Here is a 57,671-nt window from a genome sequence, read left to right as displayed (position 1 = left end):
CTAAATATTTAAAAGGTTATGTACGATTGGATAATAATGAAATGCTTGTTGTTATGGATATAGAAAGAGTAGTAGATAAAGAAGAATTAAAAGATTAAACATATAGGAAAATTATGCATGAAAAAATAGAAAAACTAAGAGGTCTTAAACTTCTTTTTGTTGAGGATGAAAAAGACTTATTATCTATAATTAGTGATGCATTAACAAAACTACAAGCAAATTTTCTCACTGCAAATAATGGCTTAGAAGCATTAGAATTACTAAAAAAAAATCCAGATATTGATGTAATTATTACTGATATTAATATGCCTGTAATGAATGGTTTAGATATGATAAAGAACATTGCAAATCAAGACCTTCATATTCCAATAATTGTAATGTCTGCACATACTGAAGAAGAATATATAATGAAAGCAAAAGAATATGGTGTTCGTGAATATTTATTAAAACCTTTTGATTTTATAAAGTTTATTGAACTTATAACAAGTATGAAAGTAAAATAAAATATGGAAATAGATAAAAAATTACTTAAACGTCTAAGAATATTATATGTAGAAGATGATGCTACTATTCGAACTGAATTATCTCAGTTATTATCTAATTTTTTTGAAACTGTATATACAGCAGAAGATGGAAAAGAAGGTTTAGAAATTTATCTTCGTAATCAGGATGAAATTGATATTATTTTATCAGATATTAATATGCCAAAATTAAGTGGTATTGATATGGTAAAAGCAATACGTGGAGTTGATTCAAAAGTTCCTATTTTTTTTGCAACAGCACATTCAGATAATGAATTTCTCTCAGAAGCTATAAAATTAAAGATTTATGAATATATAATAAAACCAATTGACATAAGACATTTACTTTCACTTATGAATGATTTAGCTGAAATTTTATATCAAGATTTTTTAATAGATCAGAAGAATAAAGAGTTAGAAAAGTATAAAGAAGTTACTGATTTAAATAATATTGTTATTGAAACTGATATTCATATGAAAATTGTAAAAGTAAATGAACTTTGTTGCAAGATTTCTGGATATTCAAAAGAAGAATTAATTGGACAAGACTTTAAGTTTTTAAAACATCTTGATACTTCAAATGACTTATATGTAAAAATGTATGCCGAAGTTCTTAATAATAAACCATGGCATGGAAATTTAAAAAATAGAACAAAAGATAATGGATTTTTTACTACTGACTGTTATATGATTACAATTTTAAATGATGCTGGAGAAGTTGAAGGTGCTATTTCTATTCAAAAAGATATTACAGAAGAATTAGTTAGAAAAAGAGAAATGCAACGTGCTTTAATGAAAGATAAAAGTGAGATTTTTATAAGAAGTAAAGAAGGTAATGCTGAACAATATGCAATTATTAATGATTTAAAGATTAAACTTGAAAATGCTCAAAATGAACTTTTTAAAGTTCAAAAAAATACAGATAAATATATATATACAGCTGAAAAATATTCTTTAGAAAATAGAAATTTAAAAAGTGAATTATCTATTTATAAAAGAAATTCAGATAAACATAATACCTCTTTAAAATTGTCAAAAGAAAATTCAGATTTAAGACAAGATATTAAAAGATTAAAAATTAAAATAGAAGATAATGAAAATAAATTTTTAAAAGAAAAGAAACAAATAGAAGTTAATTTTCAAATTGAAATTGATGAAATTACTAACGCATTAACAAAATTAAGAGAAAAATATGAAGCAATTGAAACGGATGATGTTTTAGTTCAGAAATTAGAATATTGGAAAGAAAAAGCAAGTAATGAATCTAAAAGACTTGAAAATTTAGAGAAACAAATTATGACTTATGGTGATAAAGATATGATGAATAAAATTTTTGGTTAAATAGATCAAGTTATCCTTGATCTATTTAATAGTGATGCTAATTATTTTTTGTTCACTAAGTGGTTTATCTCCTCCACTTCTACCTGTTGTTGGAACACTTTCTATCTTTTTAACAATATCCATTCCTTTTGTAACATAACCAAAAATAGTATGTTTACCATTTAACCAATATGTTGGAACTGTTGTTATAAAAAATTGACTTCCATTTGTATTTCTACCTCTATTTGCCATTGCTAAAACACCCGCTTTATCAAATAGTGCTGATGGAGAGAACTCATCTTCAAAATTCTTTTTCCAGATAGATTCTCCACCTGTACCCGTTCCTGTTGGATCTCCTGATTGCAACATAAAACCTCTAATAACTCTATGGAAAATTAAACCATTGTAATAACCATTTTTTGAATGTGTTATAAAGTTCTCAACTGCTTTAGGTGCAATATCAGGTCTTAATTCAATCTGTATTTCCCCTTGATTTGTTTCAATTATTGCAAGAGGATTTGCTGCTTGTAAATATAATATAAATGAACAAAGAATAAAAAGTATTTTTTTCATATATAGCCTTTATTGTTAAGATTTGAGGAAATAGTATATTATTTTAGCTTTAAAAAAAAATAAAATTACTTTTTTTATTAATTTTTAATAAAAAAGTGTTAAAATTCATTAAAATATGTATTATTTTATCTTAAAAAGGAAAAGATAATGGAAATACCATCAATTCCTCAACCAACGTTTTATATCTTTAAGTGTGAACAAGCTTCACCACCAGGGATGCCAAAACCATCATGTGTAAATGAGAATACTAGAGATTTATTTAATTACACTACAAAATTATTAATGCAAAAGGGATTAATGGGACCTGTTCAAGTGGTTAGAACTTCTTGTTTAGGTCGATGTGAAATGGGTCCGGTTATGTTACTTGAGCCAGGACATCATATGTATTGTCAGTTATCTAAGGAAAAAATAGATAAAATAGTTGAAGAACATATATTAGGTGGAAGTCCAGTTGTTGAGTATTTAATACCTAAACAACATTGGGGTGAAGCTATAAAATTAGAAAATTAAAGAGGACTAAAGTATATGACATTTGATATGCTATATAGTAAAATTCATAGAGCGACAGTTACTGATGCTAACTTAAACTATGTGGGATCGATTACTATTGATGAAGAATTAATGAAAGCATCAAGTTTAAGAGTTGGTCAAAAAGTTGAAATTGTAAACGTTAATAATGGCGAAAGATTTGCTACTTATGTTATTAAAGGTAAAGCAGGAAGTAAAGATATGTGTCTTAATGGAGCTGCTGCAAGAAAAGTTGAAATTGGAGATAAGATTATAGTTATTTCTTATGCTTCTTATTCTGAAAAAGAACTAGAAAATTATAAACCTATTATAGTTATTGTAGATGATGAAAATAATATTGATATGATTACAAATGAATTAGTGGGGAGCGATCATGTTTGATGGAATTGATTTAAAAAATTTAGATTTAAATGGAATGATGGGACAGTTTCAAAATATGGCAGCTAGTGCAAAAGAGGAAAATGCTTCAAAAATATTTACTTCAAAAGCTGGTGGTGGAATGATTGAAATTTCAATTAATGGTAATTCAGAAGTTGTTGATTTAAAAATTGATGATTCTTTACTTGAAGATAAAGATTCACTACAAATTTTATTAATTTCATGTATGAATGATGTTATTAAGCAAACAGAAGAAAACCAAAAAATGATGGCCATGAATATGATGGGTGGATTAGGTTCTATAGGAAAAAAATAGTAAATGAAAACATTACTTACAAATTTTGAAGATTATTTAATAAATAATCTTCCTGTTTCTAAAACTTTTCATCCTTATTTTGAAGATGCTTTAGGAAATATGCTCCAAGCAGGTGGAAAAAGATTCCGTCCAATGCTTTTACTTTCAGTTGTTAAATCAAATAAAAATTTATTAATACAAAATTCTATGCCAGTTGCTTTAGGCCTAGAGATGCTTCATACCTATTCTCTTATTCATGATGATTTACCTTCTATGGATAACGCTGATTTAAGACGAGGTTTTGAGACTTTACACAAAAAATATGATGAAGTTACTGCAATATTAGTAGGTGATGCTTTAAATACAGAAGCTTTTAAACAAATATCAAATGCACCTTTGCACAATGATGTAAAAATAGAATTAATTAAATGTTTATCATCAAATGGTGGAATTGATGGAATGATAATAGGTCAAGCAATTGATTGTTATTTTGAAAATAAAATACTTGAACTTTCGCAATTAGAATATTTACATATTCATAAAACTGCAAAACTAATTGCAGCTTCATTAAAAATGGGTGCAATTATTAGTGAATATGATTTTCAAACTCAAGAAAAATTATATAATTTTGGAATTGACTTAGGTTTACTATTTCAAATTCAAGATGATATTATTGATGAAACTTATACAGAAGAAGAAGCAGGAAAAACAACACAAAATGATGATGCTAAAAATTCATTTGTAAATTTATTAGGACTTGATGGTGCTATTAATTCTGCGGATAAATTAGCAGACAAATGTGAAAAAATATTAAATACATTAGATAAGAATTTAAAACAATCTTTAGAAGAATTACTTCTAAAATATATAAATAGACATAAAATAGATAAAAAATCTCTATAAAAATCTAAACTCTTAGTCAATTTAACTCATACTCCCTTGACAATTAAACAAAAATTATATAAAATTTAGCACTCAAAAAAATAGAGTGCTAAAATAATTAATTATTTAAATATATTTTAAAACTTATAAAAGGATTAACATGAATTTTAAACCATTAGGAAAAAGAGTTCTAGTACAAAGAACTGAAGTAGAGAGCAAAACTGCAAGTGGGATTATCTTAGTTGATTCAGCAAAAGAAAAACCAAATACTGCAGAAGTAAAAGCAATTGGTGGAGAGATAACTGAAATTAAAGTAGGTGATACAATTGTTTTCGAACAATTTAGAGGAACTGAGTTTACACTTGATGGTGTAGATTATTTAGTATTAGATCAAGAAAATATTATAGGAGTAATGTAAAATGGCAAAAGAAGTATTATTTAGCGATGCAGCAAGAAACAAGTTATATACAGGTGTTGAAAAATTATCAGATGCAGTAAAAGTTACAATGGGTCCTAGAGGAAGAAATGTTTTATTACAAAAAGCTTTTGGAGCTCCAACTATTACTAAAGATGGTGTATCAGTTGCACGTGAAATTGAACTTGAAGACACTTTAGAAAATATGGGTGCACAATTAGTTAAAGAAGTTGCTTCTAAAACTGCTGATGAAGCAGGTGATGGAACTACAACTGCAACAGTTTTAGCTCATAGTGTTTTCAAAGAAGGTTTAAGAAATGTAACAGCAGGTGCTAATCCAATTATTTTAAAAAGAGGTATGGACAAAGCAACTGAAGCTATTTTAGTAGAACTTAAAAAAGCATCTAGAGTTGTAGCTGATAAAAAAGAAATTGAGCAAGTTGCTACAATTTCGGCAAACTCTGATACTGCAATTGGTGCAATGATTGCTGAAGCTATGGATAAAGTTGGAAAAGATGGTGTTATTACTGTTGAAGAAGCAAAAGGTATCTCTGATGAATTAGATGTTGTTGAAGGTATGCAATTTGATAGAGGTTATTTATCTCCATACTTTATTACAAATACTGAAAAAATGACTACTGAAATGGAAAACCCATTTATTTTATTATGTGAGAAAAAAATCTCTAACTTAAAAGAAATGTTACCAATTTTAGAAGCTGTTAATCAAACAGGAAGACCTTTATTAATAATCTCTGAAGATGTTGAAGGTGAAGCACTTTCTACATTAGTTGTAAATAGATTAAGAGGTTCATTAAACATTGCTGCTGTTAAAGCTCCAGGTTTTGGTGATAGAAGAAAAGCAATGTTAGAAGATATTGCTGTTTTAACTGCTGGAACTGTTGTTGCAGAAGAAATGGGAATGAAACTTGAAACAACTGGAATGGAAGCATTAGGAACAGCTGCTAGAGTTGTAATTGATAAAGATAATACTACTATTGTAAATGGTGCAGGTGAAGCTGATGCTGTTTTAGGTAGAGTTAATCAAATCAAAGCTGAAATGGAAGGTACATCTTCTGAGTATGATAAAGAAAAATTACAAGAAAGATTAGCAAAACTTTCAGGCGGAGTTGCAGTTATTAAAGTTGGAGCTGCAAGTGAAACTGAAATGAAAGAGAAAAAAGATAGAGTTGATGATGCATTAAGTGCAACAAGAGCTGCTGTTGAAGAAGGTATTGTAATTGGTGGTGGAGCTGCATTAATTAGAGCTGCTGCTAAAGTATCTTTAGGACATCTTGAAGGTGATGAAGCTATTGGAGCTGCTATTGTTTTAAGAGCTATTAAAGCACCTTTAAAACAAATTGCTATAAATGCTGGTTATGATGCTGGTGTTGTTGCAAATGAAGTTGAAAAATCTGATAATGAAAACTTTGGATTTAACGCTGCAACTGGTGAATATGTTGATATGTTCCTTGCTGGTATCGTTGATCCTGCAAAAGTTGAAAGAGTTGCAATGCAAAATGCAGTATCAGTAGCATCGTTATTATTAACTACAGAAGCTACAGTAACTGATATTAAAGTTGACTCAGCAGCTCCTGCAATGCCTGATATGGGTGGAATGGGCGGTATGCCTGGAATGGGAATGTAGTCTAAGAAAAGATTTCTTTTTAACATTTCCAACAAAATAAAAATAAAGAAGAATACTGATTATATTAGTATCTCTTCTTTATTTATTAGCCAAAATACTTTACAATATCTTGTGAATAAATCATCAATTACTTTTTCTACATCATTAATAACTATTTCAAATTGAACATCATTATTTTTTTAAATTGAATTAAAAATACTACCATTAGACCACTAGTTTAATAAATCATTTATATTTTTATTGCTATTATTAGACCACTAGTTTAAAAAAAGGAAAATAATGTCAAATGAAAATACTAAAAATGAGAAAATAGAGTATATTTGTGAGAAAGCTTATGAAGAATTATTAAAAGATGGTATTAATAATTTCTCATTAAATAAATTTATTGCAGAACTTCAAATGTCAAAGGGGCAGTTTTATTATTATTTTAAAACAAAAGATGAACTAATATCTAAAACTATAGATAATAAAAGTTATGAAGTTTTTAATTATACATACGAGCAAACAAAATCAAAATCAACATTTCTTGAAAAGATGTTTGCATTTTTTGCATTTTTTTTAGATGATTTAAATCCTAACTTTGCTAATTGGAATAAGTTATTAAAGAGTAGTTTTCATTTATATATTGATACAGAAAATAAGGATATTCAACAGTTAAATAGAAATTTTAATAATAAAGTATTAAAAAATATAGAAAATATTTTTGATGAAATGATTAATAATGCTTATTTAAAAGAAGAAGCAAGGATTTTTCCACGTAGTCTAATAGCAACAGCAGATGGTATGTATATACACTCATTGATGGATAAGAATTATGATCTTAAAACTTATTTGTCTGAATATTTAATTATGATTGATAAATTATTGAAAAAAGAAAATACAGGAGAAAAAAATTGAATATATATTGGTTTAGTGTTTTAATAGCAACACTTTTTGAAGTATTATGGGTAATTGGTCTTAAATATGCTTCATCAATATCAGAATGGATTGCAACAATTATATGTATTGCACTTACTTTTGTTTTGATGATTTTTGCACAAAAAAAACTACCTATTGGAACAACTTATACTATTTTTACAGGTATTGGTACTATTGGAACAATATTAGTTGATGTTATCTTCTTTGGAGAAGAATTAAAAGCAATAAAAGTTTTTTTTATTTTAATATTAATTCTAGGTGTTATGGGACTTAAATTAGTTACAACTAATAATGATATAGAACTTGAAAAAGGAAAGTTATAATGGATTGGTTTGTACTTGTTCTTGCAGGTTGTTCAGAAGTTTTCGGTATAGCTATGATGAATAGATATAAGCATAAAAAAGGATTTTTAGGAATATTATTAATAATATTAGGATTTTCATTAAGCTTTTTCTTCTTATCTTATGCAATGAGAACTTTGCCTATGGGACTTACTTATGCAATATGGACAGGAATTGGAGGTGCAGGAGCTGCTATTTTAGGAATAGTATTATATGGTGAGTCAAAAGATTTGAAAAGAATATGTTTTATAATGATGATAATAATTAGTGTTATTGGATTAAAAATTTCTGCTTAAAACTTTAATTCTAAATATTTACTTTTATAAGTAGAAGTTATAATAAATTTAATAAATATTTAACTAATTAGTTGTATACTTTCACATAATATTTAATTATAGGAATATCAAATTGAATGCATTACATAATATTTTTTTATTTTACAAAGATGGATTTTCTAATCTAGTAGTAGGTAAAGTTTTATGGAAACTTATATTAATTAAACTTATTGTAATTCTAGTTTTCTTAAGATTTTTTATTTATGATAAAAGTATAAATAGTGAATATCAAACAGATGATAAAAAAATTGAATTTATATTAAACAATCTTATAAAGGATGAATAATGGAAGAACATTTAGTTGATTGGTCACGTGCTCAATTTGCATTAACAGCAATTTATCACTGGCTTTTTGTTCCTTTGACACTAGGACTTGGATTTATAATTGCATTTATGGAGACTATATATGTAAAAACAGGTGATGAGTTTTGGAAGAAAACTACAAAGTTTTGGATGACATTATTTGCAATTAATTTTGCTATTGGTGTTGCAACTGGAATTATTATGGAGTTTGAGTTTGGTACAAATTGGGCAAATTACTCTTGGTTTGTTGGAGATATTTTTGGGGCTCCTTTAGCTGTTGAGGGTATTTTAGCCTTTTTTATGGAATCAACATTTTTTGCTGTTATGTTTTTTGGTTGGGATAAGGTATCAAAAGGTTTTCATCTTCTTTCAACTTGGCTTGTTGCTATTGGTTCAAATTTAAGTGCTCTTTGGATTTTAGTTGCAAATGCTTGGATGCAAAATCCTGTTGGTATGAAATTTAATCCAGATACTGTACGAAATGAAATGGATAATTTTTGGGATATATTATTCTCACCTGTTGCTGTTTCAAAGTTTTTACATACAATTACAAGTTCTTATATTGTTGCTTCATTATTTGTTATTGGTGTTTGTGCTTGGTATTTATTAAAAAAAAGAGAAATACAATTTGCTAAAAAATCTATGGTAGTAGCTGCAACATTTGGTTTTATTATGTCAATTTTTGTAATACTAACAGGAGATGAATCTGCTCATCAAATTGCATTAAAACAACCAGTAAAACTAGCTGCTATGGAAGGTCTTTACGAAGGTAAAACAGATGCAGCTCTTGTAGGTGTAGGTATTTTAAATCCTAAAAAAACACTGCAAAATGATGAAGATGAGTTTTTATTCCAAGTTGAAGCACCTTATGCCTTATCTCTTTTATCTTTTCATAATATACATGCTTTTGTTCCTGGTTTAAAAGATTTAGTATATGGAAATGAAGAATACAATATTGAATCAGCTCAAAGTAAAATGGATAAAGGAAAAATTGCAGTAAATGCTTTAAAAATGTATAAAATTGCAAAAGAAGAGAATAATCTAATAAACATAGCAAAATATGAAAAAATATTAAATGATAATATGAAATACTTTGGTTATGGTCATTTAGAAAAACCAGAGGATATCGTCCCTCCTATTTCAATTACTTTTTATACTTTTCACCTAATGGTAGCATTAGGAACGTGGTTTCTTGTTCTTTTTGGATTAATTCTTTTCTTTACAATGAAAAGAGAAATTTTAAATTATAGATGGCTTTTAATAAGTGCGGTTTGCTCAATTCCTCTTGGATATGTAGCTAGTGAAGCTGGTTGGATAGTTGCAGAAGTTGGAAGACAGCCTTGGGCTATTCAAGATTTAATGCCAGTAGGTCTTGCTGCAACTGATATAGGAACTACAAATGTGATGATATCATTTTTTATGTTTGCAACATTATTCACTATCTTATTAATAGCTGAGGTGAAAATTATGTTAAAACAAATAAAAATTGGACCTAAAGGAGGACACTAGGATGTTTGAAAATTTAACACTTTTACAATTACAACAATTGTGGTGGATAATTATTTCACTACTTGGCGGACTTTTTGCTTTTATCATGTTTGTTCAAGGTGGACAAACATTATTAGGAAGATTATCTAAAGGTGATGAAGTATACAAAACTATGTTAATTAATTCTCTTGGTAGAAAATGGGAATTAGGTTTTACTACATTAGTTTTATTTGGAGGAGCTTTATTTGCAGCTTTCCCATTATTTTATGCGACAAGTTTTGGGGGAGCATATTGGGTTTGGATGTTAATTCTTTTTTGTTTTACTATTCAAGCTGTGAGTTATGAGTATAGAAAAAAGCCTAATAATTTTCTAGGACAAAAAGTTTATGAAGGATTTTTATTTGTAAATGGAAGTTTAGGAGTTATTTTATTAGGTGTAGCAATAGCAACATTTTTTTCAGGTTCAAACTTTTTAGTTGATGATAATAATTTCTCTCATTGGCAAACTCCGTATAGAGGATTAGAAGCACTTTTGAGTATTTTTAATTTATCTTTAGGATTTGCATTATTTTTATTATCTCGTATTTTAGGGGCATTATATTTTATTAATAATATTGACAATGATATTATTAGAAATAGGGCAGTGAAAAGTATAAAAATAGATATGTTAATTTTTCTTTTTTTCTTTTTGATATTTTTATTTATGTTATTTACAAATAGTGGATATGGATATGATGCTAATCAAGTTGTACATATTATTGAATATAAATATTTAATAAACTTTTTGCAAATGCCTTATGTTTTTGCCTTGTTTATTATTGGTGTTCTTATGGTTGTTATTGCTGTATTTTTTACAATTAGATTTGAAAGAACTTGTTGTATTAAAACAGCTGGAGTAGGTGTTGTTCTTACTGTTATGACTTTATTTTTAAATGTTGGATTAAATAATACTTCATATTATCCATCTACATTTGATTTACAAAGTTCTTTAACTATTATAAATAGTTCTGGAAGTCATTATACTTTAACAGTAATGGCATATGTTGCTTTATTAGTTCCTTTTGTATTAGCGTATATTGCTTATGCTTGGTATCAAATGGACAAAGTAAAAATTACAAAAGAAGAAATAGAAGATCCTACTGGACATAAATACTAAGGAATAAAATAATGGAATATTTAACACCAATACTGTGGTTGATTTCTTGGCCACTTGTTACTTATATCTCTTATAAATTAATTTTAAGAAATATAAAGAAGATTTAATGATTTATATTATGAAAAAGAGTTTTATTTACTTCTTTTTTTTAATGATTTTAATAAATATAAGCGAAAGCTTTTATAAACATTATATTATAAAGGATAATAGAAATGATATCATTTCCAGTAAAAACAAATAAAGAAAACGCAGCAGTTTCACCACTTTTTGGAAAAGCAAAATATTTTGCTTTTTATGATGGTGAGAATTTAACTATTGAAGAAAATAAAAAAGAAGGTGGTTCGGCAATTATTGAATGGTTTATACAAAAAGGTGTAAATGATATTATAATTAAAGAGATGGGAATTAATCCATATAAAAAAATACAAGCAACAAATATGAATATTTATTATGCAGGAGAAGATAGAATTACAACAAATGAAGTAATCGAACTGTATAAAAAAGATATGCTAAAAAAACTTGATGAAGATAGTATGATAAAAATTATAAAAAATCATGAAGGCTCACATAAACATTCTTAATAGTTTTTCAAGATATATAAAATAAAACTTTATATATCTTGAAACATCTTACGAACTTTAAAAATTTCATCGATATTTTCAAAGAATAATTCTATTATTTTAGGATCGAAGTGCTTACCTTTTTCCTCTCTAAATAGCTTAAATATTTTTTCATCTTCCCATGCTTTTTTATACACTCTATTACTTCCTAATGCATCGAAAACATCAGCAACTGCAGTTATTCGTGCAAAAATATGAATTTGTGATTCTTTTAATCCTCTAGGATATCCTAAACCATTATATTTTTCATGATGTTCTCTTGAAACAATTGCAGCTGCTTGAAGTATTGGTTTTTTTGAATGCTTTAGCATTTCAAAACCCAATTGGGCATGTGTTTTCATTATTTCAAATTCATCAAATGTAAGTTTGCCGGGTTTATTTAAGATATTATCAGGTATCCCAACTTTTCCAATATCATGCATTGGAGATGCTAATTTTAGAGTACTTGCTTCTTCTTGAGATAGTCCAAGCTTAATAGCTAAAATATATGAATACTCAGCAACTCTTTTTACATGATTACCTGTTTCTTTACTTCGTGTTTCTGCAATTTCTCCCATTGTATAAATTATTTCTTTTTGTGTATTTGTAATTTCATCATGTAACAATTCAATTTGTTCAATACCTTCTTTTATAGACATAGACATATTCTTAATTGCAAAGGATATTTCCCCTAATTCATCTGGTCTATTAATTATTTTAGTATTTGAATATTGACCATTTTTTACGATATTGATATTTTCTATTATTACTTTTGTATCATTTTTTAGCATTCTTCCAAATGCAAAAGATAAAATTATTGCTATAAAAATCATAAGAGTTCCAATATATATTACATCAATAGTTACATGTGAATTAATTATACCTTCAGTGTTATATCTTAATATTATAAGTAATAATGTTAGAATAGGTGATATTGTAAAAATTAAAAAAGTTTCAATGACTCTTCTAGATATTTTTTCATTAAAAAATGTGTAATTTATATTGTTTGAAATTTCTTTGTATCTCATCTCAAATAGAATATACTCAAGTTGTGAAAGAATAGCAGCTCCTAAAATGAGATAACTTAAGAAAATTCGAATATGACTTAATATTGGAAAATCTGGATATAAAAAATAGTGCAATATAAAAGCAACAAAACCTGCAAAAATCCATGATATTATACTTAGAAAATAAGCTTGTCTTGGTAGTGATAAATTTTTCTTTTTTTTCTGAAAAAACCAATATAAAAATTCTCTAAAAATTGTATGTATAATAAATACAATAAAAAGATTTCTAAATAATTGATTTGGCATTAGTCCATCAATAAACTCACAAATATTTGAGCAAAAAGTTTGTAAAAATAAGAGTGCAAATAAAGATGATATATATAGGAATAATCTAGTTTTTAAATTGATTAAATTTTTTATTGTTAATTCTTTTTGCATTTTGTTTTTTTGAAAGTATAAAATAACTTTCAATTTCCTTTATAATTTTTTATATACTGTTGTTATATCAATAGTATCATAATTATTTCATAGAACAAAAAAATAAATAATATTTTATTATGAATAGATTAATTGTTTTATAATTCTTCTTTGCTAAAATAAAATAAAAATTGGATTTTAAATGAAAGATAAGTTAATACAAATTATAAAAGAAGCTGGTGAAATATTAAAAGATGGTTACTATTCAAAAAAAGATGTAACTTTTAAAGCTAAAAAAGATTTAGTTACAAAATATGATGTAGCAGTTGAAAACTTTTTAAAAGAAAGATTTGGAAGAGAATTTCCCAAATTCAATGTAATTGCAGAAGAGTCAGATAATACAGATAAAATATTTTCAGATTCAATTATAGTTGACCCAATAGATGGAACAACAAATTTTGTAAATAAATTACCGCATACAGCAATATCAGTTGGAGTATATAAAGACAAAAAACCATTTATTGGAATTGTGTATAACCCTATTTTAGATGAATTATATACAGCTGTTGTAGGAGAAGGTGCTTATTGTAATGGTGAAAAAATAGAAGTATCAGATGAAAGTGTTTTTCAAAAAGCATTACTTTCAACTGGTTTCCCTTATACATCTGGGACATGCGAAGATGATTTAAATGATGTAATGAAAAAAATGAAAATTATTTTACCAAAATGTCAAGATATTAGAAGATTAGGATCAGCAGCACTTGATTTATGTTATGTTGCACGTGGAATTTATGAAGGTTATTATGAAATGAATTTAAAAGCTTGGGACGTTAGTGCTGGTTTAATAATACTTCAAGAAGCTGGTGGAAAAGTATCTAATATTGATGGAAATGATTATATTTTATTTGAAAATAAATATATTGTAGCATCAAATAATCATATACATAATGAGTTGATTCGAAATTTAAATCTTTAGATTAAAAGTAATATTTTAGTAACAAAGCAATTTTTTAGTAACTTTTAAATATAATCTTTGATTAAATTTTGCTAAAAAGGTGTTGCTTTATGTGTGGAATTGTTGGTTATATAGGTAAAAACGATACAACAAAAATATTACTTAATGGTTTAAAAGAGCTTGAATACAGAGGTTATGACTCTGCTGGTATTGCTGTTTTAAATAAAGATAGAATAGATGTATTTAAAGCCTTAGGGAAACTTTGTAATTTAGAAAAAAAGATTTCTGCTAACAATACAATAGAATCTTATGATTTAGGAATTGGTCATACAAGATGGGCAACTCATGGGAAACCAACAGAATTAAATGCACATCCACACTTAGGTGAATATTCATATGTTGTTCATAATGGGATTATTGAGAATTATAAAGAATTAAAAGAAGAGCTAATAAAAAAAGGACATAATTTTGTATCTCAAACGGATACAGAAGTTATTGTTCATTTATTTGAAGATTATTATAATAAGATTAATAATACAAAAAAAGCTTTTGAAGATACAATAAAAAGATTATCAGGTGCTTTTTCAATTCTTCTAATTACAAAAGTAGATCCTACAAAAGTATTCTTTTTTAAATCTGGGTCTCCATTAATTGTAGCACTTGGTAAGGAAGAAAATGAAGTTTTATTTTCTTCTTCTGATGCTCCTCTAATTGGTTTAGCAAAAAAAGTTGTTTATTTAGAAGATAATGTTGGTGGAATTGCAAGTGCTAATGGCGTTGAATTTTTTAATGATAATTATTCATGGTCTACTCTTCCTACTTCAAAACAGCATGCACAAAAAGATGGATTTAGATTTTTTATGGAAAAAGAAATTTATGAACAAAGTAATGTTGTAGGTGATTGTATGCTTGGACGACTTAATGAAGAAGAAATTTCATTTGATGAAATTGATAGATCATTAATTGAAGGTATAAATGAAATTAAAATTTGTGCTTGTGGTACTTCATATCATTCAGGACTTACAGCTGCATATCTTTTTGAAAGATTATCTAAAATTAAATGTAATGTAGAAATTGCAAGTGAGTTCAGATATAAAGAACCTTTATTAACTAAAGATACTTTATTTATTGTAATAAGCCAAAGTGGTGAAACAGCTGATACTTTAGAAGCTTTGAAAATGGCAAAACAAGCAGGTTTAAAATCACTCGTTATTTGTAATGTTGATAATTCTTCTATGACAAGAACAGCAGATGCTACAATTTTAACACGTGCAGGAATTGAAAAAGGTGTTGCATCAACAAAGGCATTTACTACACAAACAGTAGTTTTATGGATGTTAGCACTTTATTTTGCAAAAGCAAAAAATGTAATACAAAGTGATAAATTACAAAGTGAACTTCAATCATTAAGAGAAGTTCCAAAGTCTTTAGTTATTGATGATAAAATTCATGAAAAAACAAAAAGACTTTCTAAAAGGTACCTTCATGGTCATGGTTTCTTCTTTATAGGTAGGGATGTTTTCTATCCCTTAGCATTAGAAGGAGCTTTAAAGCTTAAAGAAATTTCATATTTACACGCAGAGGGTTATCCTGCTGGTGAAATGAAACACGGTCCAATTGCATTAGCTGATCCTGAGTTGTTCACTATTGCACTTATGCCTGAAAATTTACTTTATGATAAGATAAAATCCAATGTTGAAGAACTAAGTGCTAGAGATAGTACAATTTGTTCTATATCACCACTTGAATTTGATTTAAGTGATGATTTTATAAAAACTAGAAAAACTGATCATTATATGTTAGAATTTTTTGAAATGTTAATAGCTTTACAGCTATTTTCTATGGAAATATCAGTTAGATTAGGAAATGATGTTGATATGCCAAGAAACTTGGCTAAATCAGTTACAGTAGAATAGATTCAACTTGCTGTTGTATTTGTTATTTTTTTAACAGCAAAATTGTAATTAAAAATAATGGAAAACAAAAATGGAAAACCTTAAAGGAAAACAAACATGGAAAACAAAAAACAGTATTTATTTACTTCAGAAGTAGTAAGCCCAGGTCATCCTGATAAATGTGCAGATATTATTGCGGATACTATTGTTGATAAATTAATTATTGAAGATAAAAACAGCAGAGTTGCATCTGAAGTTTTTGTTGCAGGAAAAAATGTAGTAATTGGTGGAGAAGTTAAATCAACTTGCCAATTAAGTAATGAAGATTATGAAAAATTAGTTAAAGATGCTTTGGCAAAAATTGGTTATGACGGAAAGTCTGCTTTTACAAAAGAGCAATGTTTACATCCTGATGATGTAAATGTTCAAGTTTTATTAAACCAACAAAGCCCTGATATTTCTCAAGGTGTTGATCAAACAACAGGTGATATTGGTGCTGGAGATCAAGGTATTATGTTTGGTTTCGCATCAACTGAAACTGCTGATTATATGCCAGCTGCTATTTCATATGCTAGAATGTTAAGTGATAAAGTTTACGCATATGCATTAGCTCATAATCATAAATTAGGTGTTGATATTAAAACACAAGTTACTGTTGATTATGGTTCAAAAGAAAATTTTGAAAATTGTAAACCTCAAAAAATTCATACTATTGTAGTTTCAGCTCCTTCTGTTGAAGGAATGGATATTAAAGAAGTAAGAGAATTAATTCAAGGTTTAATTGATGATTCAGGACTTCCTGTAGAAATGTATGACAAAGAAAATACAATTATTCATATTAATCCAACAGGAAGATATGTATCTCACTCATCATTACATGATAGTGGATTAACAGGAAGAAAACTTATTGTTGATTCTTTTGGAGGTTACTCACCAATAGGTGGAGGAGCTCAAAGTTCAAAAGATTATACAAAAGTTGATAGATCTGGACTTTATGCAGCTAGATGGTTAGCTAAACATATTGTTGCAGCTGGACTTGCAGGAAAAGCTGTAGTTCAAATATCATATGCAATTGGAGTAGCACGTCCTACTTCTGTTTCAGTTGATACAATGGGTACATATACAAGAATAAATGATGATGAATTATCTTCATTTGTAATGGATACTTTCTCATTAACTCCAAGATGGATTACAGATAAATTTGCTTTAGATAAACCAAGTGCTGAAACTTTCCTTTATGCTGATGTTGCAGCGCGGGGGCAAGTTGGTCAAAGTGATTACCCTTGGGAAAAACTTGACGAATTAGAAAAATTTAAAAATTTATAGAATTAGAAAAAAGGATTTAGTATGGATTTAAAAAACTTATTTAGTAAAATATCGTTTGACAGCTCTTCAAGGGAACAAGCAACAAAAAAGGATGCCCCTTCTCATTGGGTAAAATGTCCAGAATGTCACGCTTTAATGTTTTTTAAAGAGGTTGAAAGTCAAGATAATATATGTCCTAAATGTAATTTTCATATGAGAATTGGAGCTAAAAGAAGAATAGAAATTTTAGCTGATCAAGGTACATTTGTAGAATATGATGAGAATTTAAGACCGAACGATCCTTTAAAATTTGTTGATAAAACTTCTTATAAAAAAAGAGTTGAATTAGCAGAGAAGAAAACAGGTAGAACTTCTTCTGTTTTAAGTGGAGAATGTGAAATAAATGAAATACCAGTACAGATTGTTGTATTTGACTTTTCATTTATGGGTGGTTCATTAGGTTCAGTAGAAGGTGAAAAAATAGTACGTGCAGTAAATAGAGCTATTGAAAAACGTCAAGGTTTAATTATTGTATCAGCTTCAGGAGGTGCAAGAATGCAAGAGTCTACTTTTGCATTAATGCAAATGGCAAAAACTTCAGCAGCCTTAAAAAAATTAGATCATGCAAAACTACCTTATATTTCTATTTTAACAGATCCTACAATGGGTGGTGTTTCTGCATCATTTGCTTTTTTAGGTGATATTATAATGGCAGAACCTGGTGCTTTAATTGGTTTTGCAGGTCAAAGAGTTATTAAACAAACTATTGGAGCTGATTTACCAGAAGGTTTCCAGCGAGCAGAATTTTTACTTGAAAAAGGTTCTATTGATATGGTTGTAAATAGAGCACAGATGAAACAAACTTTATCTGATTTATTAACAATGTTTCAAAAAGAAGAAATAGCTAATTAATGCTATCAAATTTAGAAAAAGCTTTAGGTTTTGAACTTAAAGCTTCTAATTTATTATATGTTTTATGCGATTATGAAACACTTCAGAAAAAAAATATTTCCCTTAAACAATTTGTAGAACTTTGTAAAAGTGCAAATGTAAAATTAATACAATATAGAGATAAAGTTTCTTCTATAAAAATCCAAAGAAAAAATTTGATTTTTCTAAAAGAGAACTTAGATATTCCTATATTAATAAATGATAAAATTGAATTAATTGAATTTTGTGATGGTTTACATCTAGGACAAGAAGATTTTTCTTTAATACATAAAGATAAGAATATAGCTATAAAATTAATAAGAAGAAAAATTAAAGATAAACTTTTGGGTCTTTCAACTCATAATGAAATTGAGATTTTAGAAGCAAACGAACTAGATATTGATATGATAGGTTTAGGTGCTTACAGAAATACAACTACAAAAGAAGTTGATAATATTTTAGGTGATAATATTGTATATCTATCAAAAATTTCTAAACATCCTGTTTGTGCAATAGGTGGTGTTAAAATTGATGATAAAATCAAAAATATTACATTTAATGTTGTAGGGAGTGGTTTTTATGAAAATTAATGTTTATTCAATTGTAAAACCTTCAAAAGACCAATTTGATGATTTAATTAAAGAATTTATTAAAATGTCTTCAAAATATGCAAAAGTAGAAGTAAATTATATATTTAATAAAACAATTGCAAAAGCGCAATCTATTGGTGAAAGAGAAGCTCAACAATCTTATAGCGATGCATATGAACCATTATTAAAAGGTTATAATGTTGCTTTAGATGTTTTAGGAAAAAAAATAGATTCATATGCTTTTTCTGAAATATTAGATGGTAAAAATGAAATAAATTTTTTTATTGGTGGTGCTTTTGGCTTCAAGAGAGAATTTTTAAAGAAATGTGATAGTATAATATCATTAAGTGATTTAACAATGGCACATAAAATAGCCAATATTGTCTTGACTGAACAGATATTCAGGGGGCTTTGTATTAAAAATAACCACCCATATCATAAGTAATTTATTAATATTTTTGTATAATGGCAAAATTTTAATTATAAAGGTATAATGTGGCTAACGGGAAACAAGTTGAAGAATTAAAACAAATCTTATTAGATAAAAAAGAATTAATTATAAAACATTTACAAGGAAGTAAGGATAGTATGGATTCTTTTAAATCTTCTGAATGTAGAGATGAATATGATTATGCTGAAATATCGAGTGATAGTTTTAAAGAAGGTATTATTGCAAGCCAACAAGTTAAAGAATTAGCTGAGATTGAAGAAGCATTAAAAAGAGTTCAAGAAGGAACTTATGGTGTTTGTGAAATGTGTGATGAATCAATTGCAATTGGTAGATTAAGAGCTAAGCCATTCGCAAAGTTTTGTACACCGTGTAGAGAGATTTACGAAGTAGAAAAATAGTAAAAAGGATTTAATTATGGGTTTTAAAAAATATATTGTTTTTTCAGTATTATTCATTGGTATAATTTATGGATATGCATTTAGTTTAGAGTTAGGAGATTATAAAGTTACAATTCTTGATATCTCAGTACTTTTACCAGTAGCAGTTTGGATTATACTTCCATTAGTAATTTTATTTATTGCAACAATAGGGCATATTCTATTTTATGGTTTAATTAATATATTTAGACAAAGAGCAATAAATAAAGATAAAGAGACAATGATAACTCTAATTAAATCAAATTTATTAGAAAAAAATCCTCCAAAAAGATTTAAAACTAAAGCTTTCAAAGAATTGTCATCTATAATTTCTCAATTGAAATTAACAGTAAATGATTCTACATTTTCTTCTTCAGATGCTGAATTAAACAACTTAATCGCAGCTATCCAAGATATAAAAGCAGGGAAACATGTAGTTGATAAATCATTAAAAATAAGTGAAATGTCAGAATTAGCAAATCAGAATTTACTTAATAAAGTTAATGATCAAATTGATTTTTCAGTTGAAGTTCTTAAAAAAGTTGAAAATTATGCTCCTAATATAGTTAGACAAGCTTTTATTAATGTATTAAATGAAAAGTCAATGACAACTATAAAAAAATTATATAAAAATATTAAACTAGATAAAGACTTAGCAAAAAGATTATTTGAAAAAGATGCTGCTAATAATGACTTTGGATTTACATCAGAAGAAATTTCTAAGATAGTAAAAGATTTAGATTATACAACTGAAGATTATATAGCACTTGCAAAAAATTATGAAGCTATTTTACAACCTGATCAAATTATTGAACTATTTGAAAAATTAAGTACAGAAATAGATGCATCAACTCCTGCATATTTACATGTATTATTTGAATATGAAATGATTGACAAAGTTAGAGAAATTGTTGATACTACACCTGAGGGTGAATATTCATCGTTTAAAGCACTTTTAGATTTAAAAGATGCTGGTAAACATTACGATTTAGAATCTATTTCTTATAAATAAATGAGAAAGAAAATTGATTTTAGCCAACCCTTAATGGTGTTGGCACCACTTGCTGGTTATACTGACTTACCGTTTAGATCTGTAGTAAAAAAATTTGGTGCAGATATTACAATTTCTGAAATGATTTCTTCTAATGCTTTAGTTTACAAATCTGAAAAAACTCTTAAAATGATTGAAAAATCTCCTAGTGAGGATCCTTATATTGTTCAAATTGCAGGAAATACTCCTGAATTAGTTAGAGATGCAGTTTTACTTTTAAATGATATAGAGGGAATAGACGGAATAGATTTAAACTGTGGATGTCCTGCTCCTAAAGTTTTTTCTCATGGATCTGGTTCAAATCTTTTAGGTGATTTAAAAAAACTTGAAATGATTCTATCAACTGTTAAAAAATATTCTACAAAACAATATACAAGTGCAAAAGTAAGACTAGGTGTAAATGAAAAAATACCAGTAGAAATTGGCAAAGCTGTTGAAGCCTGTGGTGTTGATTTTGTTTCTGTTCATGGACGAACAAGAGCAGGTAAATATAAAGCTCCTGTAGATTATGATGCAATCAAAGCTATGAAAGAAGCTATTTCTATTCCAGTTTTTGCAAATGGTGATATTAAAGATTATGCAAAAGCTAAAGAAGTATTGGAATATACAAAAGCTGATGGTGTTATGATTGGTCGTGGGGCTATTGGTCGACCTTGGATATTTCATCAACTAAAACAGCAAATTGAAGATAAAGATATATCTGAAAGTTTAAAAAAACAGATAGTTTTAGAGCATTTTGATGCAACATTAAAATTTCATGGTGATCACGGTGCTATAATGTTTAGAAAACTATTACATTCTTACTCAAAAGGTTATACGGGAGCTCATGAATTCAGAGATATTATAAATAAAATTTCTGATGCAAAAGTAATGAGAGATATGATAGAAAGCTTTTTTGATCCTTCTTAATATTATATATAATGTAATTTAGATAAAATAATTAAATTTTATATAGTTAAAAAAAAAGGAAATATTTGTCTGAATACTATTTTGAATTAATAATTAAACCAAATAAAAATTACGAACTTTTTTTAGACTTGCTTACGTCTTTAACAAATAACGCAATTGAAGAGCTTGATGGCTCTTTAATTGCAAGAAGTGAAGAAGATTTAAGTGATGTACAAGAGGGTATTAAACAGTTTGCAGAAGCTTTAAACATTGAATGTAAAACTTCACATGAAAAAAAAGAAAACATAGACTGGATAAAACAATACCAACAATCTGTAAAATCAGTTGAAATTGGTAATTTCTATATTCGCCCATCATGGGAAGAAAAAAGAGATGGAAAAATTGATATTATAATTGATCCAGCACTCTCTTTTGGCTCAGGTCATCATGAAACAACTTCATCTTGTATTGAAGCTATTGATAAATATGTGGCTGAAAAATCAAATGTTTTAGATGTAGGTACAGGAAGTGGAATTTTAGCAATAGCAGCAGCAAAGAAAAACTGTAATGTTGATATTTGTGATACTGATGATGTTTGTATTAAAGATACTGCTAGTAATTTTAAATTAAATGCAGTAGATTTTGAAAATTCTTGGATTGGTTCAGCTAATAAAGCAGTTAAAAAATATGATGTAGTAATAGCAAATATTGTTGCAGATGTATTGGCAATGATTTCAAAAGATTTAAAAAATTGCTTAAATGATAATGGAATACTAATCATTTCAGGTATTTTAGATAAGCATATTGATAGAGTATTAAATAAATTTAAAGATTTAGAACAATTAGAACTTATTCATAAAAATGAATGGGTTACAGTTGTATTTAAAAATAATAAGGAGTTCTAGTTTATGAACGATAAACAAAACAATGATAATAATAACAACAATTTTTTTAACAATAATCCATTATTAGTATTTGTAATTTTTTCAATAGTTACTATTTTTGCTTTTAAAGCATTATTCCCTGAAGATCAAATGGGAAGTAGTACGAATAATGGTGTAACACCATTTAATTCTCAAGCAAAAAATCAAAATATTCCATATTCAGATTTAAAGAAATTAATTACTTCTGGAAAAATTGAGTATGTGGGAATTGGTAATACTCAAATTAAAGCAGTTTCAAAATCAGGTTCTGGTCAAGTTACAACGTATACTGCAAGAAGAGTTATTCCAGATGAAACATTAGTTCCTACTTTAGAAAAAAGTGGAATTAATTATGGTGGTATCAATGAAGAAAATGTCTTAGCAGATATTTTATTTGGATGGGTTTTACCTATTTTTATATTCTTTGCTATTTGGATGTTTATTGCAAAAAGAATGTCAAAATCTATGGGTGGAGGAGGCGGAGGTCTTCTAGGAATTGGATCATCTAAAAAGATGATTAATTCTGAAAAACCAAATGTTACTTTTGATGATATGGCTGGAAATAAAGAAGCAAAAGAAGAAGTTCAAGAAGTAGTTGAATTTTTAAGAAATCCTGATAGATATGTTAAATTAGGAGCTCAAATTCCTAAAGGTGTTCTTTTAGTAGGACCTCCAGGAACTGGTAAAACATTACTTGCAAAAGCAGTTGCTGGTGAAGCAGATGTTGAGTTTTTATCTGTATCTGGTTCTGCATTCATTGAAATGTTTGTAGGAGTTGGAGCATCAAGAGTAAGAGATTTATTTGAACAAGCTAAAAAAGTTGCACCTGCAATTATCTTTATTGATGAAATTGATGCAATTGGTAAAAGTAGAGCTAGTGGTGGACCAATGGGTGGTAATGATGAAAGAGAACAAACTCTAAATCAATTACTAGCTGAAATGGATGGTTTTGCTACAGAAGAAGCTCCTGTTATTGTATTAGCTGCAACAAATAGACCAGAAGTACTAGATCCTGCACTTTTAAGACCAGGAAGATTTGATAGACAAGTGCTAGTTGATAAACCTGATTTTGAAGGTAGAAAAGAAATATTAAATGTACATATTAAAAATGTAAAAGTTGGAAAAGATGTAGATTTAGTTGAAGTAGCACGTATGACAGCTGGACTTGCTGGTGCAGATTTAGCAAATATTGTTAATGAAGCTGCATTATTAGCAGGACGTGCTAATAAAGAAGAAGTTAATTATGAAGATTTCAAAGAAGCAGTTGAGCGACAAATAGCTGGTTTAGAGAAAAAATCAAGAAGAATTTCTCCAAAAGAGCGAAGAATTGTAGCTTATCATGAATCAGGACATGCACTTATTGCAGAAATTACTAAAGGTGCTAAAAAAGTAAATAAAGTATCTATTGTTCCAAGAGGTATGGCAGCTTTAGGATATACACTTAATACTCCTGAAGAAAATAAATACTTAATGCAAAAACATGAGTTAATAGCTGAAGTTGATACATTATTAGGTGGACGTGCAGCTGAAGAAGTGTTTATTCATGAAATTTCTACAGGTGCTGGAAATGACCTTGAAAGAGCTACTGATATTATTAAATCTATGGCTACTATTTATGGTATGAGTGATGTTGCTGGACTTATGGTTTTAGAAAAAAGACAAAATCAATTCTTAGGTGGACAAACACAAAAAGATTTCTCTGATGATATGGCTAAAAATTTAGATGAGCATGTTAAAACTATTTTAAATGAAAGATATGCAATTGTTCTTCAATCTTTAAAAGACAACAATAATGCAATTGAACAAATGACAGCTGAATTGTTAGATATTGAAGTTATCTCAGGACAGAGAGTTCGTGAAATCATTAAAGAAAATGGTGGAACTATTTTTGAAGAAGAAGATTTACATAGTGATGCATTAGATAAAGATGCAGAAGATGTAAAAGAAGAAGACGATAAACCAAAAATCGACTAAATAAATTATTAAAGAGGTAAAAACTTTTTTACCTCTTTTAATTATATTATTTTTGCTATACTTAATAGAAATAAAACAATAGGTAAGCTATGAATAATTTAATTAAATTATTACTTATATTTACTATATCCTTATCATTACAAGCAGAAAATAAGTTTGAATCACGATTTGGATTTCTTTCAGAAGGTACATTATTATCATCATTTAAAGATGCAAGAGTTGCATTAAAAGTTTGGCTTGAAGATGTAGCTGTAAGATATGAAGGTAAATTAAATATTGAATTTTATGATAATTCAGATTCTTTATATAATGCATTAAAGAATAATGAACTAGATATGGTAGTCCTAGATTTACCATTTTTTTTCAAAAATAAAAAAGATATTCTAGAAACATGCGATAATTTCTGGGCATTAAATATGCTTGATGATAAATATTCACAATATTATTTAATTGCAAAAAAATCTTTAAATGCTAAAAATTTCAAAGATATAAAAGGGAAAACAATATCTTTGAAAAAAGGTAATATTGGTGCTTCAGTTTGGTTAGATAAAAATTCTCTTATTAGTAATAAAAAATCATCAAAAAAAATAACAAAAAGAATATTAGAGAAAAAAAAAGAATCAACTGCTATATTAAATGTATTTTTTAATAAATCAGATTTTGCAATTGTAAGAAAAAAAACTTGGGATATTATTTCAGAATTAAATCCTACAATTAGTAAAAAATTAGAAATTGTTCAAAAATCAGAAAAAATTCATATTCCTTTTATTGGTTTGTTCCGCAAAGATATAAATAAATTATCTATCGAATCATTTTTTAAATTAAGTAAAGACTTAAATGAAATAAAAGGAAGTCAACATATTATTGCTTTATTAAAATTCAATTCTTTATTTAGAGTCAATGATGACTATTTAAAAAATTTAGATAAATATTATAATGAATATTTTATGTTACAAAAGAAATATAAATGAATATTAAAAATACTTTATTTTTAAAAGTTTTTATATTGATTTTGATGGCAATTTTTTTTGTTTTAAGTATATTTTCTTATGAAGCTACACGATTACAACAAAAATCAATTCTTGATACCATTGAATCAAAAGCAAAAAGTATGGCTGATTCTATAGTTTTTGTTAATACGGATTTTATGATTGTCAATGATGAAGTAAAAATACTTGAATTTATTTATGATTTTGTTCAAGTAAATAAGGATATTAAACAACTAACTCTTTCACGAAGAAATGGTAATGATTTAATAATTCAAGAGAAAAAATGGGAATTAAAAGAAAATGTTATAAAAAACAAGCTTAAAGATGAAAATATTATAAAAAAAGAAGAGTATAAAATTGAATATTCAAATTCAGTAAATGAAAATGTTTTTAAATATTCATATCCGATTTATCTTTCTTCAATTCACTGGGGTTGGATAGATTTTGAATTATCATTAGATGAATATAATGAGAAAATTAATAGTATGTATAAACAATTTCTTATTTTATCGATTATTGTTTTAATTACTATGTTAATAGTTTCTTTTATTATTGCTAAAATGGTTTCAAAACCAATTGTAAAATTAGAAGAGGTCTCAGAAAAAATTTACAATGGTGATTTATCAAAAAGAGTTAGTGTTGAAACAAATGATGAAATCGGAAAATTATCAATTACCTTTAATAAAATGATTGATAGTTTAGAAAAATCTCAAGTAGAATTGAAAAACTCTCATAATGAATTAGAAAATAGAGTAAAAAAAAGAACTGATGAATTAGAAAGTAAATCTAAACAACTAGAAGAACTGAACAATAATCTTGAAAGTATTGTTCAAGATGAAATTCAAAAAAGACAAAAACAAGAACAACTTCTTATTCAACAATCAAAACTTGCCTCTATGGGAGAAATGATTGGAAATATAGCACATCAATGGAGACAGCCATTAAATGCTTTAGGCTTAGTAATCCAAAATATACAATTGAGTTATATGATGGAAGAGTTAGATGATAAATTTATGCAGAAGTCTGTTTCTAAAGCAAATTTATTAACTTCATCTATGTCTAAAACAATTGATGATTTTAGAAATTTCTTTAAAGCTAATAAAGAGATTACAGAATTCAGTTTAGATGTTTCAATACAAAATTCCTTAAAATTAATTGGTTCAACTTTTGTACATAAAAATATAATTATAGAATATACTTTTGGAAATGATATCAGAGTTTTTGGATACCCAAATGAATTCTCGCAAGTAATTTTAAATATCTTATCAAATTCGAAAGATGCAATTGTTGAAAAAGGTATAAGTGATGGAAAAGTTTCATTAGAAACTAAAAAATCTAAAACTCATGGATATATTATTATAAGAGATAATGGAGGCGGAATACCTGTATCTATTATGAATAAAATTTTTGATCCATATTTTACAACTAAAGAAGAAGGTAAAGGAACGGGGATTGGATTATATATGTCTAAGATAATTATAGAAAAGAATATGAATGGAATTTTATATGTAAATAATACAAAATATGGTGCAGAGTTCACTGTAATGCTCCCTTTATTTAAAGAATATAACTAATTATTCTATTATAAAGTTTGATAATTGTATACTTTGAAGAAAAAATAAATAATTCATAAAGAAGTAGCTTTGAAAAAAATAAATAAAACATTATTAAGTAACATTACTGTTCTTTATGTTGAAGACGAAGAAATGATTAGTGAAGAAGTTTCTTTTTATTTTGAGAAATACGTTAAGTATTTTCATGTAGCAAATAACGGAGAAGATGGACTTAAACTTTTTAAAGAATTACAACCTGATATCTTAATCACAGATATTCAAATGCCAAGAATGAATGGTCTTGAGATGATAAAAAAAATTGGTCCAACTTCTGTACCTATTATAATTACTACTGCATACTCAGATATAGAATATTTTCTAAAAGCTATTGAACTTAAAATTTGTAAATTTGTAATAAAACCAATTAATTTAATAAATATGATTTTAGATGTTCAAGATTGTGTTAGTGATAGTTATTTCCAAAATAAACTTTTAGAAAAAGAGAATCTTTTAAAAATTGTTGATGAAAATGTACTTATTTCAATTACTGATAAAAATGGTGTAATAATTGATGCAAGTAATGCATTTTGTGAATTTACACAATATGATAAAGATGAATTAATTGGAAAACAACATAGAATATTAAAAGATAAACAAACACCTAACAGTTTTTATGAGAATATATGGAATATTATTACTTCAGGTAAAAGATTTACAGGAGAAATTAAAAATAGAAAAAAAGATGGCACAGAATTTTGGGCAAATTTAACAATTACTCCAGTCTTTGAAGATAATGAAATTGCTAATTATATAGCTATTAGAAATGATATTACAAGTAAAAAGAAATTAGAACAATTAATTATAGAAGATGATTTAACAAAACTTTTTAATAGAAGGCATTTTAATACTATTTTAAACCAAGAAATAAGAAGAGTTAAAAGAGAAAATTCTACAATTACCTTAGTGAGTATAGATATTGACCATTTTAAAAAGTACAATGATACTTATGGTCATCCTATGGGTGATAAAGTTTTATATATGATTGGAAAAGTTTTAAAAAGCAATACTGGACGATCAAGTGATTTTGCATTTAGAATTGGAGGAGAAGAATTTTGTTTAATTTTTTCAGGTTTTAAAAGTAAAGATTCTTTACTTCATGTTCAAGAGATCATTAATGAAATTGAAGCATTAGAAATAGAGCATAAAAATAGTGAAAATAGTGATTTTGTGACTATTTCCGCTGGTGTTATTATTCAAAATGCATTTGAACTGACTGATGAAGAGACATTGTATAAATATTCAGATGTTGCTTTATATGAAGCAAAAATGAAAGGGCGTAATCAAGTTATTCTTTCAGAATTCTCTACAAACTCTTGACAAAATAGTTTAAATTAATTATACTTATGCATATTTAAAATCAAAAGGAGAGTTCTATGAAAATATTTAATTTTTGTAATAACCATTTCATCAAAAGTGTTAACTCTTCATTGCTACTTACAACCTCTCTCTAATTTTTATAAATTAGACTTTTACAAATCAACAAGATACATTACAGTTTTTCTTTTTTTATTTAAAAAAAGTTATAATAACATACATTATTAAAGGGTGCACAATGGACAAAAATAGGATTATAGTATTTGATACAACGTTAAGAGATGGAGAACAATCACCTGGTTGTTCAATGAATACAGAAGAAAAAATTAAAATTGCTTTACAATTAGAAAAGTTAGGTGTTGACGTTATTGAAGCTGGTTTTGCAGCAGCAAGTCCAGGGGATTTTGATGCTGTTAGTAGAATTGCTGAAAGAGTGAAAAACTCATCAATCTGTTCTTTATCTAGAGCAATTGATAATGATATTAAACAATCAGGTTTAGCCGTTTGTAAAGCACCTAAACATAGAATTCATACATTTATCGCAACTTCACCGATTCATATGAAATATAAATTAAAAATGAGTGAAGATGAAGTAATCAAAAGAGCAATTCATGCAGTTGAATATGCAAGAACTTTTGTTGACGATGTTGAATTTTCATTAGAAGATGCAGGAAGATCTGATATTTCTTTTATGAAAGAAGTAATGGATGCTGTAATGACTGCAGGTGCTACAACTATTAACTTACCAGATACTGTAGGTTATAGATTACCAAACGAATTAGGTGCAATGGTTAAAGAATTATCAGACTTTGCAGGTGATCGCGCAATTATTTCTGTACATAATCATAATGACTTAGGATTATCAACAGCTAATACTTTAGCAGCAGTTATGAATGGGGCAAGACAAATTGAAGTTACAATCAATGGTTTAGGAGAGCGTGCTGGAAATTCTGCATTAGAAGAAGCAGTAATGGCTATTAAAACTAGAAAAGATGCTTTTGGAGATTTATATACAGGAATTAATACAGCCGAAATTTATCCTACATCTAGATTGGTAGCAACAGTTACAGGTGTAGAACCACAACAAAACAAAGCAATTGTAGGTAAAAATGCATTTTCACATGAAAGTGGAATTCACCAAGATGGTGTGTTAAAACATCAAGAAACATATGAAATTATGAAAGCTGAAGATGTTGGTGTCTTTAAAGAATCTACATTAATTTTAGGTAAACATTCAGGTCGTGCTGCGTTTAGAGATAAAATTGAACACTTTGGTTTTGATAAAGTAACAGATGAAGAGTTAAATGCTGCTTTTGAAAGATTCAAAGTTTTAGCTGATAAGAAAAAAGATGTAACAGATGATGATATTAGAATGTTAATCACAGATGAAGCTTTAAATCAAGATAAAACTTATGAATTAGTTGGATTACAAATTTCAGACTGTTCAAATGGTGTTCCAACATCAGCTGTTGCGATTAAATTCCAAGATCAAATTATGAGAGATGCAGCTATTGGTGATGGAACAATGGATGCAATATTTAAAACAATTGATAGATTAACTGGATATAACGGTGAATTAAAAGATTATAAAGTTACATCAGTATCTGAAGGTAAAGATGCATTAGCAAAAGTTACTACAAGAGTTTCTTTTGATGATAACTCGCCTGCATTTGTAGGACATGGTTTAAGTATTGATACTATGTTAGCAACTGCAAAAGCATATATTAGTGCTTTAAACTCATATCTTTCTCAAAAAGAAAGATTATCAAAACAAACTTCTCATCAAGTATAATTATATAAAGCAGTTAAATCTGCTTTATATTAACTGCCTTGATACATATCAATAATTTATTAAAAAGACTGTATACTATATCTATTTATCTAAATTAAATAATTTAGAGTAATTATAAGGGATATGATATTAGATGATGCAGTTTAACTTCTTTTTAAAACTTTTAAAAGAATCTTTTAGGGATTTACTTCCAATTATAATAGTTATCTTATTTTTTCAATTAGCAATTATACAAACAGTTCCAGATGGATGGGTAAATACAGCTATAGGCTTGGGTATTGTTGGTGTTGGTTTAGCAATATTTTTACAAGGTCTTGAAATTGGTGTATTTCCAATTGGAGAAGGATTAGCAAGAGATTTTGCAAAATCTGGCTGGATTACTTGGATTCTAATTTTTGGCTTTCTGATTGGTTTTGGTACAACCATAGCAGAACCTGCACTTGCTGTAATTGCTGATAAAGCAGCTTCTATATCAAGTGGTAGAATTGATGCTACGATTCTTAGATTTGTTGTTGCAGGTTCTGTTGGATTCGCAATTTTATTAGGTGTTTTTAGGATTATTAAAGGTCATCCTATTCATTATTATATTATTACTGGATATATTATAGTAGTTAGTATAACATTTTTTGCACCTCCTGAAATTATTGGATTATCATATGATTTAGGTGGAGTTACTACTTCAACAGTTACAGTTCCTTTAGTTGCTGCACTTGGTATTGGACTAGCCTCAAATATAAAAGGAAGAAATCCAGTAATTGACGGTTTTGGACTTATTGCTTTTGCTTCATTAACACCTATGATTTTTGTACAAATTTATGGAATAGCTGTTTATAATCTAGTTGATGCACATACTGTTGCAAATATTGTAATAAATCCTATTGTTTCTTCACCAACAGATATTACTTTAAAATCTCTTATTTTTGGAATTTTAGCTGTTGTAAAAGATGTTATTCCTATTTTAGCTATTATTCTGTTTTTTCAATATGCAGTATTAAAAAAACCAATACATAATATAAAAACTGTATTTTTAGGTTTTACTTTAGTGATTTTAGGTTTATATGCATTTATTCTAGGACTTGAAATGGGGCTATTCTCACTTGGTGAGACAATGGCATATCAACTTACTAAGTCAAATTCTGTATTAATGATTTATGCATTTGCATTTGCTATTGGGTTTTCAACTACTATGGCAGAACCAGCACTTATGGCAATTGCGAAAAAAGCAAAAGATATTTCAGATGGTAAAATTAATGATTTTGCTCTAAGATTATTTGTAGCACTTGGTGTTGCAATTGGTATTGCTTTAGGAGCATTTAGAATTGTAGATGGTGGACATATTCATTATTATATTATTGTAGGATATTTTGTTGTGATTATTCTTACTTTTATAGCTCCAAAATATATTATTCCAATTGCTTATGATTCAGGAGGAGTTACAACTTCAACAGTTACAGTTCCTTTAGTTGCAGCACTTGGTATTGGATTAGCTACTAATATTGAAGGCAGATCTCCTTTAATTGATGGGTTTGGATTAATTGCTTTTGCTTCACTTTTTCCAATGATTACAGTAATGCTTTATGGTATTTTGACTGAAAAATTTGGTATTAAATCAGATAGCCAAATTGAAAAAGAAGATTTACTTCATGATAATTTAGCTGATGCTGAAAATATGGATTTAGCAACAATTAATATTGATGGTTCAACAACAAGACACTCTTTATCATTAGAGTTTTCAGCAGTTGTAGTCATTGTTCCTATTGATAAAAAACTCGATGCAATTCAAGCTGCACATAAAGCAGGTGCTTCTGGTGTTACTGTTCTTAGTGCAGATGGTATTGGACTTGATGAAATGGCTAATTTTTATAGAACATCTTTTGAAGCGAATGAAGCATTATTATTCTTTTTACTTCCAAAGTATTTAGTAAATGATGTTGTAAAATCAGTAATTCATTCTCTTCATATTACTACAAGTGGAAAAGGTATTGCTTTTGCTTTCCCTTTATCTCATATGAAAGGTATCTCTTTGTCAAAAGAAGATATTTTTAAAGAACAATCTTATCAAGTAAATTTAAAAAAAGATGAGCCTATTACTTGTCTTGATGAAGAAAAGGAAAATAGCTATGAAACAAATAGAAAATCTAACTCAAACGCTTAAATATATTAATACAGGAAATCCAGTATTAATTTATTTCTCAGGTGAAAATTGTCCTGTTTGTAAGGTACTTAAACCAAAAATTGAAGAAGAAGTAAAAAAGAATTTTCCTTTATTTGAAACTTATGAAGTGAAAACAGATATACATAAAGAAATCACAAGTCATTTTACGGTATTTTCTATACCTACAATATTGGTATTTTTTGATAAAAAAGAGTTTTTTAGAAAGGGACGAAATATGTCAGTTCCACTTTTTATTCAAGAATTAAAAAGACCATATAATTTAATGGAAAAGTAAAAAAATGAAAAAAACACTCCTAACTTTTTTTGTAATATTTTTAGTAATGCAGTTTATAAGAGTAGAGCAAAGTGATACAGCAATAATAAAAGATCAAGAGATAAAAGCACCTTTGGAAGTTTATTCGATTTTAGAAAGTTCATGTTTTGATTGTCATTCAAATAAAGCAGAATGGCCTTGGTATTCTCAAATTGCACCTGCTTCATGGGTTATTTCATCTCATGTTAATAGTGGAAGAGATGCTTTAAATTTTTCAATATGGGAAACATATACACAAGAAGAAAAACAAGAAGAATTAAAAGCTATTTATAGAACAGTTTATACAGTAATGCCATTGCCTAGTTATATATGGCTTCATCCTGAAGCTGATTTAACAAAAGAACAAAGAAGTCTAATACGAAAATGGACAGGAGTTAGAAAATAAAGTGAGAGAAGAAGTAGCTGAAATATTAAGTGATAAAAAAACACTTTTAACAATTATATATTTCAAATTACAAAGATTATTTGAAAAGAAGTATGGAAAAAATACTCTTGTTCTTATTGAAATAGGTACTTTTTTTGAAGTATATGAAGTTAATAATGATGAAGAACAAATAGGAAAAGCAAAAGAAATTGCAGAATTATTAAATATTCAATTAACTAGAAAAAATAAAACTATTTTAGAAAACTCTCAAACTAACCCTATAATGGCAGGAGTTCCTGCAATATCACTTGAAAAGCACTTAGCTAGAATAATTGCTGAACAAAAATATACAGTAGTATTAATCAAACAAAAAGGTGTTCCACCAAATGTATCAAGATACTTAGATACAGTTGTAAGTCCTGGCACAAATTTTGATTTTGTATTAAATCAAGATGAAAATAATATAACTTCAATCTTGATAGATCAAATAAGAGGTATTTATTTACTTGGATATTCTGCTATTGATGTAACAACTGGAAAATGTTATTACAATGAAGTTCACGGAACAAGTGAAGATAAATTTTTTGCATTAGATGAAGTATTTAATTATATGAATATGCATAAAACAAATGAAGTTATAGTTACTTTTGCTGATAAAAATATAAATCAAAAAGAAGTAATTGATTATTTAGAATTATCTTTAAAAACTTTTCATATTGGTTCTTTTAGACCAAAAATTTCTTATCAAAATGAATTATTTAAAAATGTATTTAATATTCAATCACTATTAACATCAATTGAACATCTTGATATGGAAAGAGTTCCTTTAAGTACAGAATCTCTTTGTGTATTAATAGATTTTGTAATAGGTCATGACTCAAATATTATTCAAAAACTCTCACTTCCTAATAAATTAGATATTAGTAAATATATTTATTTAGGAAATAATGCTATTGAGCAATTAAATATAATTGAAACATCGCATAATCCAAGTTTAATAAAACTTATAAACAATACTTCAACAGCAATGGGAAAAAGACTTTTAAAAGAAAGATTAACACATCCTGTAAAAGATCCAAAAGAGCTATTAAGAAGATTTGCTTTATCAAAAGAATTATATGATTATCATCTTCCAATTGAAAATGAGTTAGCAAATATTTATGATATTGAAAGATTAACAAGAAGAATTAAACTAAATCGTTTACATCCTTTTGAATTAAACTATTTATATGATTCACTTCTTAGTATAAAAGAAGTTGTAAGCTTTATGGAAAATTATAAGTTTATTACTCCACCTTGTTCAAGTAGTGAACTAGAGCTATTTATACAATCTATTGATTCAACATTTGACTTATCAATTTGTGGTAAATATATGTTAAAAGACGTTGATGGAAATATGGTAAATAGTGGAATAAATACTAAAATAGATGAATTAAATACTCAAAATGATGTTTTATATTCAAAATTAGAGCTTTTAAGAACACATATTTTAAGTTTTTTAAATGCTAGTGAAGATTCTAATTTTGTAGGAATTAATAGATTAGATAAAGAAGGATTTTTTTTAACACTAACAAAAAATAGATTTAATCTAATAAAAGAAAAATTACTTAATTCACATATTATAATTGATGATGAACTATTATTATTTAAAGATTTTAATATAAAAGTACAAACAAATTCAGTAAAAGTATTCTGTAAATTAACTGATGAGGTTTCAGATAAATATGTACATAATTTAAGAAAAATCATTGAATTAAATAAACTAGTTTTTCAAGAGAAAATAGCAGAATTTGAGAAAAAGTTTGCATCTGTTTTAGAAGAATTAGTCCAGTTTATAGCAGAAGTTGATTTAACAGTATCAAATATAAAAACAGCGAAAAAGAATAATTATGTTTGCCCAAAAATTGTAAAAACAAAAGATAATGAAAACTTTATTGAAGTTATTGATTTAAGACATCCAATAATTGAATCAAATGAAGAGCAAGGTATTTATGTACCAAATGATATTATTTTAGGCGAACTTAGTCTTGCATCTAAAGAGTATAAAAATAATGTAATTATTAAAAACTCAAATCCTATAAATATAAACAATAATAAAATGCACGGTGTTTTATTATATGGAATTAACTCATCAGGAAAATCCTCTTTAATGAAAGCAATTGGAATAGCAGTGATTTTAGCACAAGCAGGTTTTTATGTACCTGCAAAATCAATGCGATTTTCTATTTTTGATGCAGTTTATACAAGAATAAGTGGAGCTGATAATATCGCAAAAGGATTATCGTCTTTTGCAGTTGAAATGCTAGAATTAAAAAATATATTTAATAGAGCTACAAAAAAATCACTAATCCTAGGAGATGAAATATCTCATAGTACAGAAACAATGAGTGGATTATCAATAGTTGCAAGTTCTATTTTAAAGCTTTCAAAATTAGAAGCTATTTTTGTATTTGCAACGCATTTACATCAGTTACCAGAAATAGAAGAGATTGAAAAACTAAAAAATATAATAGCACTTCATTTATCAGTAATGTATAATAATGAAGATGACAAATTAATTTTTGATAGAAAATTAGCTTTCGGAAGTGGTTCTTCTATGTATGGATTAGAGTATGCAAAATCATTGCATATGGATAAAGAGTTTTTATCTGTAGCAAATGATATTAGAAAAAAACTAACAAATGATTATGATTCAGTAGAAAGATTATCACAACGTAAAACTTCTAAATATAATAAAAACGTCTATAGTTCAACATGCGTGATTTGTGGAAAAGCTTGTGATGATGTACACCATATAAAAGAGCAAAATACAGCAAATAAAGATGGATTTATAGGCCATATAAATCAAAACCATAAATATAATTTAATACCTTTATGTAAAGAACATCACAAAATGGTACATGATGGAACGATAAATGTAAATGGATTTGTAGCTACTTCTAATGGTTTGGAATTACATTATTCAATGATTGAGTAAAAAAATAAAACTTATTTATGATGAATGATTTCAGTTAAATGACATAATCCGTTAAATTGTGGATAATTATTTGTATCTTTAATAAATCTTGATGGTGTTTCATTAGAAAATGATTTAAACTCTCTTATAAAATGTGATTGATCAGAAAAATTATGTTCTTGTGATAATTGGCTAAACTTTATATTAAATTGTCTAAATTTCATATATTCTAAAATTGAATAAAACCTTCCTAATTTACTTAAATTTTTTGGAGTTAATCCTGAGTAGCTTTTTACTTTCCTTTCTAATTGTCTTACAGATAGATTATGATTAGCAAAAAACTTGTTTAAATCTCCAAATTTATAGAGTTCATTAATACTTAAAATTATTTCATCTTCTTTAAAATCTAATTTATTAAATAAATCAATCATATATGTATTAAGTAAAGAGTTCATCTTAGTTTTATTATTCTTTACCTTATAAAGTTTCTCTAAAATAGAGTTATCAAAATCTAGCGAAATATCATCAAATGAATAAATTTTATTCTCTAATTCACTTACGGGAACTTTAAAAAGTTTATAAAATACACTAGGATTTAGTTGAATATCAATTAAATTAATATTATCACTGATTAAGTCATAATGAGGTTTAATTACAGGAGGGACTATATGAATACCTCTTTTTATTTTACCATTTTTATAGTGGTTTAAGTTCATTACTCCATCTAAAACTATGACAATAGTAGCACAGCCATCTGGTAGTATTTGTCTATAAGAAGAGCTATTTTCAACTCCTCTTCCTTCTAAAAACCAGTACACTTTTATCCAATTATTTAATCTATAGTCAGGTAAAAACATCTTTGAATTAAACATAAAGAATTCCTTAATTAAAATGCATAGGTAATTGTAGCATAAACATTTTCTTGGTCATTACTAGAAGTATTGTCATCATAAAACTTTGTATAAGATAAATCTAAATTTAATGCAGTATCTGATATTTCAAAATCTTTTGAAATTCCAATTGTAAAGTTATCTCCTGTATCTTGCATTGAACCAGCACTAGAATTAAGTTTTAATATATCAAAATCATATGAAGCAAATCCTTCATAATAATCATACTTTTCACCATCATTTTCAGTATAAACACCCCATATATACTTACCTCCAATAGATAATTTATCAATAGGATAAACTAATTCTATAGCAACTTCATCTAAAGTAGGAATATCATTAGAATTAGGATATAAAAATCTAGTATAAGAAAGAGAAGTTTCTAAGTTTCCTAATACAGTTGCATAACCAAGGTATAAATCTATCTCAGAATCAGCATCCGCACCTTCAAATTCAACATTTGATGCCCAAAGTCCACCAAAAAATCCTCCATATAATACTGTTCCTTCTACAAAAACAGCACCTTTATCATTTGATTGTGTCATCCCTCTTGATATATAGTTAGATGTTCCAGATATACTTGCAATAACATCTATATTACTTGCTTGTACATTTGTAATAGTTCCACAGGCAATAATTGAACTTAATAATAGTGATTTTATTTTTATCATTCTTTTCCCTTTAATAAGATATTAACAGTATAACCTCTATAAAACTATTTTCTAAATTTAAAATGTTTAAAAAAGGAACAGAGAATACTATTAAATTTAAAATATAATGTAAAACTGTCGTTTTTTTTATAATGTAAGAAAAATATTAAATGAACTTTTAAAATGTATAATTTATATACAGAAATGTCGCTTTTTTTCTATACATAATTTTTTTAAACTTCTATAATTTTCCTATCAATTAATATTGGTAGAAAGTTTAAAAGGAGCAAAATTGAAGACTAAAAGTTTAAATTCAATACTAAAAGTAAGTATTGGTCTTTTGTTAGGAACAGTTAGTTTAAATGCATCAAGCATAATTGATGGGAAAACTATACTTGATACTAAATGTGTAGCATGTCATATCTCTACATCTAATTCATCTGAGGGTTTAAGCAGAATTTCTGACTTAAGAAAAACACCTGAGGGTTGGTTTATGACTGTAGATAGAATGCAAAAGGATCATGGACTGATTCTAACAAAAGAAGAAGAAAAAAGTGTTGTTAAGTATTTAGCAGATATTCAAGGATTAAATTATGAAGAGACTAAACCCTTAAGATATATCCTAGAAAAAACACCTAATTATCAAGAAGATTTTGAAAATACAATGTTTGTAGAATCATGTGCTAGATGTCACAGTGGTGCTAGAGTTGGATTACAAAGAAGAACACTTGACGAATGGAAAAATCTTGTTAACTTTCATTTAGGAAAATTTCCAACTTTAGAATACGAAGCATTAGCAAGAGATAGAGATTGGTTTAATATTGCTATAAATGAAGTTTCGCCAATGTTAGCAAAAAAATATGGAAATGATAAAAAATTTAATTTAGAAAAAGTAAATTTTGAAGGAACTTGGAATTTATTTGGACATAAATTAGGTGATGGTGATTTTTATGGAACAATGACCCTTTCTAAAGATTCAATAGATAAGTATAAAGTATCATTTGATGGTAAATTTACTGATGGAAGAGATTTTAAAGCAAGTGGAATTGCAAATGTATTTAGCGGTTATGAGTTTAGATCTACATTAAGTATTGATGGAAAAAAATATAACCAAGTATTTGCAGTTAATCCAAAAACTTATGAATTAAGTGGAAGTATGTTTGAAACTCTTCATTCTGAAGAATATGCAAGTATTAAAGGTGTAAAAAGTACAAATAGTAAAACTAATATTTTAGGAATATATCCAAAATCTATTAAAGCTGGGACAAATGGAATTATTACAATCTTTGGTAATAACTTAGATAAATCAGTGAAATTATCAACTGGTTTAAAGCTTAATAAGATTTTAGAAAAATCAAAAAATAAAATTGTATTAGATGTAAGTGCTAGTTCAAAATATGATTCTAAACTAATCTCTTTAAATATTGGTTCAAATAATTTTAAAGATAAATTAGTTGTTTATAAAAAAATTGATTCTTTAAAAGTATTACCTTCTTATGCAATAGCTAGAGTTGGAGATGGTGGTGGTGCTATGCCAAAACAACATGCAATTTTTGAAGCAACTGGATACTTAGCAGGAGTTGATGGAAAAATTGGAACAGATGATGATATCTCAATTGGAAAAGTAGATGCTAAATGGAGTATTGCTCCTTTTGATCAAAGAGCAGCAGCAGATCAAGATGTTAAATTTGTAGGTGAAATGGATGCCTTTAGTGGAAGATTTACTCCTTCATTCGCAGGACCAAATCCAAAAAGAAAGTTTAGTACAAATAATGCTGGTAATATTAAAGTTATTGCAACATATAAAGATGGAAATAAAATATTTAGTGCAGATTCTCATATGATGGTAACTGTTCAAAAATGGGTTAATCCCCCAATTAATTAGGAGTTAATATGAGTAATAATGAATTAAAAATAAATAAAGAGAATTATCGAATTGTTAGAAAAGATGAGCAAAATTTACTTTTTCATGTTCCTTCAACTTCTCTTTTTGAACTTGATGAAGAAAATGAAAAACTAATTAATAAACTTCAAGGAAATCAAATAGATATTAATGATTTTACGAAAGAAGAGATTATTGAATTAGAAAAATTAAATATAGTAGGTGGAAACCCAGAAAAGCATGAGTATATAGAAGTTAAAAAATTTCCAGCAACTACATTAATTTTAAATATCGCATCTGGATGTAATCTAAGTTGCACATATTGTTATAAAGCAGATTTAGAAACATTAGATAACAGTGGAAACATGACATTTGAAACGGCTAGATTAGCTATTGACCAGTTATATGCTGGTGCACCAAATCAGCCAATATACAATGTTACTTTTTTTGGAGGAGAACCTTTAAGTAACTTTACCTTGATTCAAGAAGTTACAAAATATGCAGTAAAGTTCTTCCAAGAAAGAAAAGCTTTAGTTGATTTTACAATTACAACAAATGGAACATTATTAACAAAAGAGATTATTAATTATTTACAAGCTTATAAATTTGGTGTAACTATTAGTATTGATGGTCCAAAAGAAATTCATAATAAAACAAGACTTACAAATGCAGGAACTGGAAGTTATGATGCAGTTAGGAAAAAAGTAAAATTACTTTTAAGTATGTATACCAATAGACCAATTGGAGCAAGAGTTACACTTACAAGAGGTGTAACACAAATTGAAGAAATTTGGGATCATTTATTTAATGATTTAAAATTTGCAGAAGTTGGATTTGCACCTGCAACTGCAAGTGATGATGCAATATTTAATCTTAGTGAACATGAATTATTAAAAGTTTTTAATGAATTTAAACTAATGGGAGAAAAATATATTGATGCAGCTTTAGAAGGTGAGTTCAATGGATTTTCAAATATACATAGACTATTAGGTGATATTCATGCGGGAAGAAAGAAAAAACTACCATGTGGTGCAGGTGTTGGTCTTTTAGCAGTAAGTTATGAAGGGAACTTTGACTTATGTCATAGATTTACAGGAACAGATTTTGGGAATTTTGGAAATGTAAAAACAGGACTTGATAAACCAAAATTATCAAACTTTATTGAGAAAAGATTAAATACAAATGATGGAGATTGTTCAACTTGTCATATTAGAAATTTATGTGCAGGTGGTTGTTATCATGAAAGTTATATTAGATATAACGATCCATCAAAAGCAGTTTTACACTACTGCGATATTATGAGAGATTGGATAGATTTTGGATTATATGCATATTCAAAAATTAGAAATAATAATCCAGAGTTTTTTGACTTATATTTTAGAGAAGAAAAAGGAGATGTAAATGGGCTTATTTAAACCTTTAAATCCAAAAGCAGATTTATTAAATAAATCTATAAAAGAGGGAACAGAGAAAGAAGTTGTTGCAATGCAAAGTATTGTTGGATGTACATCTACATTTGATCCAGGTTGGGAAGTAGATGCCTTTGGTGGAGTTGCTGGTTTATGTCAACCAATGGAAGCAGATCTTTATGGATGTTCAGATCCATGTTGGTGGCCAACACAAGTTCCAGATACTATGAATAACCCAGGTTGGAGTTCAAAATCTCCTTCAAGCTCAAAAGATTGGAGAAAGCTAAGTTCTGTTTTCCCAATAGATGAAGATTAAAAGGTTTAAAGATGAAAAAAAATTTAATATTATCAACACTTATTTTAAGTATCTTTATATCAGGTTGTAGTTTTTCTCAACCATCAACTTCTAGTTTAAAAGAACAAAACTTAGAACTTAAAAAAGATAGAGATTATTTAGCAACAATAAGTAGAAAAAATGTATTACATATAATTGATGGTAAAACAGATAAATTATATAAAACTTGTAAGTTGCAAGGTGATTATATGTCAGGGGGAATAATTATTTCACCCGAAGGGACAAAAGCTTATGTATTACAAGATAATTGGGGTGCTGTTTATGGGTATGATTTAAATACTTGTGAAAATTTCTTTAAAGCAAAATTCTCACATGATAATGTAAGAGCAATGTCTCTTTATTCATTTACTTTAAGTAAAGATGGTAAAAAGTTATATACTATTTCAAATCCTACGGAAATGCAAATAGATAGATATAAAGTATTAGATCCTGTATTTAAAACTTTTAATACAGATGATGGATTAGAAGCAAAAGCTATAAATAGTTTTAAAGCTCCAAGACAAATCACTGTAATGGCAACTGCTGATGATGGTAGTATTTATGCATCTGGCGCTAATTTATATAAAATTAATCCAGAAAAAAAAGAAGTTACAATTGCTGCAAAAGCAAGACATTGGGATAGAAAAAATTATTCATCTCCTGATACTTTAGCTATGTGGCCAATTGGTAATGTATCAAATGAATTTTTACTTATGTATACAGCTGCAAAATTTCCAAATGATAAAATGAATATGGATGAAGCCCAATTTGTTTGGGGTGCAACTAGACTAGATTTAACAACGGGAGAAATTGTACAAGAAGATTTTGCTCCTTTAGAAACTGTTATGTTTACAGGAATGACTAATCCAAAAGATTCAAATATTTTATATGGAGTTTTAACTGATTTAACAAAATTTGATAGAAAAAATCAAAAAGTAATAAAAAGAGTTGATTTAGATCATACATATTATTGTATAAACTTCTCTACTGATGCTTCTAAAATTTACTTAGGTGGAACATATAATCATGTTGCTATTTATGATCCTGAAACATTAGAAAAAATAAAAACAATTGTTTTACCTGATGGTGATGTTGGAGCTGGAACTCTTCAAGTATTTAGAGTTAAATAAAAATGATAAAAAACAGAGCTTTAAATAAATTAATTGTATATATATTTAAAGAAAAAAGAACTATTATTTTTTTACTTGCTATCTCTATGATAGCAAGTGTAATTGCGATAATACAACCTTTATTAATGCAAAAATTTATTGATGATGCTTTGATATTAAAAAGTATTGATAATTTCTACTTCTATGTTACATTAATTGTTGTTGTATCAATTTGTTCAATAGTTCTTTCTGTTTTTTTACAATACAAATATACAGCCTTATCTGTAAAAATTTTATATAATCTAAGAATAGATATTTTTGAAAAAATATTTTTAAATAATAAACTTTTTTTTCAAAGAAATCGAATAGGTGATTTACTTTCAAGACTTGAAGGTGATATTAGTGAACTTCAAAGATTTGGTATTGATTCTATTTTTGCACTTTTTTCTGCAATATTAGGACTTGTTGGTGCTGTTTGTATTATGTTTTTTTATGATTCAACTTTAGCTTTTTTTGCTTTGATTTTATTTCCAATTGAATTCTTTTTGTTAAAACCAATTTATCCAAAAATGCATAATGTTACAAAAGAAGTTAGACAAAGTAGTGCAGTTATAGGAAGTTTTATAATTGAGTCTTTACGATATATCAATTTTTTGAAAAAGTTTAATAATATTGAAGATAGAAAAGAAACATTAGTTTTATTACAAGATAAAAATAAAGATAATATTCTTAAACAACAAAAAGTTCAGATAATATTTACACAAATACCAGTAATCATAAGTTTAATAGCAAGAACTGCTTTAATAGTTTATGGTGGAATAAAAGTAATAAATGGTGACATCTCAATAGGAGCATTAATTGCTTTTTTAAGTTATTTTGCAATGGTTTTATCACCTGTTCATACACTCTTAGGAATATTAAACAATATTCCAAAACTACAAGTTAGTATTAATAGATTAAATGAAATTTTACCTAATGAATCAGCTAGAAAAGAAGATATAAAACTTCCTAGAGCTTTAGATATAGAGTTTAAAAATGTTTCTTTTTCTTATGATAATAAAAATATCTTATTTGAAAATCTAAATCTCAAAATAAAACATAAAGAAAAGATAGTTTTACTTGGAAATAATGGGAGTGGGAAAAGTACATTAATTGATTTATTAACAAGTTTTATTGATGTTAATAATGGTGAGATATTATTAAATGGTGTTAATATTAAAAAAATAAAAAATGAAACTATTCAAAATAGTATTGGTTTAGTAGAACAAAATCCCGTGATTTTATCAACAACATTAAAAGAAAATCTTCTAATTGCAAAAAAAGATATAAGTGATGAGGTATTGATTAATGTATTGAAAAAAGTTGGTTTAGATTTATGGTTTAAAAGTTTAGCAAATGCATTAAATACAATACTTAGTGAAGGTGGTCAAGATTTATCAGGGGGACAAAAACAACGACTTTCAATTGCCCGACTTATTCTGAAAAACCCTTCAATTTTGGTTATGGATGAGCCTACATCTTCTTTAGATAAAGAATTTGTAAAAATAATTGATAAATTAATTGATGAAAACTTTAAAGATTCTACAAAAATTATAATCTCACATCATGATTGTTATAAAAATGCAAAATATTATAAGTTAGAAAATAAGACTATTAAAAATATTAAAAGTATAGAAAATGAATAAAGAAATTTTTGTAGCTATTTTAGACAGTGGTTGTAGTTTTGATACTTTTGACAAAGTATCTGTACAAATTGATGATAATCATAATTGCAAAATAAGTGATCAAAAAAAGATAAATTTTAATCATGGTGATGTTATTGCAAATATAATAAAAGCAGAAAATATAAATATTTATGACATACAAGTTTTTGATGAAAATCTAACAACTACACCAATTCAAGTTTTTCATGCTTTAAAATATTTGCTTGATAAAAAAGTTGATGTAATAAATCTAAGTTTAGGTTTTACAAGTAATTTTGTAGAAATAAAAGAATTATGTGAAAAGTTAATAAAAAAAGGTGTAACAATAATAGCTTCTTATCCAAGACGTTCTAATACTAATATTTATCCAGCTTCCTATGATGAAGTGATTAAAGTAACATCTGAGTTTATGGTTAAAGATGAAAAAGTTGTTGCCTTAGAAGCTGAAAAATTATTCTTTGGAGCAAATCCTTTCTCAAATAAAAAAGAAGTAACAGGTTCTAGTGTTTCAGTTGCTAAGTTTACAAGTGAATTTTGTGAATATCTAAAAAAAGGATATACAAAAAAAGAAATTTTAAATGAATTCTCACAAAGGAGAGTAAATGAACCAAAACCAAGATAAACAAATCATTATTATTGGAGCTGGAATTGCAGGATGTACAAGTGCAATTGGACTTAAAAAATTAGGATTTGATGTAACAATAATATATAAAAATAGACCCTTTATCTCTTATGAAGGTTTTAGTGAAAAAACAAAAGAAGGTTTAATCTCTCAAGAATGTATAAAGGCTTCAAAATTATTAGACAAACAATCTTTAAGAAATTCAAATTGGGCAAATTCTTCAAATCAAGTCAACTATGAATATGTTGTTTGTAGAAAAGATTTAGATGAAGCATTACTTAATGATGTAAAAGAAAAAGATATAAAAATAATCGAAGCAAAAGTTATTGGATCAATTGATGATAAGAATAATAAAGCAAAAATTATATGCAAAATAAATGAAAATAAGTTTGAATTATTAGCAGATTTTATAGTTGATGCAAGAGGAAGATTTACACCTTTTAAAGATGAATATATTTGTGGCCCTAAGAATTTTTCATTATTACAAGAATTAGAAATATCAGATATAGATGAAAATAAAACTTCAATTGATTCTGTAAAAGATGGTTGGATTTGGCAAGCTTATGTTGGAAATAAAAAAGGATATATCCAATTTTCTTGTGATGAAGATTTTGCAAATAAAGTTAATAATTTTGATGATTTATTAAAAATTTTAAATATGCAAGATAGAAGTTTTTGGTCTTTAAAAACTTCTAAACCTATTGGAAAAATAGTGAAAAGAGATTCTTATTGTAAAATTCATAAAGAGATAATAAATACAAAAATGATGCTAATAGGCGATAGTGCTTCAAGTATTGACCCACTTTCTGGAAATGGTGCTTTTCAAGCTATGAGTATGTCTAGTATCGCTCCTTTTGTTATAAATACGATTTTAAATAAAGAAGAGTATGAACAAAAAGTAGCTATGAACTTTTATAAAAGTAGGGTAGAGTTTATTTTTGATAAGTTTACAAAAGTAGGTAAGAAATTTTATTGTTTAGAAAAAAGATTTAAAAGTGATTTTTGGGATAAAAGACAAAATTGGCCAAAAGATAAGATAGTGGAACATCAAATAAAATTGCCAAGAATAGAAAAAAGAGCAGTAGTTAATAATTCATTTATTTATGAAAATAATGTTGTTATTACAAAAGATAACCCAATGGGAGTTTGGTGTTTTGGGAATATTGAAGTAGCAAATCTAGCTAAATATTGTTTAGAAGAAAAAAATGAAGAATATTTAGAGTATTTTGAGAAGTTTTGTAAAGATAAACATCTCGATGAGAAGTTTTATATTGCATTAAAAAGATGGTTTATTTCTCAAGAGATTTTAGTATAAACTACTAAAACTCTTTTAATCTTCTTCTTGTATTTCAGGTAACTTAGAAGCCATTATAATTCCAAGTAATCCAAAAATTGACAATAATAAGATTATTCCATTTAATCCAATAATTGTAGAAAGTGTTCCAATAAATCCAGTAAAAAGTAAAATCACTCCTATAATAGTATTACTAACAGCCACATAATCAGTTCTTCTATTTCCACCAGCTAAATCTACTAAATAAGTTTTTCTTCCTATTCTAATGCCTTGATAACCAACTATTAATGCAAAATATATCAAAGGCATTATCCAAATAACTGAAAAGATATTTTCAAAAAATGTAGCTAGAATAAATACCAAAAATCCTAAGATTGTAGAAATACTTGCACCTAGTATCATAGATCTTTTACTAGAAACATCTGAAAGTTTTCCCCAAACTACTGACGATAAAAAATCTGCCAAACCACCAGCTAGTATAAATAGACCTAAAAGATAAGTATTAGAGTTTGCGTGTTGTTGTGCTAATATTACAAAAAATGGTGCAGATAATACTGAACATAAAAATAATGCTCTTGAAATTACAAAATTTCTAAAATCTTTATCCGTTTTTAATAAACCAATTTTCTTTAGAGCAACGCTTATTGCATTTCCACCACCATCTGTTTCTCCATCAAATTCATTAATTTTTGAATAAACAATAGCTGCAATTATCCAAAAGAAACCAGCAATAAAAAGCAGTATCCCAAAGTTTTGAGGTGAAAATGGTTTTTCTCCTACAAGAAGAAAATATATTCCAAGACCTATTATTAAAAGTCCTGCCAAACTTCCAGAATATCCATTTAAAGCACCACGTCTAGTTTTTGGAATAGTTTTACCAAGTACATCTTTTGCAGCAACAGAACTAAGTCCACGTGCTAAACTAAAAAGTATGATTAAAGTAATGATTGCAATACCTGCATTTAACCCTTGCATATTCCAAGCTACGATTCCAATACCTATCATACTAAATGCTTGTAAAAGTGCACCAATAGACCAAATGTATTTTCTTATAGGAAGTTTTCTAACATAAGCAGCTATTAAAAGTTGAGGAAGTAGGGCACCTGATTCACGTATTGGAACTAAAAAAGCAATTAAAAAAAGAGGAACATTAAGTGCTTCCATAATCCAAGGAATAATCACTTTTGTATTTGCAACTGAATCTGCAAGTTTATTAAAAAAATAGCTAATAATAGTTAAGAAAAAGTTTCCAGGAACTACTTTACAAGCATTTTCATCAATAGCTTTACAAACTCTAGCATCTTCTTCATTCATCATTTTTTCATAAATTGATTCTGATTTTAATCTAAGTTTTTCTCTCATTTTGAGTTTCTATCTTTTTTAGTTTTTATAATATTTCTAATCATTAGTAATATGAAAAATAAAGAGATAGATATATTTATATAAAAGCCTTGCATATTCCCATCATCAAAAAAGGTATATGCAAGCCCTGCAAATATTATGGAAATTAGAAGACACATTAAAGTACTTTAAATGCTTCTTCTAAATCTAGTGTTCCCTCATAAAATGCTTTTCCTACAATAACACCTGCAATATTTCCATTTGCTTTACAGTTTGTAATATCATTAATATCTTTTACTCCACCACTTGCAATTGTATCAACACCTGATGCAAGTGCAATTGATTCCGTAAATTCTACATTCACACCACAAAGCATTCCATCTTTTGAAATATCAGTACAAATAATAGCTTTAACACCTGCATTTGCGAACTCTTTAGCTAACGTTGTAGCTTCCATTGTTGATACTTCTGCCCAACCTTCAACTGCAACCATTCCATTCATAGCATCAATTCCAACAGCAATTGGATATTTTGCAGCCATATCTTTTACAAATTGTGGATCTTTAACTGCAATTGAACCAAGTATTAATCTATCAACACCAAGTTCAATATACATTTTGATAGTTTCTTCATCTCTAATACCACCACCAAGTTCTATTTTTAGATTACAGTTTTCTCTGATTTTTCTAATTTGTTCTAAGTTAGCTGGTTCACCAGCAAATGCACCATTCAAATCAACTATATGAAGCCATTTTGAGCCTAATTCTTCAAATCTCTTAGCAACTTGCCATGGTTCATCAGAATAGATTTTTGCACTTTCCATTAGACCTTTACTTAGTCTTACTGCTTTTCCATCTTTTAGATCAATTGCTGGTAATATATCCATGTTTTCTTTTCCTCTTATATTTTTATATATTTGTAAAGTTTTTTAAAATTTTAAGTCCATTATCATGTGACTTTTCTGGATGTGGTTGGAAACCATAAATATTATCTTTATTTACTGCACTTACAAAATCATATCCATAAGTTGTTTTTCCAATTACATTTCTTTCATTGGTAACTGCATGGTATGAATGAACAAAATAAAGGTAAGGATCTTTTAGTCCTTCAAAAAGAGCATGCTCTTTATTAACAATTGTATTCCAACCCATATGGGGTATTTTAATATCTTCATGCATTTTTGTTTTATCAAATTTAATAACATGCCCATCAATCAAACCAAGACCCTCTGTATGTCCAAATTCTTGTGAACTTTCAAATAAAAGTTGCATTCCAAGACAAATACCAATCATTGGTTTTCCGCTTTTTGAAAATTCATGAATTGCATCATACATTCCAGTATCATTTAAGTGTTTCATTGCATCTTTAAATGCTCCAACACCTGGTAATATGATTCTATCAAAGTTTTTCAATTCATTTGGATCTTTAATAATCGTTGCTTTTTCATCTAACAAATGACAAGCATTATAAACACTTGCTAAGTTTCCCATATTATAATCAATAATTCCTATCACTTTAATCCCTTTTATAAAACGTGATTATACTAAAGTTTAGCATCAGCTAGGGTTAAAGAAAAGAGGACTTTATTATTTTCTTTTTCCAAGGCTTTTTTTGCTTCTAATATCGTACTTCCTGTTGTAATTAAATCATCACAAAGAATCACAGTTTGATTCTTTAATTTATTTACTTTAAATCTTCTTGGATTATTTTTTCTAAATTCTAAATCTTTACCTGCATATCTAACAATTTTTGTAGCTTTTAATACATTATATAAAGGTTTTATATTTTGTGATAATAAATGATGGGCTAATATTGCAGTATGTGAAAAATCATGTCTAGTATGGTCATCTATTGGTATTGCAATAATATTTTCTTTATAATTAAAGTTTATTGCGAATTTATGAAAAGAGATTTTTGCTAATAAATTATAAACTCTATCTCCGTGAAAGTAGTATTTTGAAGAGATTAAATCTTCTATATCACTAAAAGCATAAAATGAATAATTAAAAAAATTCTTAGAAATTTCTCTTTTATGAAAAGCAGGAGTTAATAAGTTTTTCTGGCAAGTTTTACAAATAATAGAAAAAGATAAATTATCACAAGTTAGACATTTCATAATTAATAATACTTAAAATTATTATAAATGTAAAGCTTTTGACTACAGATATTTTAGAAGATTATGATAATATACAAAAAATAAACAATTAAATTATAAAAAGGTTAGTATTGAGATATATTGTATTTTTAGGGCTTCTTATGGCAGGTTTATTCCAAGTTTTCTTTTGGCTTATTCAAGATAATCGAATATCATTGAGTCAAGATTCTTATGGAAGTATTGATTCTTTATCCTATTCTCCTTATTATGGATATAAAAAGGATTTACTCTCTGATAAACAGATTGAAGAGGATGTAAAAATGTTGTCTTTTTTTACTAAAAGGCTTAGAACTTATTCAACAGCTGATGCTGATGCAATTTTAAAAGTTATTGGAAAAAGATACGATATGACTATTGACTTAGGTATTTGGTTAAGTAGTAATTATAAAGATAACTTTAAAGAAATATCTCATGCAATTGAACTTAGTAAAGAATACCCTCATAGTATTAATAATATTATTGTTGGAAATGAAACAATTTTAAGAAAAGATTTAAACAGTACTGAATTAATTGGATATTTAAACTATATATCAAGTTCTGTTGAAAATAAGGTGACTACTGCAGAAGTATGGAAAACTTGGGATGATTACCCAGCTTTAGCAAATAATGTTGATTTTATTACAGTGCATATTTTACCTTATTGGGAAGAGGTTAAAATAGAAGATTTTAATTCTTATCTCTTAGAAAAATATTTTTATATTAAAGGGAAATTTTCACCCAAAGAAGTAGTTATTGGTGAAACAGGATGGCCAAGTAATGGATATAATAACAAAGGCTCACAACCAGGTATAAAAAATCAAGCTACAGCGATTAGAGGTTTTTTAAATGCTGCAAAGGATAATAATATTAAATATAATATTATTGAAGCTTTTGATCAACCATGGAAAGGTTATGAAGAAGGAAATGTAGGGCAATATTGGGGTATTTTTAATGAAGATAGAAAATTAAAGTTTTATATAAATGGTGATATCGAAGTAAATGAATATTGGATTTATCAAATGCTTGCGGCAATTTTAATTGGTGCATTTTTAACTCTTTATGGTCTTCGAAATCAAAGACTAAATTTATACCATGCCTTTGCATATAGTATCGCAGCACAAGGTATGGCTTTTGGTATTGTAATGGCAATTGTTTATCCATTTAATAATTATATGAATTTTGGTATGTGGGTAATGTGGAGTATGGGTACACTTTTAATGGTTCCTTTAGTTGTAATTACTTTAGCAAAAGCAAATGAATTATTTAAAAACTCTATTGGAACAGCCCCTAAAAGATTAATTCAAAATGATTTAAAATCTGATAATACTCCTTTTGTATCGATTCATGTCCCTGCATATAAAGAGCAACCACATGTTTTAGCAGAAACTTTGACAGCGTTATCAAAGCTTAAATATCCAAATTATGAAGTACTTGTTATTATAAATAATACACCTGAAGAATTTTATTGGAAACCTATTGAAAAATTATGTAAAGACTTAGGTGATAAGTTTGTTTTCTTAAATATTACATGTACAGGATTTAAAGCAGGGGCATTAAATAAGGCATTAGAATATACAAATAAGAAAACAGAAATTATTGCAGTAATTGATGCTGATTATGAAGTTGAATCACCATGGTTAACAGATTTAGTTCCCGTTTTTGATGATCCAAAAGTTGCTATTGTTCAAGCTCCTCAAGATCATAGAGATGGTGACGAATCACTAGTAAAAGCTGCAATGAATGCAGAATATGCAGGTTTCTTTGATATTGGGATGATTGATAGAAATGAAGAAAATGCTATTGTTGTACATGGAACAATGGTTCTTATAAGACTTTCTTCTATGATTGAAGTTGGTGGATGGGGAACAGATACTATTGTAGAAGATAGTGAACTAGGACTTCGTCTTTTTGAAGCAGGGTATCAAGCACATTATACAAATAGACGATATGGATATGGATTATTACCTGATACCATTGAAGCTTTTAAAACACAAAGGCATAGATGGGCATATGGTGCGATTCAAATATTAAAAAAACATTATAAAGAATTTTTTCCTTCTTCAAGAAAATTAAATAGAAGACAGAAAAATAAATTCGTCACAGGATGGTTCTTCTGGCTAAGTGATGCATTAGGTCCTGTGATGGCTGTAATGAATATTATATGGGTTCCTGTAATAATATTTGTAGGTGTTACAATTCCTACAATTGCTCTTACAATTCCTATTATCACAGCATTTTTGGTAAATATATTACATACATTTATTTTGTATAGAATAAATGTTAAAACTTCATTTAGAAATACATTTTTAAGTTCAATTGCTTCGATGAGTTTACAATTAATTATATTTAAAGCCGTATTTGATGGATTTATAAAAGATGGACTTCCTTTTAAAAGAACTGAAAAAGGTGGATCTAAAGCTACAAAAGGAAGCACAAATCCAATAAAATATGAAACAATATTTGCAGTTTTATTATTGGGTTCGTTTTTTGCATTAATCTTTACCAACGAATCTAGAATTGTAGAAATTTATGTATTTGCAGTTACACTTTTAATTCAAAGTATTCCTTATATTTCAGCTATTATTATGAGATATTTAGAATTAAAAGCTATAAGAGAAGATAAAAATTAAAAATTATCTTCTAAAAAGAAGTTTATGAAAAGCTTGTATCGAAGAATTTAAATCTTCAATACAGCCATAAATGCCTCTTGAGGAACGTTTACTTTCCCTATTGATTTCATTCTTTTTTTACCAGCTTTTTGTTTTTCTAAAAGTTTTCTCTTTCTTGTAATATCACCACCATAACATTTTGCAGTTACATTTTTCCCTGTTGATTTTACAGTTTCACGTGCAATGATATTAGAGCCAATAGATGCTTGAATAGCAACTTCAAACAGTTGTCTTGGAATTAACTCTTTTAATGCTTTAATAAACTCTCTACCTTTTGAAAGTGCTTTGTTTTCAGGAACAATAATAGAAAGTGCATCAACAACATCTCCTGCAACTTTAATATCAAGTTTTTGTAAAACACCTGGTCTAAATCCAATTGGTTCATAATCAAAAGATGCATAACCTTTTGTTGTAGATTTTAATCTATCATAAAAATCCATTACAATTTCATTCATTGGAATATCATATTCAAGTAAAACTCTTTTACCTATATAATCCATTTTATTTTGGATACCTCTTTTATCATTAAGAAGTTTTATTACATTTCCTAAAAATTCATCAGGTACTAAAATAGTAGCTTTTACATAAGGTTCAAAAATTGTATCAATATGATTTGGTTCTGGTAGTTCACTAGGATTACGAATCACAATTTTTTCACCAGTATTTGTTAATACTTCATAAATAACTGTTGGTGCAGTTGCAATTAAATCAAGGTTAAATTCTCTCTCTAATCTTTCTTTAATTACTTCCATATGAAGCATACCTAAGAAACCTGCTCTAAAACCACTTCCAAGTGCTGCTGAACTTTCAGGTTCATAAGAGATTGAAGAATCATTTAGTCTTAATTTATCTAAGGCATCTCTTAAGTCTTCAAATTTATCCGTATCAATAGGGTAAATTCCTGCAAATACAAATGGTTTAGCAGGTTCAAACCCATCAATAGCTTTAGCTGTTCTATTTTTTGCATCAGTAATTGTATCTCCAACTGCAATGATATCTACAGTTTTAATCCCAAGTACAACAATTCCAATTTCACCTGTTTTAATCTCATCAGTAGTTTGTTTTTTTAAAGGATGAGGATACATTAAAGATAATACTTGTTGTTCGTGTTCTGTATTCATCATACGTACAACTTGACCTTTTTTAATACTACCATCATATACTCGAACTAATGCTAATGCTCCAAGGTAATTATCAAACCAAGAATCATAAATAAGTGCTTTAGTAGGTGCATTTGTATCACCAACTGGAGATGGAACTCTATCTACAATAGAATCAATTAAATCTCTTACTCCAACTCCTGTTTTAGCACTTATTAGATTATGTTCTGTACAATCAAGACCAATAGCTTCTTCAACTTCTTCTAATACTCTAAGTGGATCAGCAGAAGGTAGGTCAATTTTGTTAACAACTGGTAATAATTCTAAATCATTATCCATTGCAATATATACATTTGCAATAGTTTGTGCTTCAACACCTTGTGTAGCATCTATAATTAAAAGTGCGCCATCAGATGATGCTAAAGAACGAGATACTTCATAAGAAAAGTCAACATGACCCGGTGTGTCAATTAAGTTTAGAATATAATTTTGTCCATCTTTAACATAGTCAAGTCTAACACTTTGAGCTTTAATAGTAATTCCACGCTCTTTTTCAATATCCATTGTATCCATAACTTGTGCTGACATATCTCTATCTGCTACTGAACCACATTCTTGAATAATTCTATCAGCTAGCGTAGATTTTCCATGATCGATATGTGCAATGATACTAAAGTTTCTAATATTTTCTTGCAAGGTTATTGTCCTTAATGTATATTATTTATCGCGATTATATCTAAAGTTTTGTAAGTTTATAGTTAAATTAAGAAAGTATGTTTTTTTATAGTGAGATAAAGACTTAGATAAAATATCTAAGTCTTTTTATATTTAAAAATTATTGATTAATTAAACCAATAACACGTCTGTTTTCAGCTCTTCCTTCTTCTGTAGCATTAGAAGCAATTGGTTGAGTTTCACCATAGTGAGTTGATTCTAATCTTGAAGGATCAATATCTAATTTTTCTAAATATTTAACAGCTGAGGCAGCTCTTCTTGCTGATAAATCTTCATTATATTCTTCTGTACCTACAGAATCTGTATGTCCTTCAATAAGTGCAGTCAATTTAGAGTTTTCTTTTAAAATTTTCGCAAATTCATGAAGTCTACCACTATATTTAGGTTTGATTATAGTTTTATCTGTATCAAAATTAATTTTTAAATCAATTGTTGCAACACAACCGTCTTTATTTACTTTAACACCTGGAGATGTATCTGGACATTTGTCAAGTCTATTTACTACACCATCATTATCATCATCTAGTTCACAACCATTTTCATCTACTTTAGCTCCTGGGTATGTGTTAGGACATAAATCTTTTGAGTTTAATACTCCATCATTGTCATCATCTCCATCTTCTATTTCTTCGTTAACTACAGGAACTTTTGCTACAATTTTTTCAGGATATTTTTTTCCTAAAGGCATAGCTAAACCTACTGTATACATAAAATCATTTGATTTATCATTAATTCCGAAAAGATGTCTAACATCTCCTTTTAAAGCTATTCCATAGTATGGTAAATCATATCTTAACCCAACACCATAATTTAATAAAGCTGAATCATCATTATCTTTTTTTTCTTGAGTTACATCTTGATAACCAGCTCCAACTAGACCATACGCGGCTAGTTTTTCAGTTAAAGGTAGTTTTTTTACAGCATTTATAAATACCCTATTTACATTTGTATTTCCACCACTTTTATATTCAATACTTTCACTTCTCATAATTGCAAGTTCTACTTGATCAATAAAAGATTCTTCTAAATTTTTTGCTAAAGAAATACCTCCATTTAGATAATGATCATCATCAAGGTTTGCTTGACTATCTGATAAAATTCCTGCTGCAAATGGTGTTACTTCATAATTATAGTTACTGCTTGGAGCACTTTGTGCAAACATAAAAGATACACATAACGTTGATGTTAATAATATTTTTTTCATACAACTTCCTTCTATTAAAATAATTTTATTTATTATAGCTAAATTTTTTTATTTTTTTATTAAAAGTTTTATTATGATTTAGAATTTAATTTTAGTGCGGATATAGGGATAGTAGTTAAGACTAGGATTAATCCTAGTCTTATTTAAATAAGAAATTAATTATTTAATAATTACAGCTTCAACTCTTCTATTTTGAGCTTTTCCCTCTTTAGTTTTATTACTAGCAACTGGTTTAGTTTCACCATAACCTATCGCTGTTAATCTTGAAGAATCAATATTTAATGATTTTAAAACTTCTACTGTAGAAGCTGCTCTTTTTTCAGATAAACTTTGATTATATTTAGATGTACCAACAGAATCAGTATGTGCTTCAATTCTTGCTTTTAACTTAGTGTTATTTTTCATTGCATTTGCGAAGTTTACAATTCTTTGGTGGTAATCTTTTTTTACAACTGCTGAATTAGTGTCAAAATTAATATTTAAATTAACTAATGTCATACAACCAATAGTATCAACTTCTGCACCTGAAATTGTATTAGGACATTGGTCTAATCTATTAACAACACCATCATTATCATCATCTAATTCACAACCCATTTCATTAACAACTGCACCTGCAACTGTATTAGGACATTTGTCTTTTGAATCAATAACACCATCATTATCAGAATCTTTTGGAACAACAACTGGTGCAGGAACAACAATTGGTGCTTTTGCAACTTTTCCAAATGGAACAGAGAATCCTAAGTTATATAATAAAGTATTATCTCCACTATCTGCTTCGATTAAATGTCTAACATCTAATTTTAATGCAAACTGATCTGCTATTTTATATTTGAATCCACCACCGTAGTTTCCTACAAGACCATCTTCATTATTGTTATTATTTGCAGCATCGTCAAAGAACTCAACACCAGCCCCTGCTAATGCATATAAAGACATATTTGAAGTTAATGGATAATCTTTTATAACATTTACAAAAATTCTTGTAATACCAGTATCTCTATTTATTGAATTAGTATAATCAACATCTTCAACTGTTCTAAATGCAGCAATTTCAACTTGATCAATCATCGAATCGAATTGATTAAATCCTAATGCTATACCACCATTCATATAATCTTTTTCTAATCCTAAGTTACCTTCTGAATATGCTCCACCAATCATTGGTGTAATCTCATACTTATATTCACTATTAGCTGCAAACATCATTGATGCGCAAACTACAGTTGATAAAATAATTTTTTTCATTTATTTTCCTTTTCTTTTATAACTTTATATAATAGCTAAATATTAACTATTAAGCAATAAATATTGAATTAACAGATTCATTGTTTTGTATTCTTCTTATTGTTTCACCAATAATTACAGAGGCAGTTAAAACAGTTATCTTTTTAGCATCTTTTCGTGTAGGAATTGTGTCTGAAACAATTAATTCATCTAAAACACCATTCGCAATTCTTTCATATGCAGGACCTGAAAGAACACCATGTGTACAACAAGCCATAACTGAAGTTGCTCCTCTTTTCTTTAATACTTCAGCAGCTTTTACAAGTGTTCCTGCAGTATCAACCATATCATCAACTAAAATTACATCTTTACCTTTAACATCTCCAATGATATTCATAACTTCAGATTCATTAGCTTTTTCTCTTTTTTTATCAACAATAACTAAATCATATCCTAATTTGTCTGCATATGATCTAGCACGAGCAACTCCACCAATATCTGGACTAGCAATTATTGGATTAGGTAAGTTTTTACTTTTAAGATAGTCAACAAATAATATTGAACCAAATAAGTTATCCGCAGGGATATTAAAAAAACCTTGAATTTGAGCAGCATGTAAATCTATAGTTACAACTCTAGTAATACCTGCAGCTTCTAAAAGATCTGCAACTAGTTTAGCAGTAATTGGAACTCTAGGAGCTGCTTTTCTATCTTGTCTTGCATATCCATAATATGGGATTACTGCAGAGATTGATTTTGCACTTGATCTTTTTAATGCATCTACCATAATTAGTAGTTCCATTAAATTATCATTTGTAGGAGCACATGTGGGTTGAATAATAAAAACATCTTGTCCTCTTACACTTTCCGTAATTTGAACAGACATTTCTCCATCACTAAATTTATCACATTTAGCATTTGACACTCTAATACCTAAATAACTACCAACTTTTGCTGTAAATTCAGGATTAGCTGAACCACTAAAAATTTTATACCTTGACATGAAAATTTCCTTAATTGTATGATTATTTGCGATTTTATCCAAATAGTACTTAATGAATAGATAAAATGTTTTTTTCTTTAAAATAAATACTAATGTCTAATTTATATACATTTATTTTGTATAGAATCTTTTAGTTAATGCTAAAATTTTAATGTTCTTCTAAAATTAATATGTAGCGCGTACATATTTATAATAATAAAACAAAAGGAAATTATATGAATAAAAAAATTAGTTTAGTAACATGTGGATTATTGTTAAGTACAAATATAGCATTTGCTGCAGATACAATAGATGAAGCATTTAAAACAGGAACAGTATCAGGATCTTTAACAGCATATGCTTTAGA

The 57,671-nt window shown here is 27.4% G+C and carries 56 protein-coding genes (1 of these 56 running past the window's edge); 43 read left to right on the top strand and 13 right to left on the bottom strand.

What is annotated here, in order from left to right; all coding sequences use genetic code 11:
* The 3 genes in view from D9T19_RS13015 to D9T19_RS13005 are tightly spaced (at most 15 nt apart) and all read left to right on the top strand, a layout consistent with a single transcriptional unit that may run on beyond the window.
* Positions 1–98, top strand: the end of a protein-coding gene (locus tag D9T19_RS13015) for a chemotaxis protein CheW (RefSeq protein WP_121628681.1). 382 nt of this gene lie to the left of the window's left edge; the window shows 98 of its 480 coding nt (coding positions 383–480); its start codon lies off the left edge, out of view; it ends in the stop codon at positions 96–98.
* Between the two features lie 15 nt (positions 99–113).
* The gene (locus tag D9T19_RS13010; RefSeq protein WP_121628680.1) at positions 114–503 is read left to right on the top strand and encodes a response regulator; all 390 of its coding nucleotides are present in this window, start codon (positions 114–116) and stop codon (positions 501–503) included.
* Between the two features lie 3 nt (positions 504–506).
* Positions 507–1,862, top strand: a complete 1,356-nt coding sequence (locus D9T19_RS13005; RefSeq protein WP_121628679.1) for a response regulator — start codon at positions 507–509, stop codon at positions 1,860–1,862.
* A gap of 21 nt (positions 1,863–1,883) precedes the next feature.
* Here the strand turns inward: D9T19_RS13005 and D9T19_RS13000 are convergent, their stop codons facing one another.
* Entirely contained in the window at positions 1,884–2,414 is a 531-nt protein-coding gene (locus D9T19_RS13000) for a peptidylprolyl isomerase (protein WP_121628678.1), read from the bottom strand.
* 147 nt (positions 2,415–2,561) lie between these two features.
* Here D9T19_RS13000 and D9T19_RS12995 point away from each other — a divergent pair, with 147 nt between their 5' ends.
* From D9T19_RS12995 to D9T19_RS12935, 13 genes are all read left to right on the top strand, one after another.
* A complete protein-coding gene (locus D9T19_RS12995) occupies positions 2,562–2,924 on the top strand; it encodes a (2Fe-2S) ferredoxin domain-containing protein (RefSeq protein WP_121628677.1) in 363 nt (120 codons plus the stop codon).
* A 15-nt stretch (positions 2,925–2,939) separates the two neighbouring features.
* A complete protein-coding gene (gene panD, locus D9T19_RS12990; protein ID WP_121628676.1) occupies positions 2,940–3,323 on the top strand; it encodes an aspartate 1-decarboxylase in 384 nt (127 codons plus the stop codon).
* Positions 3,316–3,636 (top strand): YbaB/EbfC family nucleoid-associated protein, encoded by a 321-nt coding sequence (locus D9T19_RS12985; protein ID WP_121628675.1) that lies wholly within the window; start codon positions 3,316–3,318, stop codon positions 3,634–3,636. Before panD ends, D9T19_RS12985 begins: the two co-directional genes overlap by 8 nt.
* 3 nt (positions 3,637–3,639) lie before the next feature.
* The gene (locus D9T19_RS12980; RefSeq protein WP_121628674.1) at positions 3,640–4,518 is read left to right on the top strand and encodes a polyprenyl synthetase family protein; all 879 of its coding nucleotides are present in this window, start codon (positions 3,640–3,642) and stop codon (positions 4,516–4,518) included.
* Between the two features lie 139 nt (positions 4,519–4,657).
* Entirely contained in the window at positions 4,658–4,915 is a 258-nt protein-coding gene (gene groES / locus D9T19_RS12975) for a co-chaperone GroES (protein ID WP_121628673.1), read from the top strand.
* A gap of 1 nt (position 4,916) precedes the next feature.
* Complete coding sequence (groL, locus tag D9T19_RS12970) at positions 4,917–6,557, top strand: chaperonin GroEL (RefSeq protein ID WP_121628672.1); 1,641 nt, start codon at positions 4,917–4,919, stop codon at positions 6,555–6,557.
* A 279-nt stretch (positions 6,558–6,836) separates the two neighbouring features.
* Positions 6,837–7,454 (top strand): TetR/AcrR family transcriptional regulator, encoded by a 618-nt coding sequence (locus D9T19_RS12965; RefSeq protein ID WP_121628671.1) that lies wholly within the window; start codon positions 6,837–6,839, stop codon positions 7,452–7,454.
* Positions 7,451–7,798, top strand: coding sequence for a DMT family transporter (locus D9T19_RS12960; RefSeq protein WP_121628670.1), 348 nt, complete (start codon positions 7,451–7,453; stop codon positions 7,796–7,798). The genes D9T19_RS12965 and D9T19_RS12960 overlap by 4 nt, the downstream gene beginning before the upstream one ends.
* Entirely contained in the window at positions 7,798–8,112 is a 315-nt protein-coding gene (locus D9T19_RS12955) for a DMT family transporter (protein WP_121628669.1), read from the top strand. Before D9T19_RS12960 ends, D9T19_RS12955 begins: the two co-directional genes overlap by 1 nt.
* Positions 8,113–8,224: 112 nt before the next feature.
* Positions 8,225–8,437 carry a DUF4492 domain-containing protein gene (locus D9T19_RS12950; protein WP_121628668.1) on the top strand — a complete coding sequence of 71 codons (213 nt, stop codon included), beginning with the start codon at positions 8,225–8,227 and terminating at the stop codon, positions 8,435–8,437.
* Positions 8,434–9,963, top strand: coding sequence for a cytochrome ubiquinol oxidase subunit I (locus D9T19_RS12945; RefSeq protein ID WP_438942778.1), 1,530 nt, complete (start codon positions 8,434–8,436; stop codon positions 9,961–9,963). The genes D9T19_RS12950 and D9T19_RS12945 overlap by 4 nt, the downstream gene beginning before the upstream one ends.
* Before the next feature lies 1 nt (position 9,964).
* Positions 9,965–11,098 (top strand): cytochrome d ubiquinol oxidase subunit II, encoded by a 1,134-nt coding sequence (gene cydB, locus D9T19_RS12940; protein ID WP_121628666.1) that lies wholly within the window; start codon positions 9,965–9,967, stop codon positions 11,096–11,098.
* Between the two features lie 212 nt (positions 11,099–11,310).
* Positions 11,311–11,679, top strand: coding sequence for a NifB/NifX family molybdenum-iron cluster-binding protein (locus tag D9T19_RS12935; RefSeq protein WP_121628665.1), 369 nt, complete (start codon positions 11,311–11,313; stop codon positions 11,677–11,679).
* Between the two features lie 29 nt (positions 11,680–11,708).
* On the opposite strand, the gene D9T19_RS12930 is transcribed toward D9T19_RS12935, so the two are convergent.
* Complete coding sequence (locus D9T19_RS12930) at positions 11,709–13,142, bottom strand: HD domain-containing phosphohydrolase (protein ID WP_121628691.1); 1,434 nt, start codon at positions 13,140–13,142, stop codon at positions 11,709–11,711.
* Between the two features lie 181 nt (positions 13,143–13,323).
* On the opposite strand from D9T19_RS12930, the gene D9T19_RS12925 reads away from it, so the two are divergent.
* From D9T19_RS12925 to D9T19_RS12835, 19 genes are all read left to right on the top strand, one after another.
* Complete coding sequence (locus D9T19_RS12925) at positions 13,324–14,097, top strand: inositol monophosphatase family protein (RefSeq protein WP_121628664.1); 774 nt, start codon at positions 13,324–13,326, stop codon at positions 14,095–14,097.
* Between the two features lie 89 nt (positions 14,098–14,186).
* On the top strand, positions 14,187–15,992 hold the full coding sequence (gene glmS, locus D9T19_RS12920) for a glutamine--fructose-6-phosphate transaminase (isomerizing) (protein ID WP_121628663.1): 1,806 nt from the start codon (positions 14,187–14,189) through the stop codon (positions 15,990–15,992).
* A gap of 96 nt (positions 15,993–16,088) precedes the next feature.
* Positions 16,089–17,297, top strand: a complete 1,209-nt coding sequence (gene metK / locus D9T19_RS12915; RefSeq protein ID WP_121628662.1) for a methionine adenosyltransferase — start codon at positions 16,089–16,091, stop codon at positions 17,295–17,297.
* A gap of 21 nt (positions 17,298–17,318) precedes the next feature.
* Complete coding sequence (gene accD, locus D9T19_RS12910) at positions 17,319–18,188, top strand: acetyl-CoA carboxylase, carboxyltransferase subunit beta (protein ID WP_121628661.1); 870 nt, start codon at positions 17,319–17,321, stop codon at positions 18,186–18,188.
* On the top strand, positions 18,188–18,796 hold the full coding sequence (locus D9T19_RS12905; RefSeq protein ID WP_121628660.1) for a thiamine phosphate synthase: 609 nt from the start codon (positions 18,188–18,190) through the stop codon (positions 18,794–18,796). The genes accD and D9T19_RS12905 overlap by 1 nt, the downstream gene beginning before the upstream one ends.
* The gene (locus tag D9T19_RS12900; RefSeq protein WP_121628659.1) at positions 18,786–19,241 is read left to right on the top strand and encodes a 23S rRNA (pseudouridine(1915)-N(3))-methyltransferase RlmH; all 456 of its coding nucleotides are present in this window, start codon (positions 18,786–18,788) and stop codon (positions 19,239–19,241) included. Before D9T19_RS12905 ends, D9T19_RS12900 begins: the two co-directional genes overlap by 11 nt.
* Positions 19,242–19,291: 50 nt before the next feature.
* On the top strand, positions 19,292–19,645 hold the full coding sequence (dksA, locus tag D9T19_RS12895; protein WP_121628658.1) for an RNA polymerase-binding protein DksA: 354 nt from the start codon (positions 19,292–19,294) through the stop codon (positions 19,643–19,645).
* Positions 19,646–19,661: 16 nt separating this feature from the next.
* Positions 19,662–20,675 (top strand): hypothetical protein, encoded by a 1,014-nt coding sequence (locus tag D9T19_RS12890; RefSeq protein WP_121628657.1) that lies wholly within the window; start codon positions 19,662–19,664, stop codon positions 20,673–20,675.
* Positions 20,676–21,623: a tRNA dihydrouridine synthase gene (locus D9T19_RS12885; RefSeq protein WP_121628656.1), complete on the top strand. Its 948-nt coding sequence runs from the start codon at positions 20,676–20,678 to the stop codon at positions 21,621–21,623.
* 65 nt (positions 21,624–21,688) lie between these two features.
* Complete coding sequence (locus D9T19_RS12880) at positions 21,689–22,507, top strand: 50S ribosomal protein L11 methyltransferase (RefSeq protein WP_121628655.1); 819 nt, start codon at positions 21,689–21,691, stop codon at positions 22,505–22,507.
* A 3-nt stretch (positions 22,508–22,510) separates the two neighbouring features.
* Positions 22,511–24,499 carry an ATP-dependent zinc metalloprotease FtsH gene (gene ftsH, locus D9T19_RS12875; protein ID WP_121628654.1) on the top strand — a complete coding sequence of 663 codons (1,989 nt, stop codon included), beginning with the start codon at positions 22,511–22,513 and terminating at the stop codon, positions 24,497–24,499.
* A gap of 89 nt (positions 24,500–24,588) precedes the next feature.
* Entirely contained in the window at positions 24,589–25,470 is an 882-nt protein-coding gene (locus D9T19_RS12870; RefSeq protein WP_121628653.1) for a PhnD/SsuA/transferrin family substrate-binding protein, read from the top strand.
* The gene (locus D9T19_RS12865; RefSeq protein WP_121628652.1) at positions 25,467–27,062 is read left to right on the top strand and encodes a sensor histidine kinase; all 1,596 of its coding nucleotides are present in this window, start codon (positions 25,467–25,469) and stop codon (positions 27,060–27,062) included. Before D9T19_RS12870 ends, D9T19_RS12865 begins: the two co-directional genes overlap by 4 nt.
* 69 nt (positions 27,063–27,131) lie before the next feature.
* On the top strand, positions 27,132–28,418 hold the full coding sequence (locus D9T19_RS12860) for a diguanylate cyclase (RefSeq protein ID WP_121628651.1): 1,287 nt from the start codon (positions 27,132–27,134) through the stop codon (positions 28,416–28,418).
* A gap of 235 nt (positions 28,419–28,653) precedes the next feature.
* Entirely contained in the window at positions 28,654–30,207 is a 1,554-nt protein-coding gene (locus tag D9T19_RS12855; protein ID WP_121628650.1) for a 2-isopropylmalate synthase, read from the top strand.
* A gap of 133 nt (positions 30,208–30,340) precedes the next feature.
* Positions 30,341–32,362 carry a DUF1538 domain-containing protein gene (locus tag D9T19_RS12850; protein ID WP_121628649.1) on the top strand — a complete coding sequence of 674 codons (2,022 nt, stop codon included), beginning with the start codon at positions 30,341–30,343 and terminating at the stop codon, positions 32,360–32,362.
* Positions 32,328–32,657: a thioredoxin family protein gene (locus D9T19_RS12845; RefSeq protein ID WP_121628648.1), complete on the top strand. Its 330-nt coding sequence runs from the start codon at positions 32,328–32,330 to the stop codon at positions 32,655–32,657. Before D9T19_RS12850 ends, D9T19_RS12845 begins: the two co-directional genes overlap by 35 nt.
* A gap of 4 nt (positions 32,658–32,661) precedes the next feature.
* Positions 32,662–33,081, top strand: coding sequence for a heme-binding domain-containing protein (locus tag D9T19_RS12840; protein WP_121628647.1), 420 nt, complete (start codon positions 32,662–32,664; stop codon positions 33,079–33,081).
* A gap of 1 nt (position 33,082) precedes the next feature.
* Positions 33,083–36,037: a MutS-related protein gene (locus D9T19_RS12835; protein ID WP_121628646.1), complete on the top strand. Its 2,955-nt coding sequence runs from the start codon at positions 33,083–33,085 to the stop codon at positions 36,035–36,037.
* 11 nt (positions 36,038–36,048) lie between these two features.
* On the opposite strand, the gene D9T19_RS12830 is transcribed toward D9T19_RS12835, so the two are convergent.
* On the bottom strand, positions 36,049–36,888 hold the full coding sequence (locus D9T19_RS12830) for a DUF6597 domain-containing transcriptional factor (protein ID WP_121628645.1): 840 nt from the start codon (positions 36,886–36,888) through the stop codon (positions 36,049–36,051).
* Between the two features lie 14 nt (positions 36,889–36,902).
* Positions 36,903–37,577, bottom strand: coding sequence for a TorF family putative porin (locus D9T19_RS12825; RefSeq protein ID WP_121628644.1), 675 nt, complete (start codon positions 37,575–37,577; stop codon positions 36,903–36,905).
* 271 nt (positions 37,578–37,848) lie between these two features.
* On the opposite strand from D9T19_RS12825, the gene peaA reads away from it, so the two are divergent.
* Genes peaA through qhpG form a run of 7 tightly spaced genes read left to right on the top strand, consistent with a single transcriptional unit; the run spans position 37,849 to position 45,930 of the window.
* On the top strand, positions 37,849–39,441 hold the full coding sequence (gene peaA / locus D9T19_RS12820; protein WP_162984588.1) for a quinohemoprotein amine dehydrogenase subunit alpha: 1,593 nt from the start codon (positions 37,849–37,851) through the stop codon (positions 39,439–39,441).
* Positions 39,442–39,449: 8 nt separating this feature from the next.
* A complete protein-coding gene (gene peaB, locus D9T19_RS12815; protein WP_121628642.1) occupies positions 39,450–40,853 on the top strand; it encodes a quinohemoprotein amine dehydrogenase maturation protein in 1,404 nt (467 codons plus the stop codon).
* Complete coding sequence (gene qhpC, locus D9T19_RS12810) at positions 40,840–41,163, top strand: quinohemoprotein amine dehydrogenase subunit gamma (RefSeq protein WP_121628641.1); 324 nt, start codon at positions 40,840–40,842, stop codon at positions 41,161–41,163. The genes peaB and qhpC overlap by 14 nt, the downstream gene beginning before the upstream one ends.
* 11 nt (positions 41,164–41,174) lie before the next feature.
* Positions 41,175–42,311, top strand: coding sequence for a quinohemoprotein amine dehydrogenase subunit beta (gene peaD, locus D9T19_RS12805; protein ID WP_121628640.1), 1,137 nt, complete (start codon positions 41,175–41,177; stop codon positions 42,309–42,311).
* A 2-nt stretch (positions 42,312–42,313) separates the two neighbouring features.
* Entirely contained in the window at positions 42,314–43,975 is a 1,662-nt protein-coding gene (locus D9T19_RS12800; protein ID WP_121628639.1) for an ABC transporter ATP-binding protein, read from the top strand.
* Entirely contained in the window at positions 43,968–44,615 is a 648-nt protein-coding gene (qhpE, locus tag D9T19_RS12795; RefSeq protein ID WP_121628638.1) for a subtilisin-like serine protease QhpE, read from the top strand. The genes D9T19_RS12800 and qhpE overlap by 8 nt, the downstream gene beginning before the upstream one ends.
* On the top strand, positions 44,596–45,930 hold the full coding sequence (qhpG, locus tag D9T19_RS12790) for a flavin-dependent monooxygenase QhpG (RefSeq protein ID WP_121628637.1): 1,335 nt from the start codon (positions 44,596–44,598) through the stop codon (positions 45,928–45,930). Before qhpE ends, qhpG begins: the two co-directional genes overlap by 20 nt.
* Before the next feature lie 15 nt (positions 45,931–45,945).
* Here qhpG and D9T19_RS12785 read toward each other — a convergent pair whose 3' ends face one another.
* From D9T19_RS12785 to D9T19_RS12770, 5 genes are read right to left on the bottom strand one after another with little or no spacing between them, the layout of a single operon-like run.
* Entirely contained in the window at positions 45,946–47,271 is a 1,326-nt protein-coding gene (locus D9T19_RS12785; protein ID WP_121628636.1) for an MFS transporter, read from the bottom strand.
* Positions 47,268–47,429 carry a protein YpmT gene (ypmT, locus tag D9T19_RS14860; protein WP_369122573.1) on the bottom strand — a complete coding sequence of 54 codons (162 nt, stop codon included), beginning with the start codon at positions 47,427–47,429 and terminating at the stop codon, positions 47,268–47,270. The genes D9T19_RS12785 and ypmT overlap by 4 nt, the downstream gene beginning before the upstream one ends.
* On the bottom strand, positions 47,429–48,136 hold the full coding sequence (gene hisA / locus D9T19_RS12780) for a 1-(5-phosphoribosyl)-5-[(5-phosphoribosylamino)methylideneamino]imidazole-4-carboxamide isomerase (RefSeq protein WP_121628635.1): 708 nt from the start codon (positions 48,134–48,136) through the stop codon (positions 47,429–47,431). The genes ypmT and hisA overlap by 1 nt, the downstream gene beginning before the upstream one ends.
* Before the next feature lie 22 nt (positions 48,137–48,158).
* Positions 48,159–48,764: an imidazole glycerol phosphate synthase subunit HisH gene (hisH, locus tag D9T19_RS12775; protein WP_121628634.1), complete on the bottom strand. Its 606-nt coding sequence runs from the start codon at positions 48,762–48,764 to the stop codon at positions 48,159–48,161.
* A 29-nt stretch (positions 48,765–48,793) separates the two neighbouring features.
* The gene (locus D9T19_RS12770) at positions 48,794–49,366 is read right to left on the bottom strand and encodes a ComF family protein (protein ID WP_121628633.1); all 573 of its coding nucleotides are present in this window, start codon (positions 49,364–49,366) and stop codon (positions 48,794–48,796) included.
* 110 nt (positions 49,367–49,476) lie between these two features.
* On the opposite strand from D9T19_RS12770, the gene D9T19_RS12765 reads away from it, so the two are divergent.
* Complete coding sequence (locus D9T19_RS12765; protein ID WP_121628632.1) at positions 49,477–52,014, top strand: glycosyltransferase family 2 protein; 2,538 nt, start codon at positions 49,477–49,479, stop codon at positions 52,012–52,014.
* A 47-nt stretch (positions 52,015–52,061) separates the two neighbouring features.
* Here the strand turns inward: D9T19_RS12765 and lepA are convergent, their stop codons facing one another.
* From lepA to D9T19_RS12745, 4 genes are all read right to left on the bottom strand, one after another.
* Complete coding sequence (lepA, locus tag D9T19_RS12760; RefSeq protein WP_121628631.1) at positions 52,062–53,849, bottom strand: translation elongation factor 4; 1,788 nt, start codon at positions 53,847–53,849, stop codon at positions 52,062–52,064.
* Between the two features lie 139 nt (positions 53,850–53,988).
* Entirely contained in the window at positions 53,989–55,092 is a 1,104-nt protein-coding gene (locus D9T19_RS12755) for an OmpA family protein (RefSeq protein WP_121628630.1), read from the bottom strand.
* A gap of 159 nt (positions 55,093–55,251) precedes the next feature.
* Positions 55,252–56,343, bottom strand: coding sequence for an OmpA family protein (locus D9T19_RS12750; protein ID WP_121628629.1), 1,092 nt, complete (start codon positions 56,341–56,343; stop codon positions 55,252–55,254).
* 49 nt (positions 56,344–56,392) lie between these two features.
* Complete coding sequence (locus D9T19_RS12745) at positions 56,393–57,325, bottom strand: ribose-phosphate pyrophosphokinase (protein ID WP_121628628.1); 933 nt, start codon at positions 57,323–57,325, stop codon at positions 56,393–56,395.
* Positions 57,326–57,671 lie beyond the last annotated feature (346 nt).

The organism is Poseidonibacter antarcticus (assembly GCF_003667345.1).
GTDB classification, from domain to species: domain Bacteria; phylum Campylobacterota; class Campylobacteria; order Campylobacterales; family Arcobacteraceae; genus Poseidonibacter; species Poseidonibacter antarcticus.
This window is presented reverse-complemented; position numbering and strand designations above follow the sequence as displayed.

Coding starts and splice junctions, on each gene's coding strand:
- D9T19_RS13010 (WP_121628680.1), top strand. CDS start 114: ATGCATGAAAAAATAGAAAAACTAAGAGGTCTTAAACTTCTTTTTGTT.
- D9T19_RS13005 (WP_121628679.1), top strand. CDS start 507: ATGGAAATAGATAAAAAATTACTTAAACGTCTAAGAATATTATATGTA.
- D9T19_RS13000 (WP_121628678.1), bottom strand. CDS start 2,414: ATGAAAAAAATACTTTTTATTCTTTGTTCATTTATATTATATTTACAA.
- D9T19_RS12995 (WP_121628677.1), top strand. CDS start 2,562: ATGGAAATACCATCAATTCCTCAACCAACGTTTTATATCTTTAAGTGT.
- panD (WP_121628676.1), top strand. CDS start 2,940: ATGACATTTGATATGCTATATAGTAAAATTCATAGAGCGACAGTTACT.
- D9T19_RS12985 (WP_121628675.1), top strand. CDS start 3,316: ATGTTTGATGGAATTGATTTAAAAAATTTAGATTTAAATGGAATGATG.
- D9T19_RS12980 (WP_121628674.1), top strand. CDS start 3,640: ATGAAAACATTACTTACAAATTTTGAAGATTATTTAATAAATAATCTT.
- groES (WP_121628673.1), top strand. CDS start 4,658: ATGAATTTTAAACCATTAGGAAAAAGAGTTCTAGTACAAAGAACTGAA.
- groL (WP_121628672.1), top strand. CDS start 4,917: ATGGCAAAAGAAGTATTATTTAGCGATGCAGCAAGAAACAAGTTATAT.
- D9T19_RS12965 (WP_121628671.1), top strand. CDS start 6,837: ATGTCAAATGAAAATACTAAAAATGAGAAAATAGAGTATATTTGTGAG.
- D9T19_RS12955 (WP_121628669.1), top strand. CDS start 7,798: ATGGATTGGTTTGTACTTGTTCTTGCAGGTTGTTCAGAAGTTTTCGGT.
- cydB (WP_121628666.1), top strand. CDS start 9,965: ATGTTTGAAAATTTAACACTTTTACAATTACAACAATTGTGGTGGATA.
- D9T19_RS12935 (WP_121628665.1), top strand. CDS start 11,311: ATGATATCATTTCCAGTAAAAACAAATAAAGAAAACGCAGCAGTTTCA.
- D9T19_RS12930 (WP_121628691.1), bottom strand. CDS start 13,142: ATGCAAAAAGAATTAACAATAAAAAATTTAATCAATTTAAAAACTAGA.
- D9T19_RS12925 (WP_121628664.1), top strand. CDS start 13,324: ATGAAAGATAAGTTAATACAAATTATAAAAGAAGCTGGTGAAATATTA.
- glmS (WP_121628663.1), top strand. CDS start 14,187: ATGTGTGGAATTGTTGGTTATATAGGTAAAAACGATACAACAAAAATA.
- metK (WP_121628662.1), top strand. CDS start 16,089: ATGGAAAACAAAAAACAGTATTTATTTACTTCAGAAGTAGTAAGCCCA.
- accD (WP_121628661.1), top strand. CDS start 17,319: ATGGATTTAAAAAACTTATTTAGTAAAATATCGTTTGACAGCTCTTCA.
- D9T19_RS12905 (WP_121628660.1), top strand. CDS start 18,188: ATGCTATCAAATTTAGAAAAAGCTTTAGGTTTTGAACTTAAAGCTTCT.
- D9T19_RS12900 (WP_121628659.1), top strand. CDS start 18,786: ATGAAAATTAATGTTTATTCAATTGTAAAACCTTCAAAAGACCAATTT.
- D9T19_RS12890 (WP_121628657.1), top strand. CDS start 19,662: ATGGGTTTTAAAAAATATATTGTTTTTTCAGTATTATTCATTGGTATA.
- D9T19_RS12885 (WP_121628656.1), top strand. CDS start 20,676: ATGAGAAAGAAAATTGATTTTAGCCAACCCTTAATGGTGTTGGCACCA.
- ftsH (WP_121628654.1), top strand. CDS start 22,511: ATGAACGATAAACAAAACAATGATAATAATAACAACAATTTTTTTAAC.
- D9T19_RS12870 (WP_121628653.1), top strand. CDS start 24,589: ATGAATAATTTAATTAAATTATTACTTATATTTACTATATCCTTATCA.
- D9T19_RS12865 (WP_121628652.1), top strand. CDS start 25,467: ATGAATATTAAAAATACTTTATTTTTAAAAGTTTTTATATTGATTTTG.
- D9T19_RS12855 (WP_121628650.1), top strand. CDS start 28,654: ATGGACAAAAATAGGATTATAGTATTTGATACAACGTTAAGAGATGGA.
- D9T19_RS12850 (WP_121628649.1), top strand. CDS start 30,341: ATGATGCAGTTTAACTTCTTTTTAAAACTTTTAAAAGAATCTTTTAGG.
- D9T19_RS12845 (WP_121628648.1), top strand. CDS start 32,328: ATGAAACAAATAGAAAATCTAACTCAAACGCTTAAATATATTAATACA.
- D9T19_RS12840 (WP_121628647.1), top strand. CDS start 32,662: ATGAAAAAAACACTCCTAACTTTTTTTGTAATATTTTTAGTAATGCAG.
- D9T19_RS12830 (WP_121628645.1), bottom strand. CDS start 36,888: ATGTTTAATTCAAAGATGTTTTTACCTGACTATAGATTAAATAATTGG.
- D9T19_RS12825 (WP_121628644.1), bottom strand. CDS start 37,577: ATGATAAAAATAAAATCACTATTATTAAGTTCAATTATTGCCTGTGGA.
- peaB (WP_121628642.1), top strand. CDS start 39,450: ATGAGTAATAATGAATTAAAAATAAATAAAGAGAATTATCGAATTGTT.
- qhpC (WP_121628641.1), top strand. CDS start 40,840: ATGGGCTTATTTAAACCTTTAAATCCAAAAGCAGATTTATTAAATAAA.
- peaD (WP_121628640.1), top strand. CDS start 41,175: ATGAAAAAAAATTTAATATTATCAACACTTATTTTAAGTATCTTTATA.
- D9T19_RS12800 (WP_121628639.1), top strand. CDS start 42,314: ATGATAAAAAACAGAGCTTTAAATAAATTAATTGTATATATATTTAAA.
- qhpE (WP_121628638.1), top strand. CDS start 43,968: ATGAATAAAGAAATTTTTGTAGCTATTTTAGACAGTGGTTGTAGTTTT.
- qhpG (WP_121628637.1), top strand. CDS start 44,596: ATGAACCAAAACCAAGATAAACAAATCATTATTATTGGAGCTGGAATT.
- D9T19_RS12785 (WP_121628636.1), bottom strand. CDS start 47,271: ATGAGAGAAAAACTTAGATTAAAATCAGAATCAATTTATGAAAAAATG.
- ypmT (WP_369122573.1), bottom strand. CDS start 47,429: ATGTGTCTTCTAATTTCCATAATATTTGCAGGGCTTGCATATACCTTT.
- hisA (WP_121628635.1), bottom strand. CDS start 48,136: ATGGATATATTACCAGCAATTGATCTAAAAGATGGAAAAGCAGTAAGA.
- D9T19_RS12770 (WP_121628633.1), bottom strand. CDS start 49,366: ATGAAATGTCTAACTTGTGATAATTTATCTTTTTCTATTATTTGTAAA.
- D9T19_RS12755 (WP_121628630.1), bottom strand. CDS start 55,092: ATGAAAAAAATATTATTAACATCAACGTTATGTGTATCTTTTATGTTT.
- D9T19_RS12750 (WP_121628629.1), bottom strand. CDS start 56,343: ATGAAAAAAATTATTTTATCAACTGTAGTTTGCGCATCAATGATGTTT.
- D9T19_RS12745 (WP_121628628.1), bottom strand. CDS start 57,325: ATGTCAAGGTATAAAATTTTTAGTGGTTCAGCTAATCCTGAATTTACA.